This window comes from Amycolatopsis sp. NPDC051903, assembly GCF_044452505.1.
Classification (GTDB): domain Bacteria; phylum Actinomycetota; class Actinomycetes; order Mycobacteriales; family Pseudonocardiaceae; genus Amycolatopsis.
In genome coordinates this window covers 626,375-681,438 of sequence record NZ_JBITBT010000001.1, presented here as the reverse complement: position 1 = coordinate 681,438, position 55,064 = coordinate 626,375, and the positions used below count along the sequence as shown (strand labels likewise).

Genomic DNA, 55,064 nt, shown 5'->3' with positions numbered 1-55,064 from the left:
ACCCGGCGGCGGTGAGCATTTCCCCTTGGTGCGCAACACTTTCCCCGCGCAGCAACGGGTGCAGCACGGTGAGGTACTCCCGCATCCGCCGCGCCGGGCGGTCGGCGGGCAACCCGAACACCGGCCCCACCATCGCCCCGATCCCCGCGCCGACCCCGAGCGTCAGCCGGTTGCCCGTCACGGCCTGCACGCCCAGCGCCTGGCCCGCCAGCACCAGCGGGTGCCGCTGCGGCACGGGCACCACGGCCGTCCCGAACCGGACGCCTTCGACGTGCCCCACCGCGGCCAGCGCCACCATCGCGTCCCAGCCGAACGCCTGGCTCACCCACGCCGTCGCGAACCCGGCCGCCGCCGCTTCCCGCGCCTGCCCGACCAGTTCGGCCGCCCCGGCCGGGCCCCGCAGGTCCCCGATCGCGATCCCGATCTCCACTGGCTCCTCCTAAGTGGGGTGCCACCCCAGTTGTGTCCGGCTACGATACGGAGGGCCACCCCACTTCCGCAACCACCCCGGAGGACAGCCGATGCGAGCCGACGCCCGCCGCAACTACGAGCGGCTGCTCGCGACGGCCGCCGAGGTCGTCGCGGACCAGGGCGCGGAGGCGTCGCTGGAGGAGATCGCGCGGCGCGCGGGCGTCGGGTCGGCGACGCTGCACCGCCACTTCCCGGGCCGGGCCGCGCTGCTGGAGGCGGTGTTCCGCGAACGCGTGGACAGCTTGTGCGCGCGAGCCGCGGAGCTGGAAACCGCCGCGCAGCCGGGAGAAGCGCTGGTCACGTGGCTGCGCGCGGTCGTCGCGCACGCGGCCGCGGCCCGCGGCCTCGGCGCGGCGCTCCTGATCGGCGCCAAGGAAGGCCGTGAGTACCACGCGAAGATCCGCGACGCCGGCGACCGCCTCCTCACGCGCGCCCAGCGAGCCGGCGAGGCGAACGACGCCGGCGTCGACGACCTGCTCCTGCTCGTCAACGCCATCTCGCTGGCGACCGAGGACGACGTCGCGCGCGCCGAAGCGCTGCTGAGCCTCGTGGTCGACGGCGTCCGGCGCGAGCACCCGTAACCTGATCCGGTGCCGAACACCCTGAACTCCGAACTGCGCGACGCGACCTACCGCTGGATCGCCGACGACCCCGACCCCGAGACGCGCGACGAGTTGCAGCGCGTGCTCGCCCGCGCGCTGGGCCAGGAGCCCGGCGCGGCGGACGAGGTCGCCGACCGCATGGCGGGGCCGCTGGAGTTCGGCACGGCCGGGCTGCGCGGGCCGGTGCGCGCGGGGCCCAACGGGATGAACGTCGCGGTCGTCACGCGGACCACGGCCGGCGTCGCGCAGTGGCTGAAGGTCAAGGGCCACGCGGGCGGCGTGGTCGTGGTCGGGCGGGACGCGCGGCACGGGTCGGAGGCGTTCGCGCGGGCAGCCGCCGAGGTGCTGACCGCGGCGGGCTTCGCGGTGAAGGTCCTGCCGCAGCCGTTGCCGACGCCGCTGCTCGCGTACTCGGTGAAGCACTACGGCGCGGTCGCCGGCATCCAGATCACCGCGTCGCACAACCCGCCCGCGGACAACGGTTACAAGCTCTACGACGGCACCGGCGGCCAGATCGTGCCGCCGTCCGACGGGGAGATCGAGCGGCTCATCCAGGCCGCGCCCGCCGCGATCGGCGTCGAGCGCGCGCCCGGCGCCGAGGTCGTCGACCCGCGCCCGGCCTACCTCGCCGCAGTCGCGGCCCTTCCCCCCGGGCCCGAGCGCGAGCTGCGCATCGCCGCGACCGCGCTGCACGGCGTGGGAGCCGAAACCCTCGAACAGGCGCTCGCGCAGGCGGGGTTCACCGACGTCCACTTCGTCGCCGAGCAGTCGCAGCCGGACGCGGACTTCCCCACCGTCTCGTTCCCCAACCCCGAAGAACCCGGCGCCACCGACCTGCTCCTGGCGCTCGCGTCCGAAGTGGACGCCGACCTCGCCGTGGCGCTCGATCCCGACGCCGACCGCTGCGCCCTCGGCGTGCGCGGCCGCGACGGCGCGTGGCGCATGCTCCGCGGCGACGAGACGGGCGTGCTGCTCGGCTCGCACCTGCTGTCCACAACGGACAGCCCGGATCCGCTCGTGGCCACGACGATCGTGTCGTCGTCGCTGCTCGGCGAGCTCGCGAAGGCCGCGGGCGCGCGCTACGCCGAGACGCTGACGGGCTTCAAGTGGCTCGTGCGCGCCGGCGAAGGGCTGATCTTCGCGTACGAAGAAGCGCTCGGCCTGTGCGTGAACCCCGGCTTCGTGCGGGACAAGGACGGCATCGCCGCGTCGGTGTTCGCGGCCGGGTTCGCCGCGGCGCTCAAGGCCGCGGGCCGCACGCCGCTCGACGTGCTCGACGACCTCGCGACCCGCCACGGCGTGCACCTCACCGACCAGGTTTCGCTGCGGGTCACCGATCTCGCCGTGCGCGGCGAGCTCATGGCCGGCCTGCGCGCGCAGCCACCCGCGACGCTGGGCGGCGCCGCCGTGACGCTCGAGGACCTGCTGCCCGGCGCGGACGTGCTGCGACTGCGCGGCGAAGGCCTGCGCGTGGTGATCCGCCCGTCGGGCACCGAACCGAAGCTGAAGGCCTACCTGCAGGTCGTGACGCCGGTCGACGGTGACCTCGAAGCCGCGCGGGCCATCGCGTCGGACAGCCTCAGCGCGGTGCGCCGGGACATCGACACGCTGCTGAGCTGACGGGCGCCGGGACCCCGGCTCGGGGTCCCGGCCAGCCTGCCCGCGCACGTACGCCCGCACAAGTGGCAGGCTGCGGGCATGGCCACGTTGCTGATCGTGCACCACACGCCGTCGCCGTCGACGCAGGCGATGTTCGAGGCCGTGCTCGCGGGCGCGAAGCACCCGGACATCGAGGGCGTCGACGTCGTCCGCCGCCCCGCGCTCGGCGCGACCGTCGCGGACGTGCTCGCCGCCGACGGTTACCTGCTCGGCACGCCCGCGAACCTCGGCAGCATGAGCGGTGCCCTCAAGCACTTCTTCGACACCGTCTACTACCCGTGCCTCGATGCGACGCGCGGCCGCCCGTTCGGCGCGTACGTGCACGGCAACAACGACACGTCGGGCACGGTGCGCCAGCTCGAGTCCATCACGACGGGGCTGGGCTGGACGCAGGTCGCCGACCCCGTCACGGTCACGGGCGAACCGGACAAAGCAGCACTCGAGGCGTTGCAGGAACTGGGGGCGACCGTGGCCGCCACGCTCATGGCCTGAGTGGACCCCGGAAAGTAAGGGGCCTGTCACCGGAAGCCCTGGGGGTCGACCTCCGGCAACAGGCCAGATCAAGGGTTCGCAACGAAGGCGATCAACCTTGACGCCGTCAAGCGTACTACAAACAGCTGATCATGACGAGCCAGGCGCAGGACAAGATCCCGCTCCGGGTTCCGGGCACCCCCAGAGCACAGACGTCCGGAGCGGGACGCGGCCACTGTAAACCACTGCATACATGGCCTGTCAACAGGTGCGTACAGTGGGGGCGGCGTTACTATCCGGCCGAAGGGAAGGGGGCGGTATGCCACGGCAACGCACCTTCGCGGAGAAGCTGAGCGCGTTGATCGGCTCGTCCCGCGCGGACGGCCGGGCTCCGCACAGCTACCGGGAGATGTCGGCGGCGATCGAGCGCGCGGGCGGTCCCGCGATGTCCCCGGCGTACCTGCAGCAGCTCGCCACGGGCAAGCGGATCAACCCGAAGATCCACTACGTCGAGGCGCTGGCGAAGCTGTTCGGCGTGCCCGTCACGTACTTCTTCGACGACGAGGCCGGCCAGGCCGCCGACGACGGGCCCGCGGTCGAGGCCAAGCTGATGGCCATGCGCGCGCAGGAACTCTCGCCACAGGGGCGACGGCAGGTGATGGACCTGCTCGACCTCGTCGAACGCTACGAACGCGCCGAACGGGAAGGCCAGAGCGGACCGTGAAGGAACGCGAACTGCGCAGGCGCTGCCGCCGGTTGCTGACGGACCTCGACATCAGCCCGCCGCTCGACGTCGGGCTGTTGTGCGAGCGCCTCGGCGAGAGCCGCGGCCGGCCGATCCGGCTGATGCCGTACCCGCTGGAGGTGCCCGGCCCGTTCGGCTGCTGGATCGCGACGGCGGCCGCCGACTACCTCTTCTTCCAGCAGGAGACGACCAAAGCCCACCAGGACCACATCATCCTGCACGAACTGGGCCACCTGCTCGCCGACCACGAACCCGGCGGCGACGCGCAACCGGCCGACTTCCTGCGCGGCCCGGCGCCCGGCCTCGAGGACATCGACGGTGACGCGGTGCGCCACGCGCTGCGCCGCACCTCCTACGACGAGGCCCACGAGTGGGAGGCGGAGACCGTCGCCACGATCATCCTCGAGTGGGCGTCGGTGCTGAACTACACGACCCCGCGCCGCGCGGCCGACCGCGACCTGCGCCGCATCCAGGGCACGCTCGGAGACCACCAGGGCTGGCTGTGACCACCGCGTTCTTCTTCCTCTTCGCCGCCGCGCTGGCGTGGCGCACCTACCAGCTCGTGCTCTCGCCGCGGCTGCCGAACTGGGCCGTGACGGTGACCATCGCGGCGTTGGCGCTGGCGTTCCTGTTGCAGCAGCGCGGGATCTCGGCGTGGTTCGACGGCGTGACCGCGCCGGGTGGCGCGCGGCTGGCGGTCAACGTGCTGCTCTCGTGCGGTGCCTGTTCACTGCTGATCTTCTTCCTCGGCTCCGCGCTCGGCCCGCGCCGGTCTCGGCGCGTCGCGCTGGAGTTCGTGCCGCTGGTCGCGGCGATCGCGGTGCTGACCGTCGGCACCGCGGTGACGCCGGTGCCGCTGCGCGGCGCGGCGCTCGGCCCGGCCACGGTGCACGAACCCGGGGTCGCGCTGTTCTACCTGGGCGGCGGGCTGTACCTGATCTACGCGATCACCGCGTGTGCCGTGTGGATCGTGCGCTACCAGCGCGTGGCCGACCAGCACCTGCGCACGGGGCTGCGGATCGGCGCGGCGAGCCTCGCGGCGGCGGCCGCGGGGAGCGTGTTCCGGGCGCTGTACACGGTTTTCGCGCTGTTCGGCGCGGTGGTGCCGGTGCTGCTGTGGCTGGGGATCCCGCTGGTGATCGTCGGCAGCCTGCTGTTCCTCGCCGGCATCTCCTACCCGGGGTTGCGGGCGCGGATCGCCGCACTGGCCCGGCGGCGGCGCCACCGGTCCGACCACGCCCGGCTCGCTCCACTGTGGACGCTGCTGGTGAAGGCGTACCCGAGCATCGTGCTGCGGACGCCGCCCGGGCACCCGTGGCGCGAGCGGTTCGCCGTGCACCGGCGCTACTACCGGCGCGTGATCGAGATCCGCGACGGGCTCGTGCAGCTGAGCCCGTACCTGGAAGCGGATCTGGCGTCGCTCGCCGCCGAGGAGCCGGCCGCCGCGGCGGCGGCGCTGCGTTCGGCGCTCGCGCGGCAAGCGGCCGGCGAGACGAACGACGGGCGGGCCAAGCTCGTGCTGCCCGGGGGCAGCGACCTCGAATCGGACGTGCGCCCGCTGCTGTCGCTCTCGGCTTCGCTGTCTTCTGCGCCAGGAAGGGAAAACTGACCCGTGGACACCCTGATCACGGCGGCTCGCGTGCTGCCGCGCCCCTCGGCCCCGATCGACGGCGGCGCCGTCCTCGTGCGCGACGGCGTGCTCGCCGCCGTCGGCCGCCGCGACGACGTGGCCGCCGCGGCCGTCGACCCGGTGGTGCACGACTTCCCGGACGCGACGGTGCTGGCGGGCCTGTTCAACGTCCACGTGCACCTGTCCTTCGACGCCACGCGCGTGATGCTGCCGAACTTCCTGGCGAGCGACGGGGCTTCACTCGCCCACGCCGCCGGGGACCACCTCGGGCAGCTGCTGCGCAGCGGCGTCACGACCGTGCGCGACCTCGGCGGCCGCACGGTGCTCAAGCCCGCGGGCGGTCCGCGCGTGCTCGCGTCGGGCCCACCGCTGACCGTCCCGGAAGGACACTGCCACTTCTTCGGCGGCGCGGTCTCCTCGGACGCCGAGATCCGCGCGCTGGTCGACGCCAACGCGGCCGCGGGGGCCGCCGTCATCAAGGTCATGGCCGGCGGCGGCCAGATCACCGAGGGCGGCGCCGAGATGTGGGAGTCGCAGTTCTCCTTGCGGCAGCTGGAAATCGTCGTCGCGCAGGCCGCGCGGCACGGCCTTCCGGTCGCCGCCCACGCCCACGGCGCCGACGCCATCGCCGCGTCCGCCGACGCCGGTGTGTCCACGATCGAACACTGCACCTTTATGTCCGGCCGCGGCCAGACCGACCTCCGTCCCGAGGTGGCCCGGCGGATGGCCGCCGGCGGGATCTCCGCGTGCTCCACCAGCAGCCGCAACTGGCGGATGATGGCCGAGCGCATGGGCGAAGACCTCGCACGCCGCGTCTACGGCCGCCTCCCCTGGCTGGAAGAACACGGCGTGCGCCTGTTGTCCGGCACCGACGCCGGCCTCCCCGGCTCGACCTTCGACGACCCCGTGGGCGCGCTGGAGCTCTACGAATGGCTGGGCTTCTCCCGGCGGCGGATCCTGGAAATCGCCACGGAGGACAGCGCCGCCGGGCTCGGCCTGTCGGCCGTGACGGGCCGGCTGGAGGCCGGGCTGTCGGCCGACGTGCTCGTCGTGGACGGGGATCCGCTGGCCGAGCTGTCCGCGCTGGCGAAGCCGCTGCTGGTGCTGGCCCAGGGGGTACCGGCTTCCTGAGCCCCGGCGTGCTGACCAGCACGGCCGCGCCCGCCTGAGTCGCTCTCGATCAAGGTTCTTGACCTTGATCACGATCCCTTTCGATACATCGGCGTATTGAGTACGCTCGTGTATCGAAAGCGGGAGGTCCCCATGAGTGAGCCGGCGGCGCAGCGCGTGCCGCGGCGGCGGGCGGAGACCCGGCGGCGGCTGCTCGAAGCAGCGCTCCCGGTGTTCGCGGAAGAGGGTTTCGGGAAGTCCACTGTGGAGCAGGTCTGCGAACGCGCCGGGTACACGCGTGGTGCGTTCTACTCGAACTTCGCTTCGCTCGACGAGCTGTTCCTCGCCATGTGGGAGCGCCGGTCGGCGGAGATGATCGCGGCCGTGCGGGCGAAGTTCGACGGGCTGGGCGAGGTCGAGCTGCCCGACGTGCGGTCCGTGGTGGAGTTCGTGCTGCCCGCGATCCCCGTGGAGGACGCGTGGTTCCGCGTGACCGCGGAGTTCACCGCCCACGCCCTGCGCAACCCGAGCCTGCGGCGCGTGATGACGGCACGCGAAGAGGCGATCGCCGAGGCCCTGCTGCCGTTGGTGGTTCAGCTGCTCGCGCGCGCCGGGCGCGCCGTGCCCGACCGGGCGGCGCTGGCGCAGGCGCTCGTGGCGATGCATGACGGCACGAGCGCGCAGTGCCTGATGGACCCGGACAACCCGCGCGTGTGGGAGCGCCGCTTCGACCTGTGTGAGCGCGTGGTCCTGGCCTACACGGAGGAACTGGCGTGAGGTCGTTCGAACCGGACGTGCTCGTCATCGGCGCGGGGCTGGCCGGGCTCGTCGCGACGCACGAGCTCTTGCGGGCCGGCCGTCGCGTGCTCGTGGTGGAGCAGGAGAACCGCGCGAACCTCGGTGGCCAGGCGTTCTGGTCGCTCGGCGGGCTGCTGTTCGTCAACAGTCCCGAGCAGCGCCGCCTCGGCATCAAGGACTCCTACGAGCTCGCGCTGCGCGACTGGCTCGACTCCGCCGCCTTCGACCGCGAAGACGAAGACCTGTGGGCGCGCCGCTGGGCCGAGGCGTACGTGCGCTTCGCGACTTTCGAGAAGCGCCAGTACCTGCACGGCCTCGGCCTGCGCGTGACGCCGCTCGTCGGCTGGGCCGAACGCGGCGGCGGCACCGCCGGCGGCCACGGCAACTCCGTGCCGCGTTTCCACCTCACGTGGGGCACCGGCCCGGAGGTCGTGCGCGTGTTCGCCGAACCCGTGCTCGCCGCCGAAAGCCGTGGCCAGGTGCGGTTCGCGTTCCGCCACCAGGTCGACGAGCTCGTGGTCACCGACGGCGCCGTCAGCGGCGTGCGCGGGACGATCCTCGAGCCGAGCGACGAACCGCGCGGAGTGAAGTCGTCGCGCGACAAAGCCGGCGAATTCGAGCTGTCCGCGAAAGCCGTGCTCATCAGCTCCGGCGGCATCGGCCACAACCACGAACTGGTGCGCCGCAACTGGCCCGTCGAACGCCTCGGCCCGGCGCCGCGGACGATGATCCCCGGCGTCCCGGCCCATGTGGACGGTCGGCTGATCGGCATCAGCGAGGCCGCCGGCGCGCGCGTGGTCAACCGCGACCGCATGTGGCACTACGTCGAGGGCATCCACAACTGGGACCCGATCTGGCCCGAGCACGCGATCCGGATCATCCCCGGGCCGTCGTCGCTGTGGTTCGACGCGACCGGGCACCGGCTGCCCGCCCCGAACTTCCCCGGGTTCGACACCACCAGCACGCTCAAGGCCGTGCTCTCGACCGGCTACGACTACTCGTGGTTCGTGCTCACGCAGACGATCCTCGAGAAGGAGTTCATGCTGTCGGGCTCGGAGCAGAACCCTGACCTCACCGCGAAGAGCCTCAAGCAGACGCTGCTCAGCCGCGCGAGCAAGGGCGCGCCGGGACCGGTCGACGCGTTCAAACGCCACGGCGTGGACTTCGTCGTGGCGGACGACCTGCCTGCGCTCGTCGCGGGCATGAACAAGATCGCCCGCGGTCCGGCGCTCGACGTTTCCTCGCTGGAGCACCAGATCCTGGCGCGCGACCTGGAGGTCGGCAACCGCTATTCGAAGGACCTGCAGCTCATGGCCATCGCCAACGCGCGGCGGTTCGTCGGTGACCGCGTGGCGCGCGTGGCCAAACCGCACCGGATCCTCGACCCGGCGCACGGGCCGCTGATCGCCGTGCGGCTGAACATCCTGACCCGCAAGACCCTCGGCGGCGTGCAGACGGACCTCGACTCGCGCGTGCTGCGGGCCGACGGGGCGCCGCTGCCCGGCCTGTACGCGGCGGGCGAGGTCGCCGGCTTCGGCGGTGGCGGGGTGCACGGGTACAACGCGCTGGAGGGCACGTTCCTCGGCGGCTGCATCTTCTCCGGCCGCGCCGCGGGCCGGGCGATGGCCCGGGCGGTGCCGTGATCCGCCCCGCGGCCGGCACCGTCGTGGACGTCGACGGGATCGCCCTCCACCTGCGCGAAGACGGCCCGGGCGAGGCCCCCGCCGTGCTCCTCGTCCACGGGTTCAGCGGCTCGCTGCACTCCTGGGACGGTGTCGCGCCGCTGCTGGCCGGCAGCCACCGCGTGCTGCGCGCCGACCTGCGCGGCCACGGCTGCACGGGCGGCCACACCGGCCTCGACGCGCGCTCGCAAGCGACGACGCTCGCGGCCGCGCTGAAGCTCGCCGGCGCGGACCACGTGACGGCCGTCGGGCACTCGTTCGGCGCGGACGTGGTGCTGGAACTGGCCGCACTGTCCGGAATCGTCGACCGGATCGTCCTCATCGGACAAGCGCCGGACTACAGCCACGCCACCTTCCCGCCCGGCAACGGGTTGCTGGCGGTCCCGTTCGTCGGCCGCCTCATCCACCGCCTGGCGGGCGCCGCGCCCGTCGAGCTGGCCCTGCGGCCCACCCGCTTGCGCCAAGCCCACGCCGACTTCTCGGTGACGAGCCCGGCCATGGCGCAGGCCGTGCTGACCGAACGGCGCCGTCTACTGTCCACGCGCCCGCTCGACGCGCAGGTCGCCGCGCTCGGCCTGCCGACGCTGGCCGTCCTCGGGCGCCGCGACCGCCTCTACGACCACACGGCCGCGGCGGTGCGGTACCGGGCCGCCGGCGCGCGCGTCGAGGAGCTGGACGCCGGCCACACCCCGTTCACCGACCGGCCCGCCGAGGTCGCCGAGCTGGTCGCCCACTTCGCACGCGAAGGCTGAACCGGCCCCGCCGAGGGGGCGGGGCCGTTGGCGGCCACCTGCGCGCGAAAACGGGAACAGCCCCGCCGGATCGCTCCGGCGGGGCTGTTCCGCATTGGTGGGTCAGGGGTTCGCCGGCGTCACCAGCGCGTTGACCGTCGCCGCGACCTCGGCCACCGCGACCTGCTGCTGCTCACGCGTGGCCAGGCTGCGAACGGTCACGGTGCCGCCGTCCCAGTCCTCCTGGCCGACGATCACCACGGCCGACGCGCCGGCCTTGTCGGCGCGCGTGAGTTCCTTGCCGAGCTTGCGGTGCTCCAGCGGCGTCGACGTGCGCAGGCCCGAGGCGCGCAGCTTCGTCGCGACCTGGCGGGCCGCGTCGGCGAGCTCCTCGACGACGGGGATGACCATCACGTCGACCTCGTTGCGCGGGCTCGGGGTGAGGCCGTGGGTGTCGAGGAAGTCGATGAGCGTCACGTCGCCCATGCCGAAGCCGATGCCCGGGATGCGCTCCTTCGTGAACAGCGACGCGAGGTCGGCGTAGCGGCCACCGCCGAACAGCGCGCGACGGTTCTTCGGCGACGTGTCGAAGACCTCGAACACGGTCGACGTGTAGTACGCCAGGCCGCGCACGATCATCGGCTCGAACTTCACGAGGCTCGCGGCCGAGCTGGACAGCACTCGGACCAGGTTGGACTGCTCCTTGACCTCGGCGGGTAGCTCGTCGAGCAGCGCTTCGCCCGCGCCCAGCACCTCGGTGAGCTTCTCGAACTGCTTGTCCGCCAAGCCGATCTCCTCGGCGGTCGCCGCGTGCTCCTCGTGCGACGTCTTCTCCCAGCGGTCCACGAGCCCGAACACGGCCGGCAGGTGCTCCGGAGACACCCCCACCACATCGGTGAGCGCCGACGTGAGCAGGTTCCGGTCGTTCACGCGCACGGCGAACATGTCCGGCGTCGCGCCGACCGCGCCCATCAGGTCGTGGATCAGCTCGAAGAACTCGATCTCGCAGTTCGCGCTCTCGGAACCGAAGATGTCCGCGTTGATCTGCCAGTGCTCGCGCACGCGGCCGCGCTGCGGACGCTCGTAGCGGAAGCAGTTCGGGTGGCTGTACCAGCGCACCGGGAACGACAGCGACTTCGCGTTGCCCGCGATCATCCGCGCGACCGACGGCGTCATCTCCGGGCGCAGCGCCAGCCGCTCCCCGCCGCGCGTGGTCAGCGTGTACAGCTGCTGATCGGCGATCTCCTGCCCCGACTTCCGCTCGTAGATCTCGGCGGGTTCGAGGACGGGCCCGTCGTAGCGCAGGAAGCCGTAGCGCTCCAGCACTTCGTAGAGATGGCCGAACACCTGCGTGCGGACGGACATTTCGGCGGGGAGGAAGTCTCGGGTCCCCTTGACAGGCGCGGTCGACAGGTATTCAGGCACGTCATCAAGCTTAACGACCGCGTCATGGGGTCACGGGAACGCCACCCCATACGCGGTGACGAGCAGCGCCGCACCGAGCAGGACCGCGCCCGCGGTGGTGATCGACCGGCCGGCGCGCGTGCGCAGCATGGCGAGGAAGAACCCGCCGGACTGCGCGAGGACACCGAAGAGCAGCAGGAAGCAGACGACCCACCGCAGCGGGTCGGTCAGGCCCGTCCGGTCGAGGATTTGCAACGCGACGAGCGCCAGCACCAGCAGCACGCCCGCGTGCGCGTGGCCGGCGCGGAACAGGCTGCGCTGCGCGTCGGTGAGCTGCCCGCGCTTGAGCAGGCCCATGAGCGCGTAACCCCCGTACATGACGGTGGGCAGCGACACGAGCGCGACGACGGTGAAGAGCTGAACGGGACCGTGCACGGCTTTCTCCTCCCAGAGTGTTCAGGGCACCGTAACACTGTTTTAAAACACTGTCACCCTACGGTTGGCGCTGGGCCCAGGGACGGGCGAGTAAGCCACGCGCCAGCCCGTGATGTCGCGGTCGAGCTGGCGGGCTCATCGTGAGACGCATTCGCCTTTCCGGCCGTAGAGTCGATCGACGACGTCCCCGCCCTCCACCGAGCAGTTCCTCCGCACCTTCCACGACCGCCACCCGGGCAGGCAGAGCGAAAGCATCCGCGACGTCCTGACACCCGACGGCCGGACCGCCTACGAGACGTTCGCCGACCACGTCGGCGACGTCGAGCGGGTGCTCGACCTCGGGTGCGCGGACGGGGAACTGCTCTCGGTCTTCGCCGCTCGCGGAGCGCAGCGGTTGGCGGGAATCGATCTTTCGGTGAACGAACTCGCGTTCGCGCGCCGGCGGCCGGAGCTGGAGGACGCGGAGCTGCGAGTGGGCCGGGCGCAGGAGCTGCCGTGGGAGGCCGGGGCGTTCGACGCCGTGGTGTCGCACATGGCGTTCATGGTGATGACGGAACCGGAGGCGGTTGCGGCGGAAGCGGCGCGGGTGCTCGTCCCCGGCGGACGGCTCGCGGTTGCGGTGGGAAGCGGCGGTTCCGAGGCGGGTGATGCAATGGCGTTGTTCCGGTCGCTTGCTGTGCCGCTCTTCCGCGCCGCTCGCGCGGTGGGGTTTCTGCCGAAGGTCGGTGATCGGCGGACCCGGACGAGGGAAGGGCTCGACGAGCTCCTCGGGCCGGCGGGGTTCGCGCCCGTGACGTGGGAGCGGATCACCATCCGGCACCGCGGCACTCCGGCGAGCGGGTGGCAGGACAACGTGGAGACGTTCTACGAGATGTCGTCGGTGCCGGCGCGCGAGGTGGCCCGGCTGCGCGAGAGGTTCCTGGCGGAGGCGGAAAAGCTTGCGGTGGACGGGGTGGTGCCGTGGGCGCTGGGGATCGCCGTTGCCACCACTCGGCTTCTGGGTGCCGGCGAGTAGTCGCGGGCGGCCGGTGGAATGCCGGCACCCCGCCGCGGTGTCACCAGGCGGCGCGGCGGGGCTCCTCGCGGCGCCGGGTCAGAAGCCGTCGCAGGAGGCGGTGGCGAACTGGCCGTTCGCGGTCGCGGTCTTCGACTCCGTGCCGTCGACGACGACCTTGCAGGTGGCGTTTCCGCCGTCGGCGCCGGTCGTGACGGTGAGGGTGCCGCCCTTCACCAGGCCCTGGGCGGTGACGTCCTTGGACCACGGCAGTGTGGTCTGTTCCTGGTTGGTGGACAGGTCGCTGCCGGACATCGTGGAGTACGTGATCGTGGCGTCCTTCGCGGAGCCGGTCACCTCGTAGTGCACCGTGACGCTGCGGTTGGCCGCCTCGGTGTTCAGGTCGTTGACGGCCTTGGTGGTCGTCGCGGCCCACACGATGCAGATGATCAGGCCGATCACGGACAGGACCAGGCCGGTGATGGTGAGGCCCTTGTTCGTGGCGCGGTGCTTGCGGATCCGGCCGAGCCCGACGGCGGCGAAGATGATGCCGAGGATGACCAGGGGCCAGGCGATCAGCCCGATGATCGGGATGAACGAGAAGATCAGGCCGATCAGCCCCAGCACGAATCCGGCGGTGCCGAGCCCGTTCTTGGGCGCGGGCGGCACGGGGGCAGCCTGCTGGGAGAAGGACTACTGCGCGTAAGGCTGGTTCAAGGTTTCGTTCTACTTTCGGTGTGGAGGTTTTCTCGTGGTGAAAACCGCAAGCCTCAGGCAGGTCGGCCCCCACCGTCGCGGTTATGCGCCCCCCCGAGGTGTTATGTCCGTGTTATCTCGGCTCGCGCGCATGCTCATGGCAACGCGCGGGTGAACCTCAACGTGAACGTCGCCCCCACGCCGGGGACGCCGGCGGCCGCGATGGTGCCGCCGTGGCCGGTGACGACTTCGTGGACCAGGGCGAGCCCCAGGCCGAACCGGCGGCCCTCGCCGGAGGAGCCGTGGGAGAAGCGTTCGAACAGGCGCTCCGCGTCGTTCTGGGGGAAGCCCGAGCCGGTGTCGGCGACGCGGAGTTCGACGTGGCGGTCGTCCGGGTTGGCGAGGGTCACTTCGATCGAGCCGCCGGGCGGGGTGTGGCCGAGGGCGTTGTCCAGCAACGCCGACAGCACTCGGCGGAGCGCGGCGGGAACGCCGGGCACCACGTCGGCCAGGTCGGGCGCGCGCGACACCGAGATCCGGACCCGCCGGTCGCCCGCGCGCACGGACTCCGCCTCGACGGCCTGCTCGGCGAGCACCCCCAGCCGGACCGGCTCCAGGGAAGGCCGTTCGTTGCAGGCCTGGGTGGCCAGCAAGAGGTCCTCCACGACCTCGCCCAGTTCGCGAGTCCCGGACGCCAGGTGGTCGAGCTCCGCGGACGGCACCGGAGCCGAACGCGCGCGCCGGGCCAGCAGTTGCGCGCGCGTGTGCAGCCGGGTCAGCGGCGCCCTCAGCTCGTGCGACGCGTCGGCCACGAAGGTCCGTTGCCGGCGCAGGGCCTCACCCAGGGGGCGGATCGCGCGGCCCGCCAGCACGAAACCGCTGACCACCGACACCACCAGCACCACGAGTTCGGCCACGATCAGCCCGGCCACCAGCTGCCGGCGGTCCGCGATCAGGTAGTGCTCGTCCACGAACACCTGCCACAGCTGCCCGTCCCGGCTGACCGTGCGGACGGTGTACGTCGAACCGCCCAGCGACAACTCCGTGGTCCCCTCCGCACCGGCCGGCGGCGGCACGAACGGCAACGCGGCGGGCACGTGCCCCGTGGGCGTCACCAGGAAAACGCACCCCGGCGGCGTGGCCGACAACCCCTGCGCCAGCGTGTAGTCGATCTGCCGCTCGACCTCCGCGCGCTGGCCCTGCACCAGCACGTAGTACGCGATCGCCCCGGCGGCGAGCACGACCAGCGTGATCACCACGGAGATCTGGCTCGCGATCGTCCGCCGCGCGCGCCGGAGGGCGAGCGCGTCCGGGTCGACGATCGCCGTCACATGGCTCCGATCTGGTAGCCGAGGCCGTGGACGGTCTTCACCACGTCGCGGCCGAGTTTGCGTCTCAGGTAGTACACGTAGGTGTCCACAATGGATTCTCCGGTCGAGTCGGAGAACACGTGGGTGCGCAGGGAAGCGCGGGGGTGGATGGCCTTCGGCCGCTGCGCGAGCGTGCGCAGGAGCTCGAACTCGCGGCCCGACAACGTCACGCGTTCGCCGCGCGCGAGCACGACCTCGCGGCGCTGCAGGTCGAGCGCGGCCGTGCCCAGCGGGAGGCATTCGGCGCCTTCCCAATCCCGGCGGCACAGCGCGCGCAGCCGGGCCAGCAGTTCGTCGGTCTCGAACGGTTTCACCAGGTAGTCGTCGGCGCCCGCGTCGAGGCCGTGGACGCGGTCGGCGAGCTCACCCAGCGCCGAGAGCACCAGCACGCGCGCGGTCACGGCCCGGCGCCGGAGCCCGGCCAGCACCGCCAGCCCGTCCATCACCGGCAGGCGGCGGTCGAGGACGATCACGTCGAAGCGCCCGGTGAGGCCGAGGTGCAGCCCGCGCTGGCCGTCGTGGGCGAGTTCGACGTGGTAGCCGGACTCGGTGAACAGCTCGGCGAGCATCCCGGCCAGCTCACGATCGTCCTCCACCAGGAGCACCCGGGCTGCGGTTCCTGCCTCATCGTGCACGTGTCCATACTCGCAGTCAGCAGCCCGATTGAACCCTCAACTTTCGTAGGTAATCGATCATTTTCCGGCCGGCTGGGCCGAAAGGAGGAACTCCGGCAGCTGTTCGCCGGAGTACTTCCGCCGGTCGCGCCGGTCGAGCCAGCTCAGCACGGGCGAGGTCATGATCGTGGTGACCAACGCGACGAGCACCAGCACCGTGAACAACGCCGGCGACACGATCCCCGCCGCCAGCCCCACGTTCAGCGCGATCAGCTGCATCAGCCCCCGCGCGTTCACGAGCACCCCGACGCGCAGCGCGATCGGCTGCGACTCCCCCGCCAGCCGCGCCGCGCCCCACGAAGCAGCCAGCTTGCCGACCACGGCCACCACCACGCACACGACCGCGAACAGCAACAGGTTCGGATCGGCGAGCAGCGCGAACCGGGTCTTCAGGCCGGAGTAGGTGAAGAACAGCGGCAGGAACACGACCTGCCCGAGCGGCATGATCTTCGCGAGCACCAGGTCCGCCGCCTCGCCGCGCGGGAACGCGATCCCGATCACGAACGCACCGAACACCGCGTAGAGCCCGATGGTGTCGGTGAACCACGCCGCCGCGAAGAGGATCATCGCCGTCACGAGCACGCGCTGGTCCACCGTCGTCCGCGGGCTCGCCATCAGCCGGGCCAGCACCCGCCGCACGACGAGCCACACGAGCAGCGCGAACAACAGCCCACCGCCGACCGCCGTCGCGACCGGTCCCGCCGAACCGGCGTGCATGCCGAGCACCACGGCGAGCAGGATCCACGCCAGCACGTCGTCGAGTGCCCCGCACGCGAGCGCGAGCGAACCGAACCGCGTCGAGGCGATGCCGCGTTCGGTGATGATTCGCGTGAGCATCGGGAACGCCGTGATCGCGATCGCGACCCCGACGAACGCGGCCGACACCACCGGCGACACCCCCGGTTTGAGGATGTCGACCCAGCCGGCGCCGAGCACGCTGACCCCGACGCCGAGCGCGAGCGGCACCACCGTGCCCGCCGACGACACGGCGGCCACCGTCTTCACGGAGCTCTTGATCGTCGCGACGCGGAACTCGTACCCGGCGCCGAACATGTAGATCACGAGCCCGATCTGCCCGCCGAGGTACAGCAGTTTCCGCACGTCGTCGGGGAACAGCCACTCCTGCGCGTCCGGCAGCAGCAGCCCGAGCAGCGACGGCCCGAGCAGCACGCCCGCCACCATCTCCCCCACCACCGGCGGCTGGCCGAGCTTCACCGCGAGCGCGGTCACCAGCCGCACCACCGCCAGGATCACCACCACCGCCAGGAAGAACGCCGGCGCGGCTTCGGTCGCGGACATCATTCGCCTCCGTGGTTCGCGAAGTAGGTGACGCACAAGCGTTTCCGCCGCGCGTCGAGCACCATGTACGTGCCGAACACCAGCTGGGCCAGGCTCCGCCAGACGTCCTCCCACCGGTCGCGCACGGCGAGGTACGCGAGCGGACCGCGCGTCGAGCGCGCCGAGCCACGCGCGGTGAGGAACACGGGGCCGCGGTTGGGGATCGAGCGGGTGTGCGCGGCCGACGACGACACCGCGAAGCGGCGCAGGAACTCCCGCGTCACCACCCGCATCGTGATCGGCGCGAGCCCGCGGGCCGGGCACGCGCGGTTCTGCGTGACGCCGAACGGCAGGAAGTTCACGTCCTTCTTCAAGGGCGCTGCGGGCGCGGCGTGCGCGGGACACCCCGCGGGCGGCTCCCAGCGCGACGGGTCGAACTCCTCGGGCCGCTCGAACCCGGCGTGGTGGAAATCGGGGTAGCTGAACAGCAGCACGGTGCCCGCGTCGATCGTCGTGTCGTCGAGCTCGATGTCGGCGGTCGTGATGCGGTGCGCGATGCCGAACAGCGGGTACGTGCGCAGGCCTTCGTCGATCACGCGGTCCAGGTACGCGTCGTCGTCCGGGTTCGCGACGAGCCGCCGCTGCACGTCCGGGTGCTGCGCGATGATCATCAGCAGGTGCGCCATCGCCTCGGACATCTGCACCACGGCCGTGTTGAAGAACGTGCCCTGCAGGTAGAACACCTGCTCCTGCGGGGAAAGCCGCGACGGCAACGCGTGGGGCACGTCGGCGAGGCGCCCGCGCAGGTAGCGGGTGAGCTTCGCGCGGCGGCGCATGTTCCGCGGCCGCACGCACTTCAGCGCCGACACGACGTCGTCGGCGTGGCCCACGACGAGCTCGCGCGCCTCGGGCGGGCACGGTTCGCCGAACACGAGCTCGTAGTACAGCTCGGCCCAGATCGGCATCATCTCGTCGCGCAGCCGGATCAGCCTGCCGTCGCCGACTTCCAGCGCGTCGAGCACGTGCGCCGCGACGCGCCGGGTCAGCTCTTCCGACTCCGCGCGCGACTTCACGAGGATGTGCCGCGTGGTCTTGGCGACCTCGTCGTAGCGCGGGCCGGCTTCGAGGTGCTCCTGGTGCACTTCGGGACCGGGCGCGAGCCAGTACCAGAACAGGTCCGACAGCGCCGCGCCCTTGCTGCGCCCCATCGCCGCCGGATCGGCGTAGAGGCGGCGGAAGTCCTCGACCGGCACGGGCAGGCCTTCGTCGCCGTTGACCAGCGCGAAGATCTTCACCCGCAGCGCGACCACCCGGCCGGGCAGCCACTTCGGCAGGGACCCGACGAGCGCGGCGGCCAGCGCGGCCGGCAGCAGCCGCCTCATCGGACGAGGTCCGCGGTCAGCTCGCCCGGCGCGGCGGCGCCGCACAGCGCCAGCGCGGTGTCCAGCTCTTCCCGCAAGCGTTCCAGCACTTCCGTCACCCCTTCCTCACCGGCCGCCGCGAGGCCCCACAGCACGGGCCGACCGACGCCGACGGCGGTGGCGCCCAGCGCGAGCGCCTTGACCACGTCGGTGCCCCGCCGCACGCCACCGTCGAGCACGAGCGGGATCGCGCCCGCCACGGCCTCGGCCACCGCGGGCAGGGCGTCCACAGTGGACACCGCGGCGTCGAGCTGGCGGCCGCCGTGGTTCGACACCACCAGCCCGTCGACGCCGGCCTCGACCGCGAGCCGCGCGTCCGCCGGGTGCAGCACGCCCTTGAGCAGCACCGGGAGCGCCGTCGTGCGTTTGAGCCACGCGACGTGTTCCCACGACAGCTCGGCCGACATCTCGATGTCCCGCACTTCGCCCGAGCCGTCGCGCAGGTTCTCCACGACCAGCCCCGGCGGCAGGTCGTGGAAGCCGTTGCGGTGGTCGCGTTCGCGCCGGCCGAACACCGGCGAGTCCACGGTCACCACGAACGCCCGGACGCCCGCGCGCTCGGCGCGGCGCACCACGGATTCGGTGAAACAAAGGTCCGGCTGCAGGTACAGCTGGAACCACAGCGTGGCCCCGGGCGCGGCCGCGGCGATGTCCCCCACGGCCGTGGTCGCGGCCATGCTCACTACCAGGACGGTGCCCGCTTTCGCGACCGCGCGGGCCGTCGCGCGCTCGCCCTCGTCGTGCGCGAGCCGGTGGAACGCCGTCGGCGACACCAGGACCGGCATCGACAACGGCGAACCCACCAGATCCGTCGCGAGGTCGCGTTTCCCCACGCCCCGCAGAACCCGCGGCACGAGCACCCGCTTCGAAAAGGCTTCTTCATTGGCCCGCAGCGTCAGCTCGTCACCGGCCGCACCCGCGTAGAAGTCGTAGTGCGCCGGGTCGAGCTTGTCGCGCGCCGCGGCCGCCAGCTCCGCGATCGTGCGCACGGTCAGGCCAGCTGCCGGGTGACGAACTCCGTGAGCGCCTCCACGTGCACCGGCCGGTTCCACTCGTTCTCGAGGTTCTCCGTCACGTGGTGCGTGGCCACGAGCTCGCCGCGCCGGTAGTGGCGGACGATCGGGTGCAGGTAGTGGCCCTCGCCGCTGTCGTTGGCGACGTCCTGGCTCGCGCGCTTCACGGTGAAGTCGAAGGGGTCGACCTTGTCGTGGTCCGGCCCGTAGTCGAGGGTGATCAGGAACGCGTTTTCGGCTTCGCTGAGCGGGGTGTCGGCGAAGCGGTCCACCGGCACCTCTTCGAGGTAGCGCGCCTGGTCGCCGTCGACGGTCAGCACGTCGGCGAGGAACCCGAACTGCTGGAACAGCCCGGACGTCCGGTTGATCCGCCGGAGCACAGCGTCGACGAGGTCGGCGGTCTCGGCCTTCAGCACGGTCTGCGGCCACTCGCGCTCGTGGTAGCGCTCGTCGAGCACCTTCGACAGGGCGCGCACGCCGTAGCGGAAGCCGTGGATGAACGCGCTGGTGGCCTTCTTGAAGTCGCGGGCCTGCGTGATGGTGCCGGCGAAGTAGAGGTCGGGCACGTTCACCGACTCCCACGACGACGTCTGCGCCGGGAAGCGGCCGTTGATCGAGAGCTCCGGGCGGCAGTCCTCGTCGAACAGCGACGCGTCGAAGCGGAAGCCGGTGGCGGCGACCACGTAGTCGTAGCGCAGTTCCTTCACGATCTCGTCGGCGCGGGCGAACGCGAACTTCACGTGGTAGCCGTCTTCGTCCTTGCGGATCTCACGCACGTCGCCGTCGAGGATCGCGTGCTGCAGCTTGAGCTGGTACATGTCGAGCACGCCCGCGTTGTACGCGCGCAGGTGGCCGACGAAGTGCGTGCGCCAGGCCAGCTTCACCGGCCGCGGGCCCGCGACGTGCAACACAGCGGCGTACGCGTTGACGCTGTCAGCCGTCTCGAACGCCGAGTTGCCCTTGCCCAGCACGAGCACGCGCTTGTTGGTGAACCGCGCCGGGTCGGTGTCGAAATCGGCGTACTGCTCGACCAGCTCCATGCCGGGAACATCGGGGATGTACGGCTTGCTCACGCCCGTCGCCATCACCAGCCGCCGCGTGGTGAAGGTGTTCCCGTCGCTGTCCGTGGCGGTGAAGAGAGCGCTTTCCGGATCCCGGCTGATCCGCGTCACCCGGGTGCCGTAGCGGATGGCGACGCCGTGCTTCGCCGCGTAGTCGGCGGTGTAGCGCAGGAACGCCTCGGCGGGCGGGAACAGCTCCGCGCTGTAGTCGGTGAACAGCACGGGGTCGGGGCCGTCGTCGAGCAGGGAGTTCCAGTCGACGCGCAGGTTCAGCTCCGGGTCGGTCCAGCCCGTGTGCTTCTTGTTGACCGAGATCAGCGTGCGGTGGCGCGGGAACCGCGTGAAGAACGTGGCCGGCACGCTGCCGGCTTCGAGCACGAGGTAGCGGTGACCCGCCTGTTCGAGCTGCCGGCCGAGCTGCAGGCCCGCCGGGCCCGCACCGACCACCAGATAGTCCAGAACGTCGTCCACCACACCGGCCTCCAGCCTCGATCATCTTCGTCCGACGGCCGACAGCCTGATCCGGAGATCTCAGAAAAGCTTCAGAGCGTCCCGATCAGCGAAATCGGGTGGTGGTACGCCGAGGGCCCCCCGCGGCGGATCCGCGAGGGGCCCCCGGTCGCGCCTCAGCGCGAGAGCAGTTTCATCGCCGCGTCGGAGTAGCGGGCACCGGCGACACCGTCCACCGGCACCGCGGTCTCGATGGCCGCGATGTCCTCTTCGGACAGTTCGACCGCGACCGCGCCGACGTTCTCTTCGAGGTACTTGCGCCGCTTCGTCCCGGGGATCGGAACGACGTCGTCGCCGCGCGCCTCGACCCAGGCCAGCGCGAGCTGCCCCGTCGTCACGCCCTTGGCCTCGGCGAACGCCCGCAGGGCCTCGACCATCGCCACGTTCTTCTCGAAGTTGCCGTCCGCGAAGCGCGGCTGGGTCTGGCGGCGGAAGTCGTCGGCGCCCAGGTCGGTCTCGGACGTGAAGCGGCCGGTGAGGAACCCGCGGCCCAGCGGCGAGTACGGCACGAGCCCGATGCCGAGCTCGCGGCACGCCGGCACCACGGCGTCCTCGATGTCACGCGACCACAGCGACCACTCCGTCTGCACGGCGCTGATCGGGTGCACGGCGTGCGCGCGCCGGATCGTCTCGGCACCGGCTTCCGATAGGCCGAGGTGACGCACCTTCCCCTGCCGCACCAGCTCGGCCATGGCCCCGACCGTCTCCTCGATCGGCACGTCCGGGTCCACGCGGTGCTGGTAGTAGAGGTCGATGTGGTCGGTGCCGAGCCGCCGCAGCGAATTCTCCACGGCTTCGCGCACGTACGCCGCGTCGCCGCGCACGCCCCGCTTGCCCGGATCGTCCTTGTCGCGCACGAACCCGAACTTCGTGGCCAGCACGACCTGGTCGCGCCGGTCCGCGATCGCGCGGCCGACGAGCTCCTCGTTGGCACCGAAGCCGTACATGTCGGCGGTGTCCAGCAACGTCACGCCGAGCTCCAGCGCGCGGTGGACGGTGGCGATCGACTCGCCTTCGTCACCCTCGCCGTAGAACTCGCTCATGCCCATGCAGCCGAGCCCCTGCGCGCTCACCTCGAGCGCGCCGAGCCGGCGGACGGGCAGCGTCGATCCGCTCATGACTTCCCCCTGATCACTTACCGGCCGCGCGGGCGAGCCGCTCGGGGTAGCGAGCCCCGGCCACGGCGTCCTTCGGCGAAGCCGCTTCGATCGCTTTGATGTCCTCTTCGGACAGTTCGAGCCGCGCGGCCGCGAGGTTCTCCTCGAGGTACTTGCGCCGCTTCGTGCCCGGGATCGGCACGACGTCCGCGCCCTTGGCCTGCACCCACGCGAGCGCCAGCTGCCCGGCGGTCACGCCCTTGCGCTCGGCGAGCGCCCGCAGCGCGTCGACGATCGCCAGGTTGCGTTCGAAGTTCCCCTCCTCGAACCGCGGCATCCGGCGGCGCAGGTCGTCCTCGGGCAGGTCCTTCACCGACGTCACGGAGCCGGTGAGCAGGCCGCGGCCGAGCGGAGAGAACGGCACCAGGCCGATGCCCAGCTCCCGGCAGGTGCCGAGGACCTCGTCTTCGATGCCGCGCGTCCACAGGGACCATTCGCTCTGCAGCGCCGTCACCGGGTGCACGGCGTGGGCGCGGCGGATGGTCTCGGCGCTCGCCTCCGAAATCCCGGCGTACCGGATCTTCCCGGCCCGCACGAGTTCGGCCAGCGCGCCCCACGTCTCCTCGACCGGGACGTTCGGGTCCACGCGGTGCTGGTAGTAGAGGTCGATATGGTCCACGCCGAGGCGCTGCAGCGACTCGTCGCAGCACTGCTTCACGTATGCCGCGTCGCCGCGCGCGCCCATGCCCTCGTCGGTCCACACGATGCCGAACTTCGTGGCCAGCACGACCCGGTCGCGGCGGTCGGCGATCGCGCGGCCGACCAGCTTCTCGTTCTCCCCCGACCCGTACACGTTGGCCGTGTCGAGCAGGGTCACCCCCAGCTCCAGCGCCCGGTGGACGGTCGCGACGGACTCGTTGTCGTCGTCGCGCACCCCGTAGGCCTGGCTCATCCCCATGCAGCCGAGACCCTGGGCCCCGACTTCCAGTTCGCCGAGTTTCCTCGTACCGATCACGCGGAGATCTCCTCCATGGCGGGCGCGTGGCCGTGCAGCTTGCGCTCCACCTGGTCGTAGTTGTCGATCTTGTAGTCGAGCACGTCGAGGCAGGCCTGCAGCTCGGTGATCCGGTCGGCCACCGACTGCCGCTGCTCGACGAGGATCGCCTTGCGGCGCCCGGCGCTCGCGACGCCGTGGCGGCGCAGGGCGGCGTACTCACGCATGCTCTTGATGGGCATGCCGGTGAGCCGCAGCTTGGTGAGGAACCCGAGCCAGGTGAGGTCGGCGTCGGAGTACGCGCGCCGCCCCGCCGCGTCGCGGGCCGGCGGTTCGAGCAGCTTGATCCGCTCGTAGTACCGAAGGGTGTCGATCGACAGGCCGCTACGTCGTGCGGCTTCCGCTATCGAGTAGCTCATGCGGTCGACAGTACGACCTGGAGTGCGCTCCAGGTCAAATCCCGACCGGGCCGGGTGACGAGCCCGAACGACGCTGGTCAGCCCATGGGCCTCAGCCAGTGCGCGGTCTCATCCGGTGAGCGCGGCGGAGATGCGGGCCAGCTCGTCGACGGCGTCGGCCAGCGGCGCCCGGTCCGGGGTGGCGCACCAGTCCTGCAGGAGGCCGTTGACCGCGCCGATGTACGCGCTCGCGGCCAGCCGGTAGTCGCGGTCGGGCACCTCGCCGGCCGCGGCGCCGGCCCGCATGAGCTCGCGGATCAGCTCGGCCCACCGCGCCCGCGTGGCCATCCGGTGCTCCTCCACCCCCGCGTTGACCCCGACGATCTCCACGTACGCGATCTTCGCGCGTCGCAGGTCCGTTGCCGTGCTGAGCGCGTACGCCGTGAGCGCGGCCTTGATCCGCTCCACGAGCGGCTTCCCGGCCGAGTTTTTCACCGCCTCGCCCACGGCGGCCTGCGCTTCGGCGTTCACCTGGTCGTAGACGGCGATCAGCAGCGCCTCGCGTCCGGCGAACTCCTCGTAGTACTGCCGCGTGGACAGGTTCGCCGTCCGGCAGATCTGCCCGACGGTCGAAGCCGCGTACCCGGCCGTGCCGAACAGCTCCAGGCCCGCCGTCATCAGGCGCTCGCGCCGTTCGGCTCGACGGTCGGCGGCGCTGCGACCGCCGTAGCGGCCCCGCGGTCCGGGCTGGGTCACGGCGTCACCCTATTCGCCCTTGTGCCGCGCCCGGTGCGCGTGGTCAGATCTGAATCACTGGTGTTTCAGATCTTGTTTCCCTTCAGGAGGCCGATGATGTCCTCACTTCGCCGTTGGCTACCCGCCGTGGCGGCCGTCCTGTGCGCGGTCGCGCTCGCCGGGCCCGCCGAAGCCGCGCCCGCGTATCCCGTGACACCGAACATCGCCGTGGGGATCGCGCAGTCGCTGCCGAACCCCGCGGGCTCGCCGGCGGGCGTGAACGTGACCTGCACCCCCGGCTCCGCGCACCCGCGGCCGGTCGTGCTGGTGACCGGCACGTTCGGGAACATGATCGACGACTGGAGCGGCCTCGGCCCGACGCTCGCCAACGCCGGCTACTGCGTCTACAGCACCCCGCTCGGCGGCGATCCGCACTCGGTGATCCAGACGACCGGCCCGGTCGCGGGCTCCGCGCGCCAGATCCAGGGCTTCGTCGACGAGGTGCTCGCGAAGACGGGCGCCGGCCAGGTGGACCTCGTCGGCCACTCGCAGGGCGGCCTGATCAGCGAGTACTACCTGAAGCTGCTCGGCGGCGCGGCGAAGGTGCACACGTTCGTCGGCCTGTCGCCGACCACCCACGGCACCACGCTCGACGGCCTCGCCTACCTGGCCACGGCGTTCCCCGGCGGCGAAGCACTGGTGGGGGCCGCGTGCGCGGCGTGCGCCGACCAGGTCGTCGGTTCGCCGGTGGTGCGGGCCGTGAACGACGGACCGATCGCGCAGCCCGGTGTCGCGTACACGGTGATCGAAACCCGCAACGAACGGGTGGTGACGCCGGCCGGCTCGGCCGCGTTCATCGACGAGCCGGGCGTGAAGAACCTGTGGGTGCAGGACACGTGCCCGTTCGACTTCACCGACCACGGCAGCCTGAGCTACTCGAAAACCGTCTACGACCTCACGCTCAACGCGCTCGACCCGGCCCACGCGCGGCAGATCCACTGCTGAGACGGGTCGCGATACGTAACACCGTTGCGTTACGCTGAGCGCATGCCCCGTCCCCGAACGCACGACGAAGCCCTCCGGCTGAAGCTGCTGGACCGGGCCGGCGAACTGATCTCCGCCGACGGCCCGAAGGCCCTGTCCCTGCGCAAGCTCGCAACCGACGTCGGCACCTCCACCACGGCCGTGTACTCCCTGTTCGGCAGCAAACCGGACCTGGTCAACGCGCTGTACGTGGAGGGCTTCCGGCGCTTCGGCGAGCGGCTGCGCGCGGTGGAACGCACGGGCGACGCCGTGGCGGACCTCGTCCACCTCGGCGTCGCCTACCGCGCCAGCGCCCAGGCCGACCCGCACCTCTACGCGATCATGTTCACCAGATCCGTGCCCGGCTTCGAACCCAACGCCGAAGCCGACCGCCTCGCCCGCACCACGCTCGAACCCCTCGAAGAGGTCATCCGCGACGGCATCTCCTCGGGCCAGTTCGCCGACGTCGAACCCGCGGTGATCGTCGTCAGCTCGTGGGGCCTGGTCCACGGGCTGGTTTCCCTTGAGCTGTCGGGGAACCTGCCGCCGGAGTTCAGCGTGAGCGGCGCGTACGAACAGGCCTTGCGCGCCAACGCGGCCGGGTGGCTCACTTCAGCCCCGCGGTCGTGACGGGCGACGACGGAGACGAACCCGCGGCCGGGGTGAGCTCGACGGCGCTGCTGATCGCCGCGGCCCGCGCCATCGAAACCCACCGGCCCGACGGCCTCGTGCGCGACGAGTGGGCCGAACGGTTCGTCCGCGCGGTCCGGTCCGGTCCGCGGCTCCTGACCCGCATCGAGGACGTCGAAGCGGGCGACGCCGAACCGGTGTGGGGTCGTGGCGGCAGCTACACCGGGCTGCGGACCCGCGTCTTCGACGACTTCCTGACGACCGCGAGCACAACGACCACCCAGGTCGTGCTGCTCGGCTCCGGGCTGGACACCCGCGCGTGGCGGCTGGACCTGCCCGCCGCGACGCGGTTCTTCGAGATCGACCGGGGCGATGTGCTCGGCTTCAAGCGGCGCGTCCTCGCCGAGGGCCGGGCGCCGGAGCGTGCCGAGCACCGGTTCCTGGGCTGCCCTACCTGACCGGCGCCGCGGAGGCGCGGCTGATGACGGACGTCGACCGGCTTTCCGCGGCGGACAGCGAAACCGGGCCCGAGATCGTAGTCGGCCAGGAAGACGACGACCTGCGTTCCCACGACCTGTACGAATCGGCCGCGGCCGGCACCGGGAGTCACCTGGGCCGGCTCTTCGCCGACGGTCGACGCCCTGATTCGGCTGCCGCGCTGCGTGCTGCCGGGTGGACCGTCACCAGCGCTCCCGTCGCCGACTTCACCGCCCGCTACGGCCGCGGCCCCGACCCGGCGGCGGCCGACCCGATCACCCACATCCGCTGGGTGTTCGGCCGCAAGGTCAGATCAGCTTGAGCGACGCCTCGAGCACCAGCTCGCCCGCCGCGTCGTAGGCCTTCACCTCGGTGCGCGCGTCGACGGTCGAGGAGTCGTCGGCGTCGGTGTGCCAGATCGCGAAGGTCCCGTGCGCCACGGCGGCTTCCTGCGGACGGCCGCCGGGGTAGGTGACCGAAACCCGGGTCACGTTCTGCGGCACGGCGCCGGCGAGAACCGTTCGCTCGGGAACCCCGGTGTCCTTCACCGGAGCCAGCACCGGGACCAGTGTGCCCACGCCGGGGCCCGGCTCCAGCTCGCCGGACCCGAGCGCTGGGTTGACGGCGTAGTAGAGGGCTCCCGGTTTCGTCGGATCCGGGCGGGCCGAGCACGTGAGCACCCGCTGCCCGAGCCGGGCGACGACCACCTGGCGGTCGTTCCAGCTGAGGTGGGCCCCAGCGACGTAGGCGCCGCGGTCGGGCACCTGCTGCTGGGCCGAGGCGAGGCACACGTCGAGGAATCGGCCGGCTTCGGACCGGCGATCCGCCGACGCCGGCCGGTCGACCCTGGTGGTCAGCGGGGCCGGGGCCGCGATCACCGAAGCAGCGCCCACCGCACCGCCCTGCGGGCCGAGGGCGACGGGCACCGCCGGGCCGACGCCGGTGAACACGGCGAACTGGTGCGACAACGGGGAAAACCACGAAGCGGGCAGTCCGTCGGGCTTCACGGTGGCCCCGGGCGTGACCGCCTGCACGCCCCGCCAAGCCGGGTCGGCCAGCCCCGCCACCAGGCCGTCGGCCGTGCGCAGGAACACCTTGGCGGCCGAGCCGGGCACGGGCGCGGGGACCGCGTCGGGATCCGAAACGGTGACCGTGGTCAGCGTCACCTCGCAGAACAGCGGCCGGTTGCCGACCATCGCCGCGAACACCGTCGCGTCACGGTGTTTGAAGATGAACGGGAACGTCCAGTCGCTCGGTACGGGGAGGGTGCTGTCGTAGGGTTTCGCCGCGTTCCAGCAGCGGTCGAGCGACTGGGTCGCCTCGGACGGTGCGACGGGCTGGGCCGGGGCGACCGAGCCGCCGCGCGGCACCCCGGTCGCGAAGACCACACCCGTGGCGACCACGACGACGGCCGCTGCGGCCAACCACACCGGACGCCCGCGGCGGGCCGGCCGGGCCGCGTCGAGTCCGGTGTGGACCCGGTGGCGGATGCGGTCTCGCACCTCGGGTGGCAGCTCACGCTGCGGCGGGAGGTTGTCGATCACTGGTCCTCCAAGGGCTTCTCGTCGAGGAGGGCGCGCAGGTGCCCCCGCGCCCGCGACAGGTGCGAGCGGACGGTGACCTCCGCGACTTCCAGCAGCGCCGCCGCGTCGGCGATGCTCAGGTCGCCGAGCAGGCACAGCTCGACGACCTGCCGCTGCGCCTTCGGCAGCCCGCGCACCGCCTCGAGCACGGCCCTCAGCCGCGCCTGTCCGTCCACCTGCTCGGCGACGGCCTCCGCGTGATCGGGGACGGGCGCCGCCCCGGGGATCCGGGTGAGGAGCCGCAGCCGGCGGCGCGCGCCGCGGTGCTCGGTCCGCGCGAGGTTGCCCGCGACGGTGTACAGCCACGGCAACGCGCTGTCCCTCACCAGCTTGAGCTCCCCGCGCTTGCGCCACGCGATCAGGAACGTGTTCGACGTCAGGTCCTCGGCGGCCGCCCACGACCCCGTCAGCCGGTACGCGTGGTTCCACACCGCCTGCACGTGGCGCTCGAACAGTTCACCGAAGGCCCGCTCGTCCCCGCCCGCCGCGCGGACGAAGAGATCCGCGTCCACGGACACCCCCTGGATGCTCACACCGGGAAGTGTCCGGCCGGCGGGGAGGTGTTGTGGCCGGGTTGCGGAAAGTTCCGGGTGCGCGGCGCCGGCGGAAAACCAGTGGAGCGGCGCCGCCGGGCGCGATTACCGTGGCGCCGAACCGTGTCGGCTGGACGAGGACGTGCCGTTGTACACCCTGTGAGACCTCCCGAGCGCTGATCTGTCACGCGTCGCGCCTGTGCGCCGCGTTCTTCCTTGCTGCGGACTTCTCACTGAAACCGGTGTACTGCCATGTCCACAACCTGGGCGGTCACGCCCACCTGCCTGCCCGTCGTCCGCCGCCGTTGTCATTCGTGCGCGGCCGAGCGCTTCCGGGCCGGCGGCAAATTTCGCGTCAACGCCAACCACAAGCTCATCGACGCCTGGCTCCTCGTGCTCTGCACCGGCTGCGGGGACACGGCGAAGCTCACGGTCCTGGAGCGGGTGAACGTGCGCTCCGTCCGGCCCGAGCTGCTCGATCGGCTGCACGACAACGACCTCGGCCTGACCGCCGAGCTGCTGCAGGATCCGGTCCTGCGGCACCGCAACCGCATCACCCTCGATTGGGACGGCGCCTGGCGCCTCGACACCGGCTCGGTTCAGCCGGATAGCGAGGTGCTCGACGTATCCGTCCGGTTCGCGGCCCGGATCCCGGTCCGGCCGGTGCGGTTGATCGCCGAAGGGTGCGCTCTTCCACGGGCCGAGGTCGAGAGGCTGCTCACGGAGGGGAAGCTCGTTTCGGCCGTCCGGCTGAGCGGCAGGCTCTCCGGCGACTTCACCTTCACCCTCAAGCGCTGAGCCCTCTCGGGACCAAGGGCCTGTCCGGCGTGCTCCGCCCGACAGGCCCTACACCGCGCCGTACTGGCGGTCGCCGGCGTCGCCGAGGCCGGGGACGATGAAGCCGGAGTCGTTGAGGCGCTCGTCGATGCTGGCCGTGACCACGCGGACGGGCAGGCCGGTCTGCTCCAGGTGCTTCAGGCCTTCCGGCGCGGCCAGCGCGCAGATGGCCGTGACGTCCGTGGCGCCGCGGTCGGTGAGCAGGCGGATGGTGTACTCCATCGAACCGCCGGTCGCGAGCATCGGGTCGAGCACCATCACGGGCCGGTCGGCGAGCGACTCGGGCAGCGATTCGAGGTACGGCGTCGGCTTGAGCGTCTCCTCGTCGCGCGCGAGGCCGACGAACCCCATCTGCGCGTCGGGGATCATCTTGTGCGCCTCGTCGGCCATGCCCAGCCCGGCGCGCAGCACGGGGACCAGCAGTGGCGGGTTGGTCAGCCGGTAGGCCTCCGTGCGCGCGACGGGCGTGTGGATCCGTTCGGTGCGCACCGGTACGTCGCGCGTGGCTTCGTACACGAGCATCACGGTCAGCTCGTGCAGCGCGGCCCGGAACGCCGCGCTGTCCGTCCGCGCGTCCCGCATCGTGGAGAGGCGGGCCTTGGCCAGCGGGTGGTCGACGACGTGCACATCCATGCCGCCTAACTTAGCTGCCGCGCCCCGTCCGCGTCGCGGCTCATCTCGTAGTAGTTCACCGCCTCGAAGAAATGCCCCACCACGGGCGCCAGCTTGTCGAACGGCCACTCCGGCACATCCGCGCTCGTCGCGTCATCGGGCGGCTCGATGCACACGATGATCCTCCAGTTGGCGTACGATCCACTGATCCGCCACGACTGGCGCATGGTTTTCCTCCTCCGCGAGAACACGAGCCGAACGTTCCCGCCTTGCCGGAGTCGCACGCAACCTACCTTCAGGTGAGCGATCTTTCGTGCCACCGTGGCAAGAGGACAAAGTGTGCGCATGACCAAGAACAAAGGGGTTTCCGTTCGCCAGCGGAGAGTTTCCGGGGAACTGCGCCGGCTGCGGCTCCTGCGCCGAATGACCTGCAAACAGGTGGCCGAAGGCGTCGACTTCTCCGAGAGCAAAATCAGCCGCATGGAAACCGGCGACCGCGGCTTGTACGCCGACGACGTCGCCGCCATCCTCGGGTTTCTGCAGGCACCGTCGGCTTTGCGGCAAGAACTCATGGCACTCGTCCGGGGTGGTGAAGAGCGCAACTGGCATGAAGTGAACGGGAAACTCCCACCCACGTGGAAGGACCTGATCCGCTTCGAAGAGCAGGCTTCGGTCATCAAGAACTACGAGACCTTGCTAATCCCGGGCATTGCACAGATCCCCGAATACGCCCGCGCTCTGTTACACGGCTGCGACCCGCAACTCACCGGGGCCGAAGTCGAAGGTCTCGTCACCGCACGCGCCAAACGTCAGCTGATCCTCGGCCGCAACAACGCACCCACGGTGCATCTCCTGGTGGATGAAATGGCCCTTCATCGGCCGATCGGCGACCAGGAAACCATGCGTGCTCAGCTCCACCACCTCATACTCCTAGGCCGCAGGTCGAATGTGACCTTCCAGGTTGTGCCGTTCGCGGCCCGGGCCCATGCCGGTTTGCAAGGGCCGTTCGTCCTGCTCGAGTTCTTCAACGAACCAACACTCGCGCATGTCGAGTCTCGCGGGACCAACAGCTTCCTCGAAGAGGACGACTTCGTCGACACGATCAAGTCAACTTGGCGCGATGTTCGCTCGGTCGCGCTGTCAACTGGCGACTCAGCACGGCTGATTGCCGATATGATCGGCGAGACGTCTCAACGTGAGGAGTACGAAACATGATCGCCCCCGACTTCGCCCAGGCCGAGTGGCGCAAGAGCTCCTACACCACCAACCAGTCCAACTGCGTCGAGTTCACGGCTTGGCGCAAGAGCTCACACAGCACCGACCAGTCCAACTGCGTCGAGGTCGCGACGTCGTCGGTCGAGATCGGGATCCGGGACACGAAGGACCGCGCGGGCGGGCACTTGACCGTGTCGCCCGCCGCCTGGACCGCGTTCCTCAGCTCCGCGCGCTAGCGAACCAGCGAACCCACCGCCGCTGCCAGGCCGTTTCGACGGCCCGGTGGTGGTGGTTCTCGCGCACCCACATCACCGCTTCGTCGGGTGCGAGACCGGACAGCGTGGCAAGGCAGGCGAGGACCGTCCCGGTGCGGCCGACGCCGCCGTAGCAGGCCACTTCCACCGCGTCGCCCGCGAGGGCCCGGGTGTGCAACTCGAGGATCTTGCGGCGGGCGTCCGCCCAGTTCAGGGGCAACAGGAAGTCGGGCCAGCGGATCCAGTCGTGGTCCCACGTCAGGGTCGCGTCGTGTTTGGCGCGCAGGCGGGCCGAGCCCAGGTACAAACCATAGGCCGGGGGTGGGCCGTCCGGGGCGGGGCGGCCGAGGCCGCGCCCGCGCACCACGGCGCCGTCGGGCAGTGCGATGGTCCCCACCAGTGTCGAAGCCATCGGTCCATCGTGCCCCTATCCGTCGTTCGATGGACCCGGGCGCCCCTCGATCGGGCTAGGCTGCGGCGGGTGAGTGACGACGCAGCCGTTCCGCCCGACGAGATGCGGGCCTCCGACGCCGACCGCGAACAGGTCGCGCAGGTCCTGCACCAGGCCCTGTCCGAGGGCCGCATCACGATGACCGAACTCGAGGAGCGGCTCTCCACCGTGTACGCGGCGAAGACCGTCGGCGAGCTGAAGCCCGTGACGCGCGACCTGCCGGTCGGCAACACTCCCACCGCTTCCACCGCACTGCAGCCGGCCACCAGCCGCGCACTCGGCATGCCCGACAACCGCATCGGCGGCCACCCGGGCTCGAACGTCTCGGTCGGCGTCCTCTCCGGCGCCATCCGCAAGGGCAGCTGGGTCCTCCCTCCTCAGCACACGAGCGTCGCCTTCTGGGGCGGCGCGCAGATCGACCTCCGCAGCGCCCGCTTCGCCGACCGGCAGTCGACCATCACCGCCGTCGCCATCATGGGCGGCATCGAGATCACGGTCCCCGACGACATCAACGTCGACGTCACCGGCATCGGCCTCATGGGCGGCTTCGTCCTCGAAGACAAATCCGGGGCCCCGCCCGCCCCTCCCACCGCCCCCACCGTGACCATCAACGGCCTCGCCTTCTGGGGCGGCGTGGTCGTGTACCGCAAGAAGGCGAAGAAGGACAGCAACCCGCAGATCGAGTCCTGATCCCGCCGGCTCCCCCGCGTCGGCCCGCTTGACCACTGAACCGCGGGCGGCACCCCGCCGCAAGGTCCGAACCTGGATCTGTGGACAACCACTCCCCCGCCGACGAGTAATCCACAGATTCCCGTGAGTGACCCGGCACGGTCGGTCGCCCACATACACTCACGGGTATGGCAACTACCACCAGCCCGGAAGCGGAACCGGACACCCCGGCGCCGCTGGCGGACGTGACTCGCGACGAGGCGAGCCTGCGGCGGTTCCTGCACGGGCTGCCCGGCGTCGACCAGGTCGGGGTCGAGCAGCGCGCGGCGGCACTGGGCACCCGCAGCATCAAGAAGGACGCCAAGCGCTGGGCGATCGACACGGCGATCTCGATGGTCGACCTGACCACGCTCGAAGGCGCCGACACCCGCGGCAAGGTCCGCGGTCTCGCGGCCAAGGCGCAGCGGCCGGACCCGGAGCGGCAGGACTGCCCGCGCGTGGCCGCCGTCTGCGTCTACCCCGACCTGGTCGGGGCGGCGGTCGAGGCGCTCAAGGGCAGCGGCGTCCACGTGGCGAGCGTCGCGACCGGGTTCCCGTCCGGGCGCACGAGCCGGGACGTCAAGCTGGCCGACACGCGCCTCGCGGTGGAGTACGGCGCCGACGAAGTCGACATGGTCATCGACCGCGGCGCGTTCCTCGAGGGCCGCTACATGGACGTGTTCGACGAGATCCGCGCGATCAAGGCGGCCAGCGGCGACGCCCACCTGAAGGTCATCCTCGAAACGGGCGAGCTGGCGACGTACGACAACGTCCGCCGCGCGTCGTGGCTGGCGCTGCTGGCCGGGGGTGACTTCATCAAGACGTCCACCGGCAAGGTCTCCCCCGCCGCGACGCTGCCCGTCACGCACGTGATGCTGCAGGCGGTGCGCGACTGGCACGTCCAGACCGGCCAGCTGCGCGGCGTGAAGCCCGCGGGCGGGATCCGCACGGCGAAGGACGCGATCAAGTACCTCGTCGCCGTGCACGAGGTCGCCGGTGAGCAGTGGCTGACCCCGGACCTGTTCCGGTTCGGCGCGTCCAGCCTGCTCAACGACCTGCTGCTGCAGCGGCGCACCCAGGTGGACGGCCACTACAGCGGCCCCGACTACGTGACGGTGGACTGACCATGGGCATCTTCGAATACGCCCCCGCGCCCGAATCGCGCGACATCGCGAACCTCAAGGACCACTACCGGCCGTTCATCGGCGGCGAGTTCGTCGACGGCTCCGGTGAGCCGCTGAAGACGGTGAACCCGGCGACCGAGGAGATCCTCGCGGAGGTCGGCACCGCGTCGGTGTCCGATGTGGACGCCGCCGTGCGGGCGGCGCGCGCGGCCTACGAATCCGTGTGGTCCAAGATGCCGGGCCGCGAACGGGCGAAGTACCTGTTCCGCATCGCGCGGCTGATCCAGGAGCGCTCGCGCGAGCTGGCGGTGCTGGAGTCGCTCGACAACGGCAAGCCGATCAAGGAGTCGCGCGACTCCGACATCCCCACGGCCGCCGCGCACTTCTTCTACCACGCGGGCTGGGCCGACAAGCTGGAGTACGCGGGCTACGGGCCGGACCCGAAGCCGCTGGGCGTCGCGGGCCAGGTGATCCCGTGGAACTTCCCGCTGCTGATGCTCGCGTGGAAGATCGCGCCGGCGCTGGCCACGGGCAACACGGTCGTGCTCAAGCCGGCGGAGACCACCCCGCTCACGGCGCTGGTGTTCGCGGAGATCTGCCAACAGGCCGAGCTGCCGCCGGGTGTCGTCAACATCCTGCCGGGCGCGGGCGACGTCGGCGCGGCCGTGGTGGAACACGGGGACGTCGACAAGATCGCGTTCACCGGCTCGACCGAGGTCGGCAAGCTGATCCAGCGCACGGTGGCGGGCACGCGCAAGAAGCTCACGCTGGAGCTGGGCGGCAAGGCAGCGAACGTCGTGTTCGACGACGCGCCGCTCGACCAGGCCGTGGAGGGGATCGTCAACGGGATCTTCTTCAACCAGGGCCACGTGTGCTGCGCCGGTTCCCGGTTGCTGGTGCAGGAATCCGTCGCCGAAGAGGTGCTGGAGAAGCTGCGCTACCGCGTCTCGACACTGCGCCTGGGCGACCCGCTGGACAAGAACACCGACATCGGCGCCATCAACTCCGCCGAACAGCTCGCGAAGATCCGCGGGCTCGTGGAATCGGGCGACGCGGAGGGCGCGCAGCGCTGGACGAGCCCGTGCCCGGTGCCCGACCGCGGGTTCTTCTTCGCTCCCACGGTGTTCTCCGACGTGCACCAGTCGATGCGGATCGCGCGCGAGGAGATCTTCGGGCCGGTGCTGTCGGTGCTCACGTTCCGCACGCCGGACGAGGCCGCGGCGAAGGCCAACAACACGCCCTACGGGCTGTCGGCCGGCATCTGGACGGAGAAGGGCTCGCGCATCCTGTGGATGGCGAACAAGCTCCGCGCCGGTGTCGTCTGGGCCAACACGTTCAACCGCTTCGACCCCGCCGCGCCGTTCGGCGGCTACCAGGAGTCCGGGTTCGGCCGCGAGGGCGGGCGCACCGGCTTGGAGGCTTACCTCGATGTCTGAGTCAACACAGGCCGGCCGGATTTCCGTCGCCAAGACGTACAAGCTCTACATCGGCGGCGCGTTCCCGCGGTCGGAGTCGGGCCGGGTGTACCCGGTCACGGATCCGCAGGGGAAGTTCCTGGCCAACGCGGCGCACGCGTCGCGCAAGGACGTGCGCGACGCCGTGGTGGCCGCGCGCAAGGCGTTCGGCGGCTGGTCGGGCGCCACGGCCTACAACCGCGGGCAGGTGCTCTACCGCGTCGCCGAGATGCTGGAGGGCCGGCGCGAGCAGTTCGTGAGCGAGGTCGCCGCGTCGGAGGGGCTCGCGCCGAGCCAAGCGGAGTCCCTTGTGGACGCTTCGATCGACCGCTGGGTGTGGTACGCCGGGTGGACCGACAAGATCGCGTCGGTGCTCGGGGCGGCGAATCCCGTTGCGGGGCCGTACTTCTCGTTCACGGTGCCCGAGCCGACCGGAGTCGTGGGTGTGCTCGCGCCGCAGGAGTCGTCGCTGCTCGGCCTGGTGAGCGTGCTGGCGCCGGTGCTGGCGAGCGGGTCGACGGCCGTGGTGGTGTCGAGCGCGAACCGGCCGCTGCCGGCGATCACGCTGTCGGAGGTGCTGGCGACGTCCGACCTGCCGGGCGGCGTCGCGAACGTGCTGACCGGGCGCGCGGCCGAGCTGGGCCCGTGGCTCGCATCCCACGCCGACGTCAACGCCCTCGACCCGACGGGCGCGACGCCGGAAGACCGCATCACGCTGGCGCGCGAGGCGGCCGGCACCGTGAAGCGCGTGCTCACCGTGCCGGACAAGGAGCCTGATTGGACGGTGACGCCGGACCTTTCGCGGCTGCGCCGGTTCCTGGAGGCGAAAACGGTCTGGCACCCGCTGGGCGTCTGAGCGCGGGAAAGTCTGAGCGCAAGAAACAGGGGCGGGCGGCACCCCCTGGTGTGCCACCCGCCCCTGTCTCGTCAGGCCGGAGCCGTCACGCGGTCGGCGCCAGGCCCTGGGTCACGGGGCCGACGTCGATCGTGTGGCTGACCGAGTCGGCGTCGACGGCGCCGAGGTTCCAGTCCATGAACACGGACGGGTCGATGTAGTCCCCGCGCTGGTTCGAGTGCGACGGCGCCGCGATGCTGATGCCGTTGGGCGTCTCCTGGTTGTCGGACGGCTCGATGCCGGTCCAGTGCAGCGGCACGTACGCCGAGGAACCGTCGACGAGCGCGACGGACGGCGCGTCGGCCGGGATCTGGTAGTCGACGAGCACGTTGTGGGCGCCCGTGAGGGTCACCGGCACCTGCGGCGTGAGCGTGCAGCGCTCACCCGGGTTGGCGGTGAACTGGATGGCGCCGTAGCGGTTGCCCGCACCCGCGCCGCCGTAGACGAGCTTCGTGGTGAACTGGTTCGAGGTGCAGGGCTGCACGCTCGACGCCGGGTCCGCGCTCGCCGTGCCGGCCGCCAGAGCCGTCACCCCCGCCGCGACACCGGCAACGGCGACAGCGGCGATCGCCCGGCTGAAGATCTTGCGAGTGGTCATGTCGGACACTCCTCCCTGTGGTGCCCGGGCAGCCTCTCCGCCCGGTCGGAGCGATCCCCTCCGGTGATTCATTCACCTCGATCGCTCTTACCCGGGAAGACGCCCACCCTCGGCCCGGGATGCCCCGGTGTGGGATCGCCCCCACCCACGCAACCCCGACTGACCCGAAACGTCGGAAAGAGTGAACGCGCGCGCGGCCGCGCGCAGGTTTCCGGCAGCTCGCAGAAGATCCGCGCCACGCATCGCGGCGCAGCCCGACACCAGGAGGCCGCGGGTTCGAAACCCGTCGCTCACCCCGAGCCCGACACCACCGACCCGCAGTTCGCCGCGGCCGGTGATCAGTGGATGTCGTGCCGGCTCAACGGCCGGCCCGGCAACGGCGTCCCCGGCCGGGCCCGCAACCCGTCGATCATGATCGTGATGCTGCGCTCCGTGGACATCTGCGCGATCTCCGGCGACCGCGACTCCAGCTGGCGCAGCAGCAACGCGAACAGGAGCGCCACGTCGCCCTCCGCGACGTCCGGCCGCAGCGTCCCCTCGCGCTGCGCGCCGCGGACCATCACCTCGAGCTCGCCCAGCAGATCCTCGCGCAGAGTGGCGATCGCCGGATCGTCCTTGAGGATCTCCAGAGCCAGCTTCGAAACCATCGCCAGCTGCACCGACAGGTGCAGCTCCACCGACTGGTACAGCAGCCGGACGAGGGCCTGCCACGCGGTGGGCTCTTCTTCGGACGCCCGGCGGGCGTCGTCGAGGACGCGGGAGAAGTTGTCGACGGCGACAGCCCTGATCAAGGCTTCACGGTCGGGGAAGCGGCGGTAGAGGGTGCCCACGCCGACGCCGGCCGCGCGGGCGATCTCCTCCATCGGCACCTCGGGGCCGTCCTCGGCGAAGATCGTCCGCGCCGCGGCGATGATCTGGTCGCGGTTGCGTCGTGCGTCGGCCCGCAGCGGGACCTGGGGGTCTGCGCTCATGGCCCACCTTCCGCTCGCCGGGAACTCATTACGAGCGCAAATTCTCGCATGGTCAACGTTCGACGGGCTGAACACACGAGCGGTCATCCCTTTGCTAGTGGACGGAAATCCTCCGGTTCGGTACCGTGGGAAATGAACCGGAATGTAATCCTCCACATACATACAGTACCGGATCAGCCGGATCAACGGTGCAAATCCACCAAGGGGGCTCCACCATGACCGAAGTTGCCGAACCAGAACTCGCCAGCTTCCCGATGACCCGCACCTGCCCGTTCGCGCCACCACCGGAGTACGAGCGTTTCGAGGACGAACGGGCGAAGTTCGTCAAGCTCGACTCCGGCCAGCACGCCTGGGTGTTCACGAAGCACGAAGACGTGCGCGCGATGCTGAACGACCCCCGGTTCAGCTCCAACCGCTTCAACCCGGGCTTCCCGATCCTGTTCCGCGACGGCGCGCCGCGGCGCGAGCGCAAGCTCAACCCGTCGCTGATCAACATGGACGCGCCGCAGCACGGGCCCGCGCGCCGCGAGGTCGTCGGCGAGTTCACCGTGAAGCGGATGAAGGCGCTGCAGCCGCGCATCCAGGAGATCGTCGACGAGCACATCGACGCGATGCTGGCCGGGGACCAGCCCGCGGACCTCGTCTCGGCCCTGTCGCTGCCGGTCCCGTCGCTCGTGATCTGCGAGCAGCTCGGCGTGCCCTACGCCGACCACGAGTTCTTCCAGAAGCACAGCTCGCGCATCCTCAGCCGCGAGATCAGCTCCGACGACCGGCTCGAGTCGGTGCTGGCGCTCGAGGACTACCTCGACGAGCTCGTCAAGACCAAGGAAGCGGACCCGACCGACGACCTGCTCGGCCGGCAGATCACCAAGAAGCGCGAAGAGGGCGAGTACGACCACAAGGACCTCGTGTCGCTCGCGTTCCTGCTGCTCATCGCCGGCCACGAGACCACGGCGAACATGATCTCGCTCGGCACGGTCGCGCTGCTGGAGAACCCCGAGCAGCTCGACGCGATCAAGGCCGACCCCGGCAAGACCCTCGACGCGGTCGAGGAACTGCTGCGCTACTTCACCATCGCCGAGTTCGCGACCACCCGCGTCGCGACCGAGGACGTGGAGATCGCGGGCGTCACGGTCCGCGCCGGCGAGGGTGTGCTCGGCCTCAGCTACGCCGCGAACTTCGACGCGGAAGCTTTCCCCGAGCCCGAAAAGCTCGACATCACGCGCGGCGGCCGCAAGCACGTGGCGTTCGGCTTCGGTGCCCACCAGTGCCTCGGCCAGAACCTCGCGCGCATGGAGCTGCAGATCGTGTTCGACACGCTGTTCCGCCGCATCCCGACCCTGAAGCTGGCGATGCCGGTGGACCAGCTGCCGTTCAAGCACGACTCCGCGATCTTCGGTCTCCACTGCCTGCCCGTCACCTGGTGAAGGAGGAGCGATGACCACGATGGACGAGCTCCCGGTCGCGCGGAAGTGCCCCTTCGCGCCGCCCGAGGAGTACACGGCCACGCGCGAAGAGCCACCGGTGCACCGGGTGAAGATCCCGGACGGCAAACAGGCCTGGGTCCTCGCGCGGCACGAGGACGTGCGGGCCGTGCTCAACGACCCGCGCTTCTCCGCCGACCGGCTCAACCCGGATTTCCCGACGCTCGTGCCCGGCGGCAACGTCATCCGCCGCACCGAAGCCGAGCGCACGATGCTGGCGATGGACGCGCCGCAGCACGGTCCGGAGCGCAAGGCGGTGCTCGGGGAGTTCACCGTCAAGCGCGTCGGCGAGCTGAAGCCGCGGATCCAGGAGATCGTCGACGGGCTGATCGACGACATCCTCGCCGCCGACCAGCCGGTCGACCTGGTCGAGGCGCTGTCGCTGCCCGTGCCGTCGCTCGTGATCTGCGAACTGCTCGGCGTGCCGTACGAGGACCACGAGTTCTTCCAGGAGAACACCAAGCAGCTGATCAAGCGCAACACCACCGCCGAGGCGCGGCGGGCCGCGTTCGAGCGCGTGCAGTCCTACCTCGCCGACCTGATCGCCCAGAAGGAAACCGAGCCCGGCGACGACCTCCTGGGACGGCAGATCGTCAAGCGGCGCGAGGAAGGCACGTACGACCGGGCGAAGCTGGTGAGCCTCGCGTTCCTGCTGCTCGCGGCGGGGCACGAGACCACGGCGAACATGATCTCGCTCGGCACCGTCGCGTTCCTGCGGAACCCGGACCAGCTGGCGCTGATCAAGGCCGACCCGGCCAAGACGCTGCCCGCCGTCGAGGAGCTGCTGCGCTACTTCTCCATCGTGGACAACACCACGCGCATGGCGAAGGAGGACGTCGAGGTCGGCGGCGTCACGATCAAGGCGGGCGAGGGCGTGGTCCTCATGGCGTACGCGGCGAACTGGGACCCGGACGTGTTCGAGGACGCGGCGGCGTTCGACATCGAGCGCGGCGCGCGTCACCACGTCGCGTTCGGGTTCGGGCCGCACCAGTGCCTGGGCCAGAACCTCGCGCGCACCGAGCTGCAGATCGTGTTCGACACGCTGTTCCGCCGCATCCCCGGGCTCAGGCTCGCCCAGGACGTCGACGACCTGCCGTTCAAGGACGACGCTCTCATCTACGGCCTCTACGAGCTTCCCGTGACCTGGTGAAGGAGGAGACATGACCACAGCCGAAGAGCTCGAACTGCCGGTGGCGCGCAAGTGCCCGTTCGCGCCGCCCGAGGAGTACACGCAGATCCGCGAGGAACAGCCGATCACCCGCGTGCGGATCCCCGACGGCAAACAAGCCTGGGTCGTCTCGCGGCACGAGGACGTGCGGACGGTGCTCAACGACCGCCGCTTCTCCTCGGACCGCTTCAACGAGAACTTCCCCGTGCTCGTCAAGGGCGGCAACGTGTTCCGGCGCTCGAACGCCGAGCGCACGATGATCACGATGGACGCGCCGGAGCACGGGCCCGCGCGCAAGGCCGTGCTGGGCGAGTTCACCGTCAAGCGCGTGACGGCGATGCGGCCGCGGATCCAGGAGATCGTCGACGGGCTGATCGACGACGTCCTCGCCGCCGGCCAGCCGGTGGACCTCGTGGAGATGCTGTCGCTGCCGGTGCCGTCGCTCGTGATCTGCGAACTGCTCGGCGTGCCGTACGAGGACCACGGGTTCTTCCAGGAGAACACGGCGAAGCTGCTCAAGCGCACGGTCGAGTTCGAGGAGCGGCAGGCTTCGTTCGAGCGCGTGCGCGGGTACCTCGACCGGCTCGTCACGGCCAAGGAAGCCGCGCCGGGTGACGACCTGCTCGGCCGGCAGATCGTGAAGCTGCGCGAGGAGGGCACGTACGACCACCGCGCCCTGGTGGGGTTGTCGTTCCTGTTGCTCGTCGCCGGCCACGAGACCACGGCGAACATGATTTCGCTGGGCACCGTGGGCCTGCTGGAGAACCCCGGCCAGCTCGCCGCGATCAAGGCCGACCCCGGCAAAACGCTCGACGCCGTCGAGGAACTGCTGCGCTACTTCACGATCGTCGACACGGCCACCGCGCGCGTCGCGGTGGAGGACGTCGAGATCGGCGGCGTCACCATCAAGGCGGGCGACGGCGTGCTCGCGCTCGGCTACACCGCCAACTGGGATCCGGCGGTGTTCGACGAGCCGGAGAAGCTGGACCTCACGCGCGGGGCGCGCCACCACGTCGCGTTCGGGTTCGGGCCGCACCAGTGCCTGGGCCAGAACCTCGCGCGGGCCGAACTGCAGATCGTGTTCGACACGCTGTTCCGCCGCATCCCCACGCTCAAGCTCGCCGCGGACGTCGACGACCTGCCGTTCAAGGACGACGCGTCGATCTACGGCCTGTATCGGCTGCCGGTGAGCTGGTGAGCTGGTAGACAACAGACGCTCCCACCACGAGCCAGGAAGAGGGAACCATGAAGATCATCGCGGACACCGGCAAGTGCGTCGGCGCCGGCCAGTGCGTGCTCACCGAGCCCGCCCTGTTCGACCAGAGCGAGGACGACGGCACGGTCATCGTCCTGAACGACACGCCCGAGGACGAGCTGGTGGACAAGGCGCGTGAGGCCGTGAACGTCTGCCCCAGCCAGGCGCTTTCGCTTCAGGAGTGAGTCACCGGTTCTCGGCGGTGAACAGCACGGTCGTGTAGTCGCAGGTGAACTGACCGCCGCGGGCGTCGATCACGGCGCCCACGGCGGTCAGCACCGCGGCTCGCTGTTCGTCCGAAACGCGGGTGAGGCCGCCCTGCGTGGGGAGCAGGTCGAGGTACTCGTCGCGGGTGTAGTCGTGGTGCCACTCGTAGAACTGCACCTCCGGCTCGCCGAATTCGGTTCCGGCCAGGGCTTTTTCGACCACGGGCCGGTACGCGTCCCGCGTGGGCGTCCGGTTGAACTTGATCGGGGACTCCGGCACGGCCTTGCGAAACGCTTCGCCGAACGCCGCCGCGATGTCCTCCGGCGGCACGAACAGGTGCCAGAAGAGACCGAGCAGGCCGCCGGGCCTGAGCGCTTCCGCCGCCTTCCTGGCGCCGCGCGCCGGCTCGACCCAGTGCCACGACTGACCGGCGACGACGGCGTCGAACGTGCGACCCTTCGCGTCCCACTGCTCGAACGCGGCGACCTCGACGTCGATCCCCCGGGTTCGCGCGAACTGCGCCATGCGCTCGTCGGGTTCGACACCGAGCACCGCGCAGCCCCGATCGCGCAGCTGTCGCGCGACGATGCCGGTTCCGCAGCCGACGTCGAGGACGTCCCGCCCGGCGGCCGCGAGGCGGTCGATCAGCGCGGCCGGATAACGCGGGCGCGCGCGGTCGTAGCGTTCGGCGTCGACGCCGAACGACTCGGCGGTCTGTCTCAACTGGTGCGGCTCCGGTAAAGTGGGCATGCGCCCACTCTAGTGGGCACGTGCCCACTACGCCAGGAGTTCTGTTCGTGCCGACCGGGGTCCACCTGCGCGACGTGCGCACCCAGCTGTTCGACGCCGCCGAGCGCGTGCTGCTGCGGGGCGGGCCGAGCGCCCTGACGAGCCGCGCCGTGACCGACGAGGCCGGCTGCGCGAAAGGCGTGCTGCACAAGCACTTCACCGACTTCGACGGATTCCTGGCGGAACTCGTGCTCGACCGCATCGCTCAGGTCGAGGCGCGCGCGGAGACGCTCGTCGCGGAGGCCGGCACCGGTTCGGTGGCCGACACCGTGACCGAAGTGCTCACGGAGGTGTTCTCGTCGGTGGCCGTGTCCGTCGTCGCGCTCGTCACCTTCCGCGACGAGCTGCGCGCCCGCTTGCGCGCCGCCCGCCCCGGGCCCGGCGTGCCGCTGGCGACGGACGCTGCGCGGATGCTGGCGCGCTACCTGGCCGCCGAACGCGACCTCGGCCGGTTGTCCGCCGAAGCCGACGTCGACACCCTCGCGGCCACGTTGGTCGGCACAGGTCACCTGCTCTTCGCGGACCGCTCCGGCGACACCGCCTCGCTGCGGCCCATGGTCGCGTCGGTGCTGTCCCCCGTGCTCGAGTGAGGGTGGCCGCCGGGGAAGGCGGCCACCCCGCACCTCAGAGCCGTTCGGAAGTTGCCGGGTCGAACGAGTGCGTCTCGCCTTCCCCGCGCAACGCGACCCGCACGTTGTCGCCGATCCGCGGCGGCGTGCGCCCGTCCACGCGGACCACGAACCGGTCGTCGCCCACCTTGCCGTGGATGTAGGCGTCGGCGCCGAGTTCCTCGACCAGCTCCACCACGAGCTGGAACCCGTCCTCGGCCTCGCCGACCAGCCGCAGCGATTCGGGCCGGATCCCGAAGATCACCTCCGACAGCCCGCGTGACCCCGCCTGCGAAATCACGTCCGCGGGCACCGGCACCACGAGGTCCGCGAGCTGAACGCCGCCCGGCACCAGCGGCAGCGTCGCGAGGTTCATCGCCGGTGAGCCGATGAACCCGGCCACGAACGCGTTTTCCGGCGCGTCGTAAAGGGTCCGCGGCGTGTCGCACTGCTGCAGCAGGCCGTCCTTGAGCACGGCCACCCGGTCGCCCATCGTCATGGCCTCGACCTGGTCGTGGGTGACGTAGATGGTCGTCGTGCCGAGCCGGCGCTGCAGGGCCGCGATGTTGGCGCGCGTCTCCACGCGCAGCTTCGCGTCCAAGTTGGACAGTGGTTCGTCCATCAGGAACACGCTCGGCTCCCGCACGATGGCCCGGCCCATCGCCACGCGCTGGCGCTGGCCGCCGGACAACGCGCGCGGCTTGCGTTCCAGGTACTTCGTGAGATCCAGCAGGCGAGCGGCTTCTGCCACGCGCGACGTGATCTCCGCCGACGACATCCCGCGCAGCTTCAACGCGAAGCCCATGTTGTCGGCCACGGTCATGTGCGGGTAGAGCGCGTAGGACTGGAACACCATCGCGATGTCGCGGTCCTTCGGCGGCAGCTCGGTGACGTCGCGGTCGCCGATGTGGATCGCGCCCTCGTCGATGTCCTCCAGCCCGGCGAGCATGCGCAGCGCCGTGGACTTGCCGGACCCCGACGGCCCGACGAGCACCAGGAACTCGCCGTCGGGCACCTCCATGTCGAGCTTGTCGACGGCGCGCACCCCGCCCGGGTAGACCCGAGAAGCCTGTTCGTAACGAACTCCAGCGGACATGGCTTACTTCACCGCTCCCATGGACAGGCCGCGCACGAGGTGGTTCTGCGCGAACCACCCGACGATCATCACCGGCAGCGAAGCCAGCAGCGCGGCGGCGGACAGCTGGGCCCAGTAGAGGCCTTCACTCGTGATGAAGCCGACCAGGAACACCGGCACGGTGCCGGCGCGGGCGGCCGTGAGGTTGACCGCGTAGAAGAACTCCGTCCAGGAGAAGATCACGCAGATCAGCGCGGTCGCGGCGATGCCGGGCGCGACCACCGGCATGATGATCTTGCGCAGCAGGGTCGGCAGGTTGGCGCCGTCGATGTGCGCGGCCTCGATCATCTCGCCCGGCACCTCGAGGAAGAACGAGCGCATCATCCAGATCGCGAGCGGCAGGTTCATCGACGTGTACAGGATGATCAGCGCCCACACCGTGTCCAGCAGGTCGGTGTTCTGCGAGATCACGTACAGCGGGATGATCGCCGCGACGATCGGCAGCATCTTCGTGGACAGGAAGAAGCTGAGCGCGTTCTTCGTCTTCTTCACCGGCGCCAGCGACAGCGCGTACGCGGCCGGGATGCCGAGCAGCAGCACCAGCAGCGTCGAGATGATCGTGACGAACGCCGAGTTCGCCAGGTACGGCAGGAAACCGCCCTTGAGCACGCCGGAGATCTGGTCGAACGTCGGGCTGAAGAAGAGCTTCGGCGGGTCGGTGTAGGCGTCGGACTCCTGCTTGAACGCCGTGAGGATCATCCACAGCAGCGGGAAGACGAACAGGATCGCCAGGACCCACGTGACGACGGTGAGCGTGCCCGGCCCGTAGCGGCGCTTGCGCGGACGCTGCGGCGCGTCGGCCGAAACGGTGCCGGGCGCGGTGGCGGTTGCGGTGGTCACTTCGTGCCTCCGTCCACGGAGAACGCGCGGAACATCAGGCGCAGGGCGAAGGTCGCGACGATCATCGTGATGATCACGACGACCACGCCCATCGCCGACGACTGGCCGATGTCGAAGCCCTCGAACGCGCGCTGGTAGATGTAGAACGGCAGGTTGGTGCTGGCCGTGCCCGGCCCGCCCTGCGTCATCAGGAAGATCGCGTCGAAGCTGTTCACGATGTAGATCGCGCCCAGCAGCGTCGCCAGCTGCAGGAACCGCGACAGGTGCGGCAGCGTGATGGAGTAGAACGTGCGCCAGCGGCTGGCGCCGTCGACGGAAGCCGCCTCCAGCACCTCCTTCGACTGGCTCTGCAGCCCGGCCAGCGTCAGCAGCATCATGAACGGCGTCCACTGCCAGATGATCTGCGCCATCACGGCGGCGAGCGGGAACTGCGAGAGCCAGTCGACGTCGGTGCCGAACACGAAGTGCAGCAGGCCGTACGTCGGGTCGAACATCGTGGTCTTCCACAGCAGCGCGCCGGCCGCGGGGAGGATCAGGAACGGCGTGATCAGCAGCGTGCGCACGAAGCCGCGGCCGGTGAACTTGCGGTCCAGCAGGATCGCGAGCCCGAGCCCGAGCAGCAGCGACACGAACACGCACACCACGGTGAGCACCACGGTGTTGAGCAGCGCACCGAGGAAGGTGCTGTCGGTGAACACGTCGGCGTAGTTGCGGAAGCCGACGAAGTGCGCCGACCCCGGGCGCACCAGGTTCCACGACTGGAACGAGTAGTAGATGGTGAGCAGGAACGGGATCTGCGTCACCGCGATCACGAAGATCAGCGCGGGCAGCAGCGGCAGCCGCCGCTTCCCGGCCGTGCCGGTGGCCTTCTTCGTGGTCGTCGTGCGGGTCGTGGCCGGCGCCGTGCCGGCGGGGACGGAGAGGGTGCTCATGCGGCCACCTCGCTGGTGCTCGGCGATTGCGCGGTGCTGAACGATTCGGTCGTCGGCTCACTCACGGCTGCACCTCCTGGTAGGACTTGCCGACCGTTGCCGCGTACTTCTGCGATTGCTGCAAGGCGTCGGCCACGGAGGTCTGGCCCGCGATCGCCGCGGACAACTGCTGGCTGACGCGCGTGCCGAGGTCCTGGAACTCCGGGATCCCGACGAACTGGATGCCGGGGTAGGGCACCGGGTTCACCATCGCCTTCTGCTGGTTGGCGTCGGCGATCCCGTCGAGCGTCGGCTGGGCGTAGGCCTTCGCCGCGTCGCGGTACTGCGGGATCTCGTACGTCGACTGGCGGGTGCCCGGCGGCACGCGGTTCCAGCCGTAGGTCTCGCCCACCTTCTTCGCGTACGCCTTGTCGGTCATCCAGGCCATGAACTTCCAGGCGTCGTCCTTGTCCTTGGCGACCTTCGGGATCCCGAGCGCCCAGGTGTAGAGCCAGCCGCTGGCCTGCGTCTTCTCGACGGGAGCCGGCGCGTAACCGTTCTTGCCGACGACTTTGCTGCTGGAGGGGTCCTCGGTGGTGCCGGTCATCGAAGTGGCGTCGTACCACATCGCGGCCTGGCCCTGGGCGTAGCGCGTGCCGCACTCGGAGAACCCGGCGCTGGAGGCACCGACCTCACCGTGGTCGCGCACGAGGTTCACGTAGAAGTTCGCGGCCTGCGTGAACTCGGGGCTGGTGAGCTTGGCGTTCCAGTCCTTGTCGAACCACTGCGCGCCGAACGTGTTGGCCACCGTGGTGAACGGCGCGAGGCTCTCGCCCCAGCCCGGCTTGCCGCGCAGGCAGATGCCGGACACGCCGGCCGCCTTGTCGTCGAGCTTCGCGGCGTAGCCCGCGATCTGCTGCCACGTCGGGTGCGCCGGCATGGTGATCCCGGCCTTCTGGAACAGGTCCTTGCGGTAGACGACGAAGGACGACTCTCCGTAGAAGGGCACCGCGTACATCTGGTTCTGGTACGACAGCGACTGGCGGATGCTGGGGATGAAGTCGTTCTCGTCGTAGCCCGGGGTGGCCTTCATGTGCGGTTCGAGGTTCTCGAGCCAGCCGTTGGCCGCCCACTGCGGGGCTTCGTAGTTGCTGATCATCACCACGTCGAACTCGCCGCCCTGGGTGGCGGTGGACGCGGTGATCTTCGCGCGCGCCTCGTTCTCCGGGAGGGAGACGAACTTGAGGTGCACACCCGGGTTCGCCTTCTCGAACTCACCGGAGAGCGAGATGGCGTCCTTCATCTGGGGGTTCGAGACGATCGCGATGACGAGCGTCCGCCCACCGTTGCCGAACGATCCGGCTCCGGCGCATCCCGTGACGAACAACGCTGTTGCGGCAAGGAGGCACAGGAGCTTACGCACGGCCACCTCCGGGGAGGACCTGGATCTTGAGGCCCGAGCCGCTGCGCATCTTGGCCAGCGCTTCGGGGTACTGCTCGAGCGGCAGCGTGTCGGTGATCAGCGCGTCGGTGTCGATGAAGCCGCCGGCCACGAGGTCGAGGGCCTTGCCGTAGCTGTTGAGCACGGCCATCGAGCCGACGACGGTGATCTCGTCGTTGTAGATGCGGAAGGGCGAGAGCGCCACGCGGGCCTCGGCGGGGGCGACGCCGAACACGAGCAGGCGGCCGCCGCGGCGCAGCGCGTCGAAGGCCGACTCGATGGCGGGCGCGGCGCCCGTGCAGTCGACGGCGGCGTCGTAGAGCTCACCGTCCAAAGCGGACACGTCCTCGGCGACGGCGGCGGCGCCGAGCTCGGTGGCGCGCGGCAGGCGGCTCGCGTTGCGGTCGACGACCGTCACGTGGGCGCCGGCGCGCTGCAGCAGCTGCTGCATGATCAGGCCCATCGTGCCCGCGCCGACCACGAGGAAGCGTTCGCCGGCCTCGACGCCGATGCGGCGCACGCCGTGCACGGCGCACGAGACCGGTTCCACGAGCGCGCCCTGCTCCCACGTGAGGGAGTCGGGCATCTTGTGGCAGGTGTCGGCGGGTACGGCGACGTACTCGGCGAAGGCGCCGTTGACGGTGTCGCCGGTCGCGTTCCAGTTGGCGCAGAGGTTGCCGTGGCCCGAGCGGCACGGCGTGCAGTACCCGCAGTAGATCGACGGGTCGACGGCCACGCGGTCGCCGACCTTCCACTCGGCCGGCACGTCGGCGCCGAGTTCGACGATCTCGCCAGCGAACTCGTGGCCGGGGACGATCGGGTACGGGGTCGGCGGGAAGTGCCCGTCGGCGATGTGCAGGTCGGTCCCGCAGATGCCGCAGGCGCCGACCTTCACGACCACCTGGCGCTCTCCGGGCTTCGGATCGGGAACGTCGCCGACCCGGATCTCACCGGGCCGGTCCACGATCGCGGCACGCATGCCTCATCCCCTTCCTAGGCGCTCATATGAGCAGTCTTCACATGTGGTGCGGCTAATAGGTGGAAGCATTACAGGTGTTTTCTCGGCATTTCGTCAACCTTTCGGGGCACATTGAGCGCTATAGTGCTCATATGAGCAGAGCGAAGAGGCTGCCCCGGCTGACGGAGAGCCTGGAGCTGGCCACCATGGCGCGCCGCTTCTACGTGCAGGGACGCTCGAAGCTGGAGATCGCCGGCGAGTTCGGGATCAGCCGGTTCAAGGTGGCGCGCTTGCTCGACACCGCACTGGAAACGGGCCTCGTGCGGGTCGAGTTCGACCTGCCCGCACCCATCGACGTCGAGCTGTCCGACGAGGTGCGACGCGCCTACCGGCTGGACCGTGCGCTCGTGCTCGAACGAGCGGCCGCGAAGGAGCCGAGGGAGGTCGTGCGGAAGAAGGTCGGGGCGCTCGCCGCTCACCTCCTCGAGGAGATCGCCGGCCCGGCGGACGTGATCGGGCTGTCGTGGGCCCGGTCGGTCAACGCGATGACCGAGGCCATCAGGTCACTGCCGCGCTGCCCGATCGTCCAGCTCTGCGGGGTGCAGGCCGGGATGGACATGCGCGGGCGCTCCGTCGAAACCGTGAGCCGCGTGACCTCGGTGTCCGGCGGCGACGCCTATCCGATCTTCGGCCCGCTGGTGCTGCCGGACCGGCGGACGACGGAGATCCTGCGCCACCAGCCCGGCATCGCGGAGACTTTCGGGCAGTTCGGCAAGCTGACCAAGGCCGTCGTGAGCATCGGCGCGTGGCAGCCGGGCGAGTCGACGGTGTACGACGCGCTGGACGAAGCGGAGCGCGCGGCCATCGCCGCGCGCGGGGCGGCGGCGGAGGTCGCGGCGCGGCTGTTCGACGCTTCCGGCAACGCGCTGTCGACGGGGCTGGCGCACCACGTGCTGGCGATCAGCACGGAGGAACTGCTCGCCGTGCCCGAGGTGATCGCGATCGGTTACAGCCGGCCCAAGGCGGAGGCCGTGGACGCGGTGCTGCGCTCGGGCATGGTGTCGACGCTGGTCACCGACACCGCGGCCGCGGAACCGCTGCTGGAACTGGCGGCCGCGCGCCCGTTGTCAGAGTGAGGCGTCCGCCGCGAGGACGCCGGCGAGCAGCAGGAAGCAGATCCCGGAGCCGGCGTCGACCTTGCGCTGGGTCTTCGCGCGGATGCCCGTCGCCCCGATGGCCCGGCCGACCAGCAGGTACCCGAGCCCCACGACGAGCTCGACCGCCAGGTACGCCGCACCCAGCTCCGCCAGCGCGGCGGGACTGCCGACCGTCGTGAACTGCGGCAGCAGAGCCGCGAACAGCAGCAGCGCCTTCGGATTGCTGATCGCCACGACGAACTCGTTGGCGGCCAGCGCCGCCACGCTCTTGCGCGGCGCTGCCTGCGCGGTCTGCGCGATCTCCCGGCGCGCCCGCAGAATGCTGCTGAGCCCCAGCCACAGCAGGTATACGACGCCGATCCACTTCAGCACCGTCAGCGCTTCCGCCGACGCGGCCAGCAGGGTGCCGAGGCCGGCCGCCACCAGCCCCACGAGCACCACGAACGCCCCCAGCCGCCCCGCGACCCCGACCAGCGCACCACCGACGCCGTACCGCGCGGCGTTGCGCAGCCCGAGCACCTGGTTGGCCCCGGGGATCAGCGAAACCACCACCGCCGCGGGGACGAACCCGGCCCAATCGACCACCCTGCCGCCTCCTTCACGTCCGGCGGACGGTAACCCGCGGTTGTCCGGCAGGGGTGGGGTTTGTGATGAAACTCTTCAGGATTTCCCGGGGTTCTGCACTTGATCTCCGTGCGTGGCGGTCCAGGTACCGAACGCTTCGATCGGACCGAGGAAGGTTTCGCCGAGCTCGGTGAGCGCGTAGTGGCCGTTGTGGTGCGTCACGAACCCGTACCCCGCGAGCCGGCGGACGGTCTCGGTGAGCACCTTCGCGCTGATCCCGCCGATGAGCGTGCGCAGCTCCCCGTGGCGCCTCGGGCCGTTGCGCAGGGCCCACAGGACCACCGGGTTCCACGTGTTCCCCACCAGATCGAACGCCAGCCGCGTGCGGCAGTCCGCGAGGAAGTCCATGCGTTGGTTACCTTTCGGTTCCTACGGGGTTCGTAGCGTCGAGGTCCAGGCTACGAAAGGACTTCGGCATGCGGATCGCCCTCTTCGGCACCGGCGGGATGGCACGGGCGCTGGGCTCGCACTGGACACACCACTCTCTGGCTGTCGCCGGCCGCGACCCCGGACGGACGGCCGCGCTGGCCCGGGAGCTGGGGGCGGAGGTGATGACCTGGTCTCGCGCCGCGTCTTGGGCTGACGCGGTGCTGCTCGGGATGCCGACTTCGGCACTGCCGTTGCTCCGCGGGCTTCCCCTGCACGGAACGGTGCTGATCGACTGCACGAACACCCCTGGCGGACAGCTTCCGGCTTCGTCGACGGCACCGGACGAATCAACTCTGTCGGCATCACGTCCCTCGCCGACCTCGACCAACGCCGCTTCGCCGGGAACGTGCCCGGCGCCTGGCCTTCGGTCGTCGGCACCAGGCACGCCGGGAACACCGGTGACGTCGCGGCTTCCGTCGCTCGCACCGGGCACCGCGGCCTCGGCCGGAAACCCGACGGCATCTCGGCTCTGCGTGCCGGAACCGGACGAGTCGGCTCGGCTGGGCACGGAACCCTCACCGACCTCGGCCGCTGCGGCGACCTCAGGAATCTTCCCACCACCTCGGCTTCCGTCTCTCGCCGAGAACCACTCGGCACCGTCAGGAAGCCACACAGCACTTCCGGTTCCGTCGCCCGAATCGGCCACCGCGGCGCGACCGAAAACCCCGGCGCTGGACTCGGCCGATGCGGCAACGCCGAAAACCGTTGTGGCGACCGGCCGTCCGTCGTCGGCACCGCCGGCACCGCCGGGAACGCCGGTGGCGTCGAGGCTTCCGGCGCTGGCGCCGGGTGCGTTGATCGTGAAGGCGTTCAACCTCGCGCCGGCGCAAGCGTGGCGGATGGCCCCGCCGGTGTTCGAAGGGCGGCCGCTCGGGGTGCCGCTGTGCGGTGATCCGGCGGCCGTCGAGGTGGTGGCTGAGCTGGTGCGGGACGTCGGCTGCACTCCGCTGCCCGCGGGTGACCTGGGCCGCGCCGCGTTGCTGGAGGCGACGGCCGCGTTCGCGATCGGGTTGTGGCAGGCCGGGTTCGATGCGCGGACGGCGTTCGTCTCCGGGTGATTTCAGGGTCTTCACCCGATGTGGCGCCGATTCCAGTGGATGAGAGTGGTCGCTGTGACTAGGACTTCGCCGCGGTGGCGGCAGGTGGTGGTGTGGCTGCACGTGGTTTCGTCGATCGCGTGGATGAGCCAGGCGCTGGCCCTCATGACCCTCTCGCTCGTCGCCCTCGCCGGCGACGCCGCGACGGGCGCCGCGGCGATGTCGATGTCCCGCCGGCTGGACACGACGCTGCTCGCCCCCCTGGCGAACGCCGCCGCCTTCACCGGACTGGTCCTGGCAGGCGCCACGGCCTGGGGCTTCTTCCGCCACTGGTGGGTGCTCGTGAAGTTCGGCCTGACGCTGGTGCAGCTCTACGCGGGGATCTTCGTGCTCTCCCCCGTGCTGGAATCCGCCGCCGCGACGGGCAGCACCTCGTGGCGCCTGGCCGCCGGCGCAGGCCTCATGGCGGGCGGTTTGGCTTTCCAGGCCTGGATTTCGGTCGCGAAACCGTGGTCGCGCACGCCCTGGTCCCCCACCGCGAAACCGCGCCCCGCGCCGACGTGGGTCTTCGTGGCAGCCGTGGCGGCGCCGGTGCTCGACATCTGCGTGGGGTCGGTGCTGGGTTACCCCTTGCCTGCCTTTTCGCTGATCATGCTCATCGTCCTGCTCAGCTCCCGCCGGCGGCGCCTGGCTCTCGCCTGACCCCGCCGGCGGTCCGCGCTACTCGACGTCGCCGCCGCTGTCGGGCTTCGCCTCGACGTCCCCGCCACTCGCCGGCTTGGCCTCCACGTCGCCACCACTGGCCGGCTTCGCTTCGACGTCACCGCCGCTGTTCGTCTTGTCCTCCGCCACGGTCCCCTCCTCTCCCTCAGGCCAGCCGACGATAGGCGGCCGGCCGAGGCGCCCACGCAGGGTCCGGACAACCGTCACTCAAACGGACGCGCCAGCACGGCAAATGCCGCCCGCCCAGGCGCTCCAGGCGGACCAAGGTGGCTGCTCCGCCGAGGTCGCGCAGCCATTCTCGAGCCGCGCCGGAACCGGAAGCAGCACGAACCACGAGGCGCGATGACCACCGCTCCGAACCAACCGCCTCGCCGGCACTTTCTTCCCCACGCGCTGAGCCGACAGCCGACAACCCCGCAGGCGCGAGCTGTCCGCACCATCGCCGAGGTGGACAGATCGGCCGGTTTTCGGCTTGGCCAAGGCAAACGCACACAGCCAAGCCACGGCCGGAGCACTCCGCGCCGGGGCCACGGCCGCCTTCGACCGGCCCGGCGACCTCGTCGAGAGCCTCGAAACCGCCGCCCGGCGGAACCGTCAGAGCTGGTTCACGTCCACGACCCGGACCACGGCCGACCCCGCTTCGTCGGACGCACGCAGGTCGACCTCCGCGCTGATGCCCCAGTCGTGGTCGCCGGAGGGGTCGTCGAAGATCTGGCGCACGCGCCAGACGTCGGGTTCCTGCGTGATGAGCAGCAGGGCCGGGCCGCGCGCGTCGGGGCCGGTGCCCAGGGACGGGTACTCGTCGAAGTACTCCGCCAGCGCGTCTTCCCACGCGTCGGCGTCCCAGCCGGCGCCGCCGTCGAGTTCGCCCAGGGCGTAGTAGTTCCGCCGGGCGGCGAGCTCGACGCGCCGGAACAGCTCGTTGCGCACCAGCACGCGGAAGGCGCGCTCGTTGCGCGTCACGGCGGGCGGCTCCGCCGGCGGGCGCGTCGAGACCGGGCCCTCCTCCTCGGGGTGGCGCAGGGCTTCCCACTCGTCCAGCAGACTGGAGTCGACCTGGCGGACGAGCTCGCCGAGCCACTCGATGAGGTCCTGCAGCGCCTCGGTCTTCGCCTCGTCCGGGACGGTGTGGCGCAGCGCGTCGTAGGTGTCGGCCAGGTACCGCAGCACCAGGCCCTCCGAGCGCGCGAGCTGGTAGAAGCCCACGTACTCCACGAAGTTCATCGCCCGCTCGTACATGTCGCGCACGACGGACTTGGGCCGGAGCTCGTAGTCCGCCACCCACGGGTGGCCCTGGCGGTAACTGGCGTACGCGGCGGAAAGCAGCTCTTCCAACGGCTTCGGGTACGTGACGTCTTCGAGCAGCGTCATGCGCTCCTCGTACTCGATGCCTTCGGCCTTCATCGCCTGCACGGCCTCGCCCCGGGCCTTGAACTGCTGCTGCGACAGCACGGGCCGCGGGTTGTCCACGGTGGATTCCACGATGGACACCACGTCCAGCGCGTACGAAGGCGACTCCAGGTCCAGCAGTTCCACCGCCGCCAGTGCGAATGGCGACAGCGGCTGGTTCAGCGCGAAGTCGAACTGCAGGTCGACCGTCAGCCGCACGATCCGCCCGTCCGCGTCCGGTGTGGACAGTCGTTCGACGACGCCCGCGGCGAGCAGTGCGCGGTAGATCGCGATGGCGCGCAGGATGAGTCGCCGCTGGGCGGGGCGGTCGGAGTGGTTGTCCTCCAGCAGGTGGCGCATGTGGTCGAACGCGTTGCCCGGGCGGGAGATCACGTTCAGCAGCATCGAGTGGCTGACCTGGAAGCTGGAGGTCAGCGGCTCGGGGTCGGCCGCGATCAGCCGGTCGAACGTGCTCTCCGTCCAGTTGACGAACCCCTCGGGCGCCTTCTTCCGGACGATCTTCTTCTTTTTCTTCGGATCGTCCCCGGCCTTCTCCAGTGCCTTCGCGTTCTCGACGACGTGGTCGGGCGCCTGCACCACCACGTACCCGTCGGTGTCGTACCCGGCGCGGCCCGCGCGGCCGGCGATCTGGTGGAACTCGCGCGCCTTGAGGTGGCGCTGGCGCACCCCGTCGTACTTGGTCAGCGCGGAGAACACGACCGTCCGGATCGGCACGTTGATGCCGACCCCGAGCGTGTCCGTCCCGCAGATCACCTTGAGCAGGCCCGACTGCGCGAGCGTCTCGACGAGCCGCCGGTACTTCGGCAGCATGCCGGCGTGGTGCACGCCGATGCCGTGGCGCACGAGCCGCGAGAGCGTCTTGCCGAAGCCGGCCGAGAAGCGGAAGTCGCCGATCAGGTCGGCGATGGCCTCCTTCTCGGCCTTGGTGGTGACGTTGATGCTCATCAGCGTCTGCGCGCGCTCGATGGCCGCGGCCTGGGAGAAGTGCACGACGTACACGGGCGCCTGGCCGCCGTTGAGCAGCTCGGACATCGTCTCGTGCACCGGCGTGAGCGCGTAGCGGAAGGTCAGCGGCACCGGGCGCTGCGCCGACGTCACGACGGCCGTCGACCGGCCGGTGCGGCGCGTGAGGTCCTTCTCGAAGAAGGAGACGTCGCCGAGCGTCGCGGACATCAGCACGAACTGGGCGTTCGGCAGCTCGATGAGCGGCACCTGCCACGCCCAGCCGCGGTCGGGCTCGGAGTAGAAGTGGAACTCGTCGGCCACGACCTGGCCGACGGGCGCGTCCGCACCGAACCGCAACGCGATGTTCGCCAAGATTTCCGCGGTGCAGCAGATGATCGGCGCGTCCGCGTTGACGCTGGAGTCGCCGGTCATCATGCCGACCTTGTCGGCGCCGAAGATGTCGATGAGCTGGAAGAACTTCTCCGAGACCAGCGCCTTGATGGGCGCCGTGTAGTAGCTGCGGCGACCGTGGGCGAGCGCGGTGAAGTGCGCGCCCACGGCCACGAGGCTCTTCCCGGACCCGGTCGGGGTCGACAGGA

The 55,064-nt window shown here is 70.8% G+C and carries 61 protein-coding genes and 1 pseudogene (2 of these 62 running past the window's edge); 31 read left to right on the top strand and 31 right to left on the bottom strand.

Going from position 1 to position 55,064, the window contains the following annotated elements; all coding sequences use genetic code 11:
* On the bottom strand, window positions 1-430 hold the start of the coding sequence (locus ACIA77_RS03470; protein ID WP_395884146.1) for a TIGR03564 family F420-dependent LLM class oxidoreductase. It extends 449 nt beyond the left edge of the window; the window shows 430 of its 879 coding nt (coding positions 1-430); its start codon is at window positions 428-430; its stop codon lies off the left edge, out of view.
* Between the two features lie 91 nt (window positions 431-521).
* Between ACIA77_RS03470 and ACIA77_RS03465 the strand changes: the two genes are divergently transcribed.
* The 10 genes from ACIA77_RS03465 to ACIA77_RS03420 all read left to right on the top strand — a co-directional run bounded on the left by ACIA77_RS03465 (window position 522) and on the right by ACIA77_RS03420 (window position 9,920).
* Complete coding sequence (locus ACIA77_RS03465) at window positions 522-1,052, top strand: TetR/AcrR family transcriptional regulator (protein ID WP_395884145.1); 531 nt, start codon at window positions 522-524, stop codon at window positions 1,050-1,052.
* Window positions 1,053-1,061: 9 nt separating this feature from the next.
* Window positions 1,062-2,693 (top strand): phospho-sugar mutase, encoded by a 1,632-nt coding sequence (locus ACIA77_RS03460; protein ID WP_395884144.1) that lies wholly within the window; start codon window positions 1,062-1,064, stop codon window positions 2,691-2,693.
* 78 nt (window positions 2,694-2,771) lie between these two features.
* A complete protein-coding gene (locus tag ACIA77_RS03455) occupies window positions 2,772-3,224 on the top strand; it encodes a flavodoxin family protein (protein WP_395884143.1) in 453 nt (150 codons plus the stop codon).
* A 298-nt stretch (window positions 3,225-3,522) separates the two neighbouring features.
* On the top strand, window positions 3,523-3,927 hold the full coding sequence (locus ACIA77_RS03450) for an XRE family transcriptional regulator (RefSeq protein ID WP_395884142.1): 405 nt from the start codon (window positions 3,523-3,525) through the stop codon (window positions 3,925-3,927).
* A complete protein-coding gene (locus ACIA77_RS03445; protein WP_395884141.1) occupies window positions 3,924-4,454 on the top strand; it encodes a hypothetical protein in 531 nt (176 codons plus the stop codon). The genes ACIA77_RS03450 and ACIA77_RS03445 overlap by 4 nt, the downstream gene beginning before the upstream one ends.
* Window positions 4,451-5,557 carry an MAB_1171c family putative transporter gene (locus ACIA77_RS03440; RefSeq protein WP_395884140.1) on the top strand — a complete coding sequence of 369 codons (1,107 nt, stop codon included), beginning with the start codon at window positions 4,451-4,453 and terminating at the stop codon, window positions 5,555-5,557. The genes ACIA77_RS03445 and ACIA77_RS03440 overlap by 4 nt, the downstream gene beginning before the upstream one ends.
* 3 nt (window positions 5,558-5,560) lie before the next feature.
* Entirely contained in the window at window positions 5,561-6,709 is a 1,149-nt protein-coding gene (locus ACIA77_RS03435; protein WP_395884139.1) for an amidohydrolase family protein, read from the top strand.
* Window positions 6,710-6,841: 132 nt separating this feature from the next.
* Window positions 6,842-7,465, top strand: coding sequence for a TetR/AcrR family transcriptional regulator (locus ACIA77_RS03430; protein WP_395884138.1), 624 nt, complete (start codon window positions 6,842-6,844; stop codon window positions 7,463-7,465).
* The gene (locus ACIA77_RS03425) at window positions 7,462-9,129 is read left to right on the top strand and encodes an FAD-binding dehydrogenase (RefSeq protein ID WP_395884137.1); all 1,668 of its coding nucleotides are present in this window, start codon (window positions 7,462-7,464) and stop codon (window positions 9,127-9,129) included. The genes ACIA77_RS03430 and ACIA77_RS03425 overlap by 4 nt, the downstream gene beginning before the upstream one ends.
* Window positions 9,126-9,920 (top strand): alpha/beta fold hydrolase, encoded by a 795-nt coding sequence (locus ACIA77_RS03420; RefSeq protein ID WP_395884136.1) that lies wholly within the window; start codon window positions 9,126-9,128, stop codon window positions 9,918-9,920. The genes ACIA77_RS03425 and ACIA77_RS03420 overlap by 4 nt, the downstream gene beginning before the upstream one ends.
* A 102-nt stretch (window positions 9,921-10,022) precedes the next feature.
* Here ACIA77_RS03420 and hisS read toward each other — a convergent pair whose 3' ends face one another.
* Entirely contained in the window at window positions 10,023-11,324 is a 1,302-nt protein-coding gene (hisS, locus tag ACIA77_RS03415; RefSeq protein WP_395884135.1) for a histidine--tRNA ligase, read from the bottom strand.
* Between the two features lie 30 nt (window positions 11,325-11,354).
* A complete protein-coding gene (locus tag ACIA77_RS03410; protein ID WP_395884134.1) occupies window positions 11,355-11,738 on the bottom strand; it encodes a hypothetical protein in 384 nt (127 codons plus the stop codon).
* A gap of 253 nt (window positions 11,739-11,991) precedes the next feature.
* Between ACIA77_RS03410 and ACIA77_RS03405 the strand changes: the two genes are divergently transcribed.
* Window positions 11,992-12,753 (top strand): class I SAM-dependent methyltransferase, encoded by a 762-nt coding sequence (locus tag ACIA77_RS03405; RefSeq protein ID WP_395884327.1) that lies wholly within the window; start codon window positions 11,992-11,994, stop codon window positions 12,751-12,753.
* Between the two features lie 78 nt (window positions 12,754-12,831).
* Here ACIA77_RS03405 and ACIA77_RS03400 read toward each other — a convergent pair whose 3' ends face one another.
* The 11 genes from ACIA77_RS03400 to ACIA77_RS03350 all read right to left on the bottom strand — a co-directional run bounded on the left by ACIA77_RS03400 (window position 12,832) and on the right by ACIA77_RS03350 (window position 24,000).
* A complete protein-coding gene (locus tag ACIA77_RS03400; protein WP_395884133.1) occupies window positions 12,832-13,401 on the bottom strand; it encodes an MmpS family transport accessory protein in 570 nt (189 codons plus the stop codon).
* A gap of 182 nt (window positions 13,402-13,583) precedes the next feature.
* Window positions 13,584-14,759, bottom strand: coding sequence for a sensor histidine kinase (locus ACIA77_RS03395; protein WP_395884132.1), 1,176 nt, complete (start codon window positions 14,757-14,759; stop codon window positions 13,584-13,586).
* Window positions 14,756-15,403, bottom strand: a complete 648-nt coding sequence (locus tag ACIA77_RS03390; RefSeq protein ID WP_204091535.1) for a response regulator transcription factor — start codon at window positions 15,401-15,403, stop codon at window positions 14,756-14,758. Before ACIA77_RS03390 ends, ACIA77_RS03395 begins: the two co-directional genes overlap by 4 nt.
* Window positions 15,404-15,490: 87 nt before the next feature.
* Window positions 15,491-16,771 carry a cation:proton antiporter gene (locus tag ACIA77_RS03385; protein WP_395884131.1) on the bottom strand — a complete coding sequence of 427 codons (1,281 nt, stop codon included), beginning with the start codon at window positions 16,769-16,771 and terminating at the stop codon, window positions 15,491-15,493.
* Entirely contained in the window at window positions 16,771-18,132 is a 1,362-nt protein-coding gene (locus ACIA77_RS03380) for a cytochrome P450 (RefSeq protein WP_395884130.1), read from the bottom strand. Before ACIA77_RS03380 ends, ACIA77_RS03385 begins: the two co-directional genes overlap by 1 nt.
* A complete protein-coding gene (locus ACIA77_RS03375; protein WP_395884129.1) occupies window positions 18,129-19,160 on the bottom strand; it encodes an alpha-hydroxy acid oxidase in 1,032 nt (343 codons plus the stop codon). The genes ACIA77_RS03380 and ACIA77_RS03375 overlap by 4 nt, the downstream gene beginning before the upstream one ends.
* A gap of 2 nt (window positions 19,161-19,162) precedes the next feature.
* Window positions 19,163-20,719, bottom strand: coding sequence for an NAD(P)-binding domain-containing protein (locus ACIA77_RS03370; RefSeq protein ID WP_395884128.1), 1,557 nt, complete (start codon window positions 20,717-20,719; stop codon window positions 19,163-19,165).
* A 152-nt stretch (window positions 20,720-20,871) separates the two neighbouring features.
* A complete protein-coding gene (locus ACIA77_RS03365) occupies window positions 20,872-21,873 on the bottom strand; it encodes an aldo/keto reductase (protein ID WP_395884127.1) in 1,002 nt (333 codons plus the stop codon).
* A 13-nt stretch (window positions 21,874-21,886) separates the two neighbouring features.
* The gene (locus ACIA77_RS03360) at window positions 21,887-22,867 is read right to left on the bottom strand and encodes an aldo/keto reductase (RefSeq protein ID WP_395884126.1); all 981 of its coding nucleotides are present in this window, start codon (window positions 22,865-22,867) and stop codon (window positions 21,887-21,889) included.
* A complete protein-coding gene (locus tag ACIA77_RS03355) occupies window positions 22,864-23,265 on the bottom strand; it encodes a MerR family transcriptional regulator (RefSeq protein WP_395884125.1) in 402 nt (133 codons plus the stop codon). The genes ACIA77_RS03360 and ACIA77_RS03355 overlap by 4 nt, the downstream gene beginning before the upstream one ends.
* A gap of 108 nt (window positions 23,266-23,373) precedes the next feature.
* Window positions 23,374-24,000, bottom strand: coding sequence for a TetR/AcrR family transcriptional regulator (locus tag ACIA77_RS03350; RefSeq protein WP_395884124.1), 627 nt, complete (start codon window positions 23,998-24,000; stop codon window positions 23,374-23,376).
* Window positions 24,001-24,126: 126 nt separating this feature from the next.
* Between ACIA77_RS03350 and ACIA77_RS03345 the strand changes: the two genes are divergently transcribed.
* The 4 genes from ACIA77_RS03345 to ACIA77_RS03330 are packed head-to-tail and all read left to right on the top strand — an operon-like array spanning window position 24,127 to window position 26,431.
* The gene (locus ACIA77_RS03345) at window positions 24,127-24,984 is read left to right on the top strand and encodes an esterase/lipase family protein (RefSeq protein WP_395884123.1); all 858 of its coding nucleotides are present in this window, start codon (window positions 24,127-24,129) and stop codon (window positions 24,982-24,984) included.
* 42 nt (window positions 24,985-25,026) lie between these two features.
* Window positions 25,027-25,632 (top strand): TetR/AcrR family transcriptional regulator, encoded by a 606-nt coding sequence (locus ACIA77_RS03340; protein ID WP_395884122.1) that lies wholly within the window; start codon window positions 25,027-25,029, stop codon window positions 25,630-25,632.
* Window positions 25,629-26,090 carry an SAM-dependent methyltransferase gene (locus tag ACIA77_RS03335; RefSeq protein ID WP_395884121.1) on the top strand — a complete coding sequence of 154 codons (462 nt, stop codon included), beginning with the start codon at window positions 25,629-25,631 and terminating at the stop codon, window positions 26,088-26,090. The genes ACIA77_RS03340 and ACIA77_RS03335 overlap by 4 nt, the downstream gene beginning before the upstream one ends.
* 23 nt (window positions 26,091-26,113) lie before the next feature.
* Window positions 26,114-26,431: a hypothetical protein gene (locus tag ACIA77_RS03330; RefSeq protein ID WP_395884120.1), complete on the top strand. Its 318-nt coding sequence runs from the start codon at window positions 26,114-26,116 to the stop codon at window positions 26,429-26,431.
* Here the strand turns inward: ACIA77_RS03330 and ACIA77_RS03325 are convergent.
* Window positions 26,418-27,653, bottom strand: coding sequence for a hypothetical protein (locus tag ACIA77_RS03325; RefSeq protein ID WP_395884119.1), 1,236 nt, complete (start codon window positions 27,651-27,653; stop codon window positions 26,418-26,420). The genes ACIA77_RS03330 and ACIA77_RS03325 overlap by 14 nt on opposite strands.
* Window positions 27,650-28,225: an RNA polymerase sigma factor gene (locus ACIA77_RS03320; protein ID WP_395884118.1), complete on the bottom strand. Its 576-nt coding sequence runs from the start codon at window positions 28,223-28,225 to the stop codon at window positions 27,650-27,652. Before ACIA77_RS03320 ends, ACIA77_RS03325 begins: the two co-directional genes overlap by 4 nt.
* A gap of 252 nt (window positions 28,226-28,477) precedes the next feature.
* Between ACIA77_RS03320 and ACIA77_RS03315 the strand changes: the two genes are divergently transcribed.
* Window positions 28,478-29,023, top strand: coding sequence for a DUF1062 domain-containing protein (locus ACIA77_RS03315; protein WP_395884117.1), 546 nt, complete (start codon window positions 28,478-28,480; stop codon window positions 29,021-29,023).
* A 48-nt stretch (window positions 29,024-29,071) separates the two neighbouring features.
* Here ACIA77_RS03315 and upp read toward each other — a convergent pair whose 3' ends face one another.
* On the bottom strand, window positions 29,072-29,695 hold the full coding sequence (gene upp / locus ACIA77_RS03310) for a uracil phosphoribosyltransferase (RefSeq protein WP_204091546.1): 624 nt from the start codon (window positions 29,693-29,695) through the stop codon (window positions 29,072-29,074).
* Window positions 29,696-29,700: 5 nt separating this feature from the next.
* Entirely contained in the window at window positions 29,701-29,901 is a 201-nt protein-coding gene (locus tag ACIA77_RS03305; protein ID WP_395884116.1) for a hypothetical protein, read from the bottom strand.
* Window positions 29,902-30,019: 118 nt separating this feature from the next.
* Here ACIA77_RS03305 and ACIA77_RS03300 point away from each other — a divergent pair, with 118 nt between their 5' ends.
* Both ACIA77_RS03300 and ACIA77_RS03295 read left to right on the top strand, forming a co-directional pair.
* On the top strand, window positions 30,020-30,889 hold the full coding sequence (locus ACIA77_RS03300) for a helix-turn-helix domain-containing protein (protein ID WP_395884115.1): 870 nt from the start codon (window positions 30,020-30,022) through the stop codon (window positions 30,887-30,889).
* Entirely contained in the window at window positions 30,886-31,125 is a 240-nt protein-coding gene (locus ACIA77_RS03295) for a DUF397 domain-containing protein (protein WP_395884114.1), read from the top strand. Before ACIA77_RS03300 ends, ACIA77_RS03295 begins: the two co-directional genes overlap by 4 nt.
* Here ACIA77_RS03295 and ACIA77_RS03290 read toward each other — a convergent pair.
* Window positions 31,109-31,555 (bottom strand): protein tyrosine phosphatase, encoded by a 447-nt coding sequence (locus tag ACIA77_RS03290; RefSeq protein WP_395884113.1) that lies wholly within the window; start codon window positions 31,553-31,555, stop codon window positions 31,109-31,111. The genes ACIA77_RS03295 and ACIA77_RS03290 overlap by 17 nt on opposite strands.
* A 102-nt stretch (window positions 31,556-31,657) precedes the next feature.
* On the opposite strand from ACIA77_RS03290, the gene ACIA77_RS03285 reads away from it, so the two are divergent.
* The 4 genes from ACIA77_RS03285 (at window position 31,658) to ACIA77_RS03270 (ending at window position 35,736) form a co-directional block, all read left to right on the top strand.
* Entirely contained in the window at window positions 31,658-32,284 is a 627-nt protein-coding gene (locus tag ACIA77_RS03285) for a DUF1707 domain-containing protein (protein WP_395884326.1), read from the top strand.
* A 167-nt stretch (window positions 32,285-32,451) separates the two neighbouring features.
* Window positions 32,452-33,426, top strand: coding sequence for a deoxyribose-phosphate aldolase (gene deoC / locus ACIA77_RS03280; protein ID WP_395884112.1), 975 nt, complete (start codon window positions 32,452-32,454; stop codon window positions 33,424-33,426).
* 2 nt (window positions 33,427-33,428) lie between these two features.
* On the top strand, window positions 33,429-34,862 hold the full coding sequence (locus tag ACIA77_RS03275; protein WP_395884111.1) for an aldehyde dehydrogenase family protein: 1,434 nt from the start codon (window positions 33,429-33,431) through the stop codon (window positions 34,860-34,862).
* Complete coding sequence (locus tag ACIA77_RS03270) at window positions 34,855-35,736, top strand: aldehyde dehydrogenase family protein (protein WP_395884110.1); 882 nt, start codon at window positions 34,855-34,857, stop codon at window positions 35,734-35,736. The genes ACIA77_RS03275 and ACIA77_RS03270 overlap by 8 nt, the downstream gene beginning before the upstream one ends.
* A gap of 85 nt (window positions 35,737-35,821) precedes the next feature.
* Here ACIA77_RS03270 and ACIA77_RS03265 read toward each other — a convergent pair whose 3' ends face one another.
* Window positions 35,822-36,373: a DUF4232 domain-containing protein gene (locus tag ACIA77_RS03265; protein ID WP_395884109.1), complete on the bottom strand. Its 552-nt coding sequence runs from the start codon at window positions 36,371-36,373 to the stop codon at window positions 35,822-35,824.
* A gap of 338 nt (window positions 36,374-36,711) precedes the next feature.
* Window positions 36,712-37,344, bottom strand: a complete 633-nt coding sequence (locus ACIA77_RS03260; protein WP_395884108.1) for a TetR/AcrR family transcriptional regulator — start codon at window positions 37,342-37,344, stop codon at window positions 36,712-36,714.
* A 215-nt stretch (window positions 37,345-37,559) separates the two neighbouring features.
* Between ACIA77_RS03260 and ACIA77_RS03255 the strand changes: the two genes are divergently transcribed.
* From ACIA77_RS03255 to ACIA77_RS03240, 4 genes are read left to right on the top strand one after another with little or no spacing between them, the layout of a single operon-like run.
* On the top strand, window positions 37,560-38,771 hold the full coding sequence (locus ACIA77_RS03255; RefSeq protein WP_395884107.1) for a cytochrome P450: 1,212 nt from the start codon (window positions 37,560-37,562) through the stop codon (window positions 38,769-38,771).
* Window positions 38,772-38,781: 10 nt separating this feature from the next.
* The gene (locus ACIA77_RS03250; RefSeq protein WP_395884106.1) at window positions 38,782-39,978 is read left to right on the top strand and encodes a cytochrome P450; all 1,197 of its coding nucleotides are present in this window, start codon (window positions 38,782-38,784) and stop codon (window positions 39,976-39,978) included.
* Window positions 39,979-39,988: 10 nt separating this feature from the next.
* Complete coding sequence (locus ACIA77_RS03245) at window positions 39,989-41,194, top strand: cytochrome P450 (RefSeq protein ID WP_395884105.1); 1,206 nt, start codon at window positions 39,989-39,991, stop codon at window positions 41,192-41,194.
* A gap of 47 nt (window positions 41,195-41,241) precedes the next feature.
* Window positions 41,242-41,436 carry a ferredoxin gene (locus ACIA77_RS03240; protein ID WP_395884104.1) on the top strand — a complete coding sequence of 65 codons (195 nt, stop codon included), beginning with the start codon at window positions 41,242-41,244 and terminating at the stop codon, window positions 41,434-41,436.
* Between the two features lies 1 nt (window position 41,437).
* Here the strand turns inward: ACIA77_RS03240 and ACIA77_RS03235 are convergent, their stop codons facing one another.
* The gene (locus tag ACIA77_RS03235) at window positions 41,438-42,208 is read right to left on the bottom strand and encodes a class I SAM-dependent methyltransferase (RefSeq protein WP_395884103.1); all 771 of its coding nucleotides are present in this window, start codon (window positions 42,206-42,208) and stop codon (window positions 41,438-41,440) included.
* A gap of 47 nt (window positions 42,209-42,255) precedes the next feature.
* Here ACIA77_RS03235 and ACIA77_RS03230 point away from each other — a divergent pair, with 47 nt between their 5' ends.
* A complete protein-coding gene (locus ACIA77_RS03230; RefSeq protein WP_395884102.1) occupies window positions 42,256-42,837 on the top strand; it encodes a TetR/AcrR family transcriptional regulator in 582 nt (193 codons plus the stop codon).
* Window positions 42,838-42,871: 34 nt separating this feature from the next.
* Here the strand turns inward: ACIA77_RS03230 and ACIA77_RS03225 are convergent, their stop codons facing one another.
* The 5 genes from ACIA77_RS03225 to ACIA77_RS03205 all read right to left on the bottom strand — a co-directional run bounded on the left by ACIA77_RS03225 (window position 42,872) and on the right by ACIA77_RS03205 (window position 48,161).
* The gene (locus ACIA77_RS03225) at window positions 42,872-43,951 is read right to left on the bottom strand and encodes an ABC transporter ATP-binding protein (protein ID WP_395884101.1); all 1,080 of its coding nucleotides are present in this window, start codon (window positions 43,949-43,951) and stop codon (window positions 42,872-42,874) included.
* Between the two features lie 3 nt (window positions 43,952-43,954).
* A complete protein-coding gene (locus tag ACIA77_RS03220) occupies window positions 43,955-44,722 on the bottom strand; it encodes a carbohydrate ABC transporter permease (RefSeq protein WP_395884325.1) in 768 nt (255 codons plus the stop codon).
* Window positions 44,723-44,826: 104 nt separating this feature from the next.
* Entirely contained in the window at window positions 44,827-45,762 is a 936-nt protein-coding gene (locus ACIA77_RS03215) for a carbohydrate ABC transporter permease (protein ID WP_395884100.1), read from the bottom strand.
* A 61-nt stretch (window positions 45,763-45,823) separates the two neighbouring features.
* Window positions 45,824-47,164, bottom strand: coding sequence for an ABC transporter substrate-binding protein (locus ACIA77_RS03210; protein WP_395884099.1), 1,341 nt, complete (start codon window positions 47,162-47,164; stop codon window positions 45,824-45,826).
* On the bottom strand, window positions 47,157-48,161 hold the full coding sequence (locus ACIA77_RS03205) for a zinc-dependent alcohol dehydrogenase family protein (protein WP_395884098.1): 1,005 nt from the start codon (window positions 48,159-48,161) through the stop codon (window positions 47,157-47,159). The genes ACIA77_RS03210 and ACIA77_RS03205 overlap by 8 nt, the downstream gene beginning before the upstream one ends.
* A 131-nt stretch (window positions 48,162-48,292) precedes the next feature.
* Between ACIA77_RS03205 and ACIA77_RS03200 the strand changes: the two genes are divergently transcribed.
* On the top strand, window positions 48,293-49,276 hold the full coding sequence (locus tag ACIA77_RS03200) for a sugar-binding transcriptional regulator (RefSeq protein WP_395884097.1): 984 nt from the start codon (window positions 48,293-48,295) through the stop codon (window positions 49,274-49,276).
* On the opposite strand, the gene ACIA77_RS03195 is transcribed toward ACIA77_RS03200, so the two are convergent.
* Together ACIA77_RS03195 and ACIA77_RS03190 are read right to left on the bottom strand one after the other, a co-directional pair.
* Window positions 49,268-49,882, bottom strand: coding sequence for a LysE family translocator (locus ACIA77_RS03195; RefSeq protein ID WP_395884096.1), 615 nt, complete (start codon window positions 49,880-49,882; stop codon window positions 49,268-49,270). The two genes, ACIA77_RS03200 and ACIA77_RS03195, sit on opposite strands and share 9 nt — an antisense overlap.
* Before the next feature lie 75 nt (window positions 49,883-49,957).
* Window positions 49,958-50,269, bottom strand: a complete 312-nt coding sequence (locus ACIA77_RS03190) for a winged helix-turn-helix transcriptional regulator (protein ID WP_395884095.1) — start codon at window positions 50,267-50,269, stop codon at window positions 49,958-49,960.
* Between the two features lie 68 nt (window positions 50,270-50,337).
* Between ACIA77_RS03190 and ACIA77_RS03185 the strand changes: the two are divergent.
* From ACIA77_RS03185 to ACIA77_RS03175, 3 genes and pseudogenes are all read left to right on the top strand, one after another.
* Window positions 50,338-50,580, top strand: a pseudogene (locus ACIA77_RS03185) (NAD(P)-binding domain-containing protein); the annotation flags it as partial.
* A gap of 528 nt (window positions 50,581-51,108) precedes the next feature.
* Window positions 51,109-51,408 (top strand): hypothetical protein, encoded by a 300-nt coding sequence (locus tag ACIA77_RS03180; protein ID WP_395884337.1) that lies wholly within the window; start codon window positions 51,109-51,111, stop codon window positions 51,406-51,408.
* A 54-nt stretch (window positions 51,409-51,462) separates the two neighbouring features.
* Complete coding sequence (locus tag ACIA77_RS03175) at window positions 51,463-52,089, top strand: hypothetical protein (protein WP_395884094.1); 627 nt, start codon at window positions 51,463-51,465, stop codon at window positions 52,087-52,089.
* 18 nt (window positions 52,090-52,107) lie between these two features.
* Here the strand turns inward: ACIA77_RS03175 and ACIA77_RS03170 are convergent, their stop codons facing one another.
* Window positions 52,108-52,239, bottom strand: a complete 132-nt coding sequence (locus tag ACIA77_RS03170) for a hypothetical protein (protein WP_395884093.1) — start codon at window positions 52,237-52,239, stop codon at window positions 52,108-52,110.
* Between the two features lie 465 nt (window positions 52,240-52,704).
* Window positions 52,705-55,064, bottom strand: partial view of a DEAD/DEAH box helicase gene (locus ACIA77_RS03165; RefSeq protein WP_395884092.1) — the 3' portion only. Its footprint extends 145 nt past the window's final position; 2,360 of the gene's 2,505 nt are visible here — the last part of the coding sequence; the start codon falls outside the window, past its right edge — the gene reads right to left on this strand; it ends in the stop codon at window positions 52,705-52,707.

Bases quoted from the DNA above. Each gene is read 5' to 3' on its own strand.
- ACIA77_RS03465 (WP_395884145.1), top strand. From the start codon at position 522: ATGCGAGCCGACGCCCGCCGCAACTACGAGCGGCTGCTCGCGACGGCC.
- ACIA77_RS03455 (WP_395884143.1), top strand. From the start codon at position 2,772: ATGGCCACGTTGCTGATCGTGCACCACACGCCGTCGCCGTCGACGCAG.
- ACIA77_RS03450 (WP_395884142.1), top strand. From the start codon at position 3,523: ATGCCACGGCAACGCACCTTCGCGGAGAAGCTGAGCGCGTTGATCGGC.
- ACIA77_RS03430 (WP_395884138.1), top strand. From the start codon at position 6,842: ATGAGTGAGCCGGCGGCGCAGCGCGTGCCGCGGCGGCGGGCGGAGACC.
- ACIA77_RS03385 (WP_395884131.1), bottom strand. From the start codon at position 16,771: ATGTCCGCGACCGAAGCCGCGCCGGCGTTCTTCCTGGCGGTGGTGGTG.
- ACIA77_RS03380 (WP_395884130.1), bottom strand. From the start codon at position 18,132: ATGAGGCGGCTGCTGCCGGCCGCGCTGGCCGCCGCGCTCGTCGGGTCC.
- ACIA77_RS03365 (WP_395884127.1), bottom strand. From the start codon at position 21,873: ATGAGCGGATCGACGCTGCCCGTCCGCCGGCTCGGCGCGCTCGAGGTG.
- ACIA77_RS03355 (WP_395884125.1), bottom strand. From the start codon at position 23,265: ATGAGCTACTCGATAGCGGAAGCCGCACGACGTAGCGGCCTGTCGATC.
- ACIA77_RS03340 (WP_395884122.1), top strand. From the start codon at position 25,027: ATGCCCCGTCCCCGAACGCACGACGAAGCCCTCCGGCTGAAGCTGCTG.
- ACIA77_RS03330 (WP_395884120.1), top strand. From the start codon at position 26,114: ATGACGGACGTCGACCGGCTTTCCGCGGCGGACAGCGAAACCGGGCCC.
- ACIA77_RS03315 (WP_395884117.1), top strand. From the start codon at position 28,478: ATGTCCACAACCTGGGCGGTCACGCCCACCTGCCTGCCCGTCGTCCGC.
- upp (WP_204091546.1), bottom strand. From the start codon at position 29,695: ATGGATGTGCACGTCGTCGACCACCCGCTGGCCAAGGCCCGCCTCTCC.
- ACIA77_RS03305 (WP_395884116.1), bottom strand. From the start codon at position 29,901: ATGCGCCAGTCGTGGCGGATCAGTGGATCGTACGCCAACTGGAGGATC.
- ACIA77_RS03300 (WP_395884115.1), top strand. From the start codon at position 30,020: ATGACCAAGAACAAAGGGGTTTCCGTTCGCCAGCGGAGAGTTTCCGGG.
- ACIA77_RS03295 (WP_395884114.1), top strand. From the start codon at position 30,886: ATGATCGCCCCCGACTTCGCCCAGGCCGAGTGGCGCAAGAGCTCCTAC.
- ACIA77_RS03290 (WP_395884113.1), bottom strand. From the start codon at position 31,555: ATGGCTTCGACACTGGTGGGGACCATCGCACTGCCCGACGGCGCCGTG.
- ACIA77_RS03285 (WP_395884326.1), top strand. From the start codon at position 31,658: ATGCGGGCCTCCGACGCCGACCGCGAACAGGTCGCGCAGGTCCTGCAC.
- deoC (WP_395884112.1), top strand. From the start codon at position 32,452: ATGGCAACTACCACCAGCCCGGAAGCGGAACCGGACACCCCGGCGCCG.
- ACIA77_RS03275 (WP_395884111.1), top strand. From the start codon at position 33,429: ATGGGCATCTTCGAATACGCCCCCGCGCCCGAATCGCGCGACATCGCG.
- ACIA77_RS03270 (WP_395884110.1), top strand. From the start codon at position 34,855: ATGTCTGAGTCAACACAGGCCGGCCGGATTTCCGTCGCCAAGACGTAC.
- ACIA77_RS03265 (WP_395884109.1), bottom strand. From the start codon at position 36,373: ATGACCACTCGCAAGATCTTCAGCCGGGCGATCGCCGCTGTCGCCGTT.
- ACIA77_RS03260 (WP_395884108.1), bottom strand. From the start codon at position 37,344: ATGAGCGCAGACCCCCAGGTCCCGCTGCGGGCCGACGCACGACGCAAC.
- ACIA77_RS03255 (WP_395884107.1), top strand. From the start codon at position 37,560: ATGACCGAAGTTGCCGAACCAGAACTCGCCAGCTTCCCGATGACCCGC.
- ACIA77_RS03250 (WP_395884106.1), top strand. From the start codon at position 38,782: ATGACCACGATGGACGAGCTCCCGGTCGCGCGGAAGTGCCCCTTCGCG.
- ACIA77_RS03245 (WP_395884105.1), top strand. From the start codon at position 39,989: ATGACCACAGCCGAAGAGCTCGAACTGCCGGTGGCGCGCAAGTGCCCG.
- ACIA77_RS03240 (WP_395884104.1), top strand. From the start codon at position 41,242: ATGAAGATCATCGCGGACACCGGCAAGTGCGTCGGCGCCGGCCAGTGC.
- ACIA77_RS03235 (WP_395884103.1), bottom strand. From the start codon at position 42,208: ATGCCCACTTTACCGGAGCCGCACCAGTTGAGACAGACCGCCGAGTCG.
- ACIA77_RS03225 (WP_395884101.1), bottom strand. From the start codon at position 43,951: ATGTCCGCTGGAGTTCGTTACGAACAGGCTTCTCGGGTCTACCCGGGC.
- ACIA77_RS03215 (WP_395884100.1), bottom strand. From the start codon at position 45,762: ATGAGCACCCTCTCCGTCCCCGCCGGCACGGCGCCGGCCACGACCCGC.
- ACIA77_RS03205 (WP_395884098.1), bottom strand. From the start codon at position 48,161: ATGCGTGCCGCGATCGTGGACCGGCCCGGTGAGATCCGGGTCGGCGAC.
- ACIA77_RS03200 (WP_395884097.1), top strand. From the start codon at position 48,293: ATGAGCAGAGCGAAGAGGCTGCCCCGGCTGACGGAGAGCCTGGAGCTG.
- ACIA77_RS03190 (WP_395884095.1), bottom strand. From the start codon at position 50,269: ATGGACTTCCTCGCGGACTGCCGCACGCGGCTGGCGTTCGATCTGGTG.